This window comes from Streptomyces sp. NPDC050703, from assembly GCF_040654435.1.
GTDB lineage: Bacteria > Actinomycetota > Actinomycetes > Streptomycetales > Streptomycetaceae > Streptomyces.
The window spans coordinates 1-55,738 of record NZ_JBFAHX010000022.1 but is presented as its reverse complement, the minus strand read 5'-3'; the positions used below and the strand labels follow the sequence as shown (position 1 = coordinate 55,738).

53 protein-coding genes and 1 pseudogene (1 of these 54 cut by a window edge) are annotated in these 55,738 nt (G+C 74.0%); 26 read left to right on the top strand and 28 right to left on the bottom strand.

What is annotated here, in order from left to right; genetic code table 11:
• From AB0I16_RS21090 to AB0I16_RS21060, 7 genes are all read right to left on the bottom strand, one after another.
• Window positions 1-1,304, bottom strand: the 5' portion of a protein-coding gene (locus AB0I16_RS21090; RefSeq protein ID WP_363250976.1) for an amino acid adenylation domain-containing protein. The gene continues 253 nt to the left of window position 1, outside the view; only the first 1,304 of its 1,557 coding nucleotides appear in the window; its start codon is at window positions 1,302-1,304; its stop codon lies beyond the left edge, outside the window.
• A complete protein-coding gene (locus AB0I16_RS21085) occupies window positions 1,304-1,546 on the bottom strand; it encodes an acyl carrier protein (protein ID WP_363250975.1) in 243 nt (80 codons plus the stop codon). The genes AB0I16_RS21090 and AB0I16_RS21085 overlap by 1 nt, the downstream gene beginning before the upstream one ends.
• Window positions 1,546-2,670, bottom strand: a complete 1,125-nt coding sequence (locus tag AB0I16_RS21080) for an acyl-CoA dehydrogenase family protein (RefSeq protein ID WP_363250974.1) — start codon at window positions 2,668-2,670, stop codon at window positions 1,546-1,548. The genes AB0I16_RS21085 and AB0I16_RS21080 overlap by 1 nt, the downstream gene beginning before the upstream one ends.
• Window positions 2,667-3,116, bottom strand: coding sequence for a hypothetical protein (locus tag AB0I16_RS21075; protein ID WP_363250973.1), 450 nt, complete (start codon window positions 3,114-3,116; stop codon window positions 2,667-2,669). The genes AB0I16_RS21080 and AB0I16_RS21075 overlap by 4 nt, the downstream gene beginning before the upstream one ends.
• The gene (locus AB0I16_RS21070; RefSeq protein WP_363250972.1) at window positions 3,109-3,792 is read right to left on the bottom strand and encodes a hypothetical protein; all 684 of its coding nucleotides are present in this window, start codon (window positions 3,790-3,792) and stop codon (window positions 3,109-3,111) included. The genes AB0I16_RS21075 and AB0I16_RS21070 overlap by 8 nt, the downstream gene beginning before the upstream one ends.
• A gap of 440 nt (window positions 3,793-4,232) precedes the next feature.
• Window positions 4,233-5,612: a hypothetical protein gene (locus tag AB0I16_RS21065; RefSeq protein WP_363250971.1), complete on the bottom strand. Its 1,380-nt coding sequence runs from the start codon at window positions 5,610-5,612 to the stop codon at window positions 4,233-4,235.
• Window positions 5,609-6,685 (bottom strand): helix-turn-helix domain-containing protein, encoded by a 1,077-nt coding sequence (locus AB0I16_RS21060; protein WP_363250970.1) that lies wholly within the window; start codon window positions 6,683-6,685, stop codon window positions 5,609-5,611. The genes AB0I16_RS21065 and AB0I16_RS21060 overlap by 4 nt, the downstream gene beginning before the upstream one ends.
• Window positions 6,686-8,180: 1,495 nt before the next feature.
• On the opposite strand from AB0I16_RS21060, the gene dhaK reads away from it, so the two are divergent.
• The 7 genes from dhaK (at window position 8,181) to AB0I16_RS21025 (ending at window position 14,266) form a co-directional block, all read left to right on the top strand.
• Window positions 8,181-9,173 carry a dihydroxyacetone kinase subunit DhaK gene (gene dhaK / locus AB0I16_RS21055; protein WP_363250969.1) on the top strand — a complete coding sequence of 331 codons (993 nt, stop codon included), beginning with the start codon at window positions 8,181-8,183 and terminating at the stop codon, window positions 9,171-9,173.
• A 63-nt stretch (window positions 9,174-9,236) separates the two neighbouring features.
• Window positions 9,237-9,863: a dihydroxyacetone kinase subunit DhaL gene (gene dhaL / locus AB0I16_RS21050; protein ID WP_363250967.1), complete on the top strand. Its 627-nt coding sequence runs from the start codon at window positions 9,237-9,239 to the stop codon at window positions 9,861-9,863.
• On the top strand, window positions 9,856-10,266 hold the full coding sequence (locus AB0I16_RS21045) for a PTS fructose transporter subunit IIA (protein WP_363250966.1): 411 nt from the start codon (window positions 9,856-9,858) through the stop codon (window positions 10,264-10,266). The genes dhaL and AB0I16_RS21045 overlap by 8 nt, the downstream gene beginning before the upstream one ends.
• Before the next feature lie 191 nt (window positions 10,267-10,457).
• Window positions 10,458-11,450, top strand: a complete 993-nt coding sequence (locus AB0I16_RS21040) for a fibronectin type III domain-containing protein (protein WP_363250965.1) — start codon at window positions 10,458-10,460, stop codon at window positions 11,448-11,450.
• 196 nt (window positions 11,451-11,646) lie between these two features.
• Window positions 11,647-12,222: a hypothetical protein gene (locus tag AB0I16_RS21035; RefSeq protein WP_363250964.1), complete on the top strand. Its 576-nt coding sequence runs from the start codon at window positions 11,647-11,649 to the stop codon at window positions 12,220-12,222.
• A gap of 137 nt (window positions 12,223-12,359) precedes the next feature.
• Window positions 12,360-13,112 carry a sugar phosphate isomerase/epimerase gene (locus tag AB0I16_RS21030; RefSeq protein WP_363250963.1) on the top strand — a complete coding sequence of 251 codons (753 nt, stop codon included), beginning with the start codon at window positions 12,360-12,362 and terminating at the stop codon, window positions 13,110-13,112.
• On the top strand, window positions 13,109-14,266 hold the full coding sequence (locus tag AB0I16_RS21025; protein WP_363250962.1) for a Gfo/Idh/MocA family oxidoreductase: 1,158 nt from the start codon (window positions 13,109-13,111) through the stop codon (window positions 14,264-14,266). Before AB0I16_RS21030 ends, AB0I16_RS21025 begins: the two co-directional genes overlap by 4 nt.
• Here AB0I16_RS21025 and AB0I16_RS21020 read toward each other — a convergent pair.
• Complete coding sequence (locus AB0I16_RS21020; protein WP_363250961.1) at window positions 14,220-14,765, bottom strand: PadR family transcriptional regulator; 546 nt, start codon at window positions 14,763-14,765, stop codon at window positions 14,220-14,222. The two genes, AB0I16_RS21025 and AB0I16_RS21020, sit on opposite strands and share 47 nt — an antisense overlap.
• Before the next feature lie 36 nt (window positions 14,766-14,801).
• Window positions 14,802-16,823 carry an NADPH-dependent 2,4-dienoyl-CoA reductase gene (locus tag AB0I16_RS21015; protein WP_363250960.1) on the bottom strand — a complete coding sequence of 674 codons (2,022 nt, stop codon included), beginning with the start codon at window positions 16,821-16,823 and terminating at the stop codon, window positions 14,802-14,804.
• 196 nt (window positions 16,824-17,019) lie between these two features.
• On the opposite strand from AB0I16_RS21015, the gene AB0I16_RS21010 reads away from it, so the two are divergent.
• The gene (locus AB0I16_RS21010; RefSeq protein WP_363250958.1) at window positions 17,020-17,517 is read left to right on the top strand and encodes a methylated-DNA--[protein]-cysteine S-methyltransferase; all 498 of its coding nucleotides are present in this window, start codon (window positions 17,020-17,022) and stop codon (window positions 17,515-17,517) included.
• Window positions 17,518-17,562: 45 nt separating this feature from the next.
• Here the strand turns inward: AB0I16_RS21010 and AB0I16_RS21005 are convergent, their stop codons facing one another.
• The 6 genes from AB0I16_RS21005 to AB0I16_RS20980 form a co-directional block, all read right to left on the bottom strand.
• Window positions 17,563-19,932: a phosphoketolase family protein gene (locus tag AB0I16_RS21005; protein WP_363250957.1), complete on the bottom strand. Its 2,370-nt coding sequence runs from the start codon at window positions 19,930-19,932 to the stop codon at window positions 17,563-17,565.
• A gap of 149 nt (window positions 19,933-20,081) precedes the next feature.
• On the bottom strand, window positions 20,082-21,251 hold the full coding sequence (locus tag AB0I16_RS21000) for a methyltransferase (RefSeq protein WP_363250956.1): 1,170 nt from the start codon (window positions 21,249-21,251) through the stop codon (window positions 20,082-20,084).
• A 12-nt stretch (window positions 21,252-21,263) separates the two neighbouring features.
• Window positions 21,264-21,770, bottom strand: coding sequence for an NUDIX domain-containing protein (locus AB0I16_RS20995; RefSeq protein WP_363250955.1), 507 nt, complete (start codon window positions 21,768-21,770; stop codon window positions 21,264-21,266).
• A 50-nt stretch (window positions 21,771-21,820) separates the two neighbouring features.
• Entirely contained in the window at window positions 21,821-23,431 is a 1,611-nt protein-coding gene (lnt, locus tag AB0I16_RS20990) for an apolipoprotein N-acyltransferase (RefSeq protein WP_363250954.1), read from the bottom strand.
• 225 nt (window positions 23,432-23,656) lie between these two features.
• On the bottom strand, window positions 23,657-24,214 hold the full coding sequence (locus AB0I16_RS20985) for a hypothetical protein (RefSeq protein WP_363250953.1): 558 nt from the start codon (window positions 24,212-24,214) through the stop codon (window positions 23,657-23,659).
• A 101-nt stretch (window positions 24,215-24,315) separates the two neighbouring features.
• Window positions 24,316-25,101: an aspartate/glutamate racemase family protein gene (locus AB0I16_RS20980; RefSeq protein WP_363250952.1), complete on the bottom strand. Its 786-nt coding sequence runs from the start codon at window positions 25,099-25,101 to the stop codon at window positions 24,316-24,318.
• Between the two features lie 58 nt (window positions 25,102-25,159).
• Here AB0I16_RS20980 and AB0I16_RS20975 point away from each other — a divergent pair, with 58 nt between their 5' ends.
• On the top strand, window positions 25,160-26,335 hold the full coding sequence (locus AB0I16_RS20975; RefSeq protein ID WP_363250951.1) for a glycosyltransferase: 1,176 nt from the start codon (window positions 25,160-25,162) through the stop codon (window positions 26,333-26,335).
• 19 nt (window positions 26,336-26,354) lie between these two features.
• Here AB0I16_RS20975 and AB0I16_RS20970 read toward each other — a convergent pair whose 3' ends face one another.
• Window positions 26,355-27,632 (bottom strand): TerD family protein, encoded by a 1,278-nt coding sequence (locus tag AB0I16_RS20970; RefSeq protein WP_363250950.1) that lies wholly within the window; start codon window positions 27,630-27,632, stop codon window positions 26,355-26,357.
• A 273-nt stretch (window positions 27,633-27,905) separates the two neighbouring features.
• Here AB0I16_RS20970 and AB0I16_RS20965 point away from each other — a divergent pair, with 273 nt between their 5' ends.
• The 4 genes from AB0I16_RS20965 (at window position 27,906) to AB0I16_RS20950 (ending at window position 32,575) form a co-directional block, all read left to right on the top strand.
• Window positions 27,906-28,340, top strand: a complete 435-nt coding sequence (locus AB0I16_RS20965) for a DUF6643 family protein (protein WP_363250949.1) — start codon at window positions 27,906-27,908, stop codon at window positions 28,338-28,340.
• 45 nt (window positions 28,341-28,385) lie between these two features.
• A complete protein-coding gene (locus AB0I16_RS20960; protein WP_363250948.1) occupies window positions 28,386-29,210 on the top strand; it encodes an MOSC N-terminal beta barrel domain-containing protein in 825 nt (274 codons plus the stop codon).
• A 156-nt stretch (window positions 29,211-29,366) separates the two neighbouring features.
• Window positions 29,367-29,972 carry a hypothetical protein gene (locus AB0I16_RS20955; protein ID WP_363250947.1) on the top strand — a complete coding sequence of 202 codons (606 nt, stop codon included), beginning with the start codon at window positions 29,367-29,369 and terminating at the stop codon, window positions 29,970-29,972.
• A 191-nt stretch (window positions 29,973-30,163) separates the two neighbouring features.
• Window positions 30,164-32,575, top strand: coding sequence for a right-handed parallel beta-helix repeat-containing protein (locus AB0I16_RS20950; RefSeq protein WP_363250946.1), 2,412 nt, complete (start codon window positions 30,164-30,166; stop codon window positions 32,573-32,575).
• On the opposite strand, the gene AB0I16_RS20945 is transcribed toward AB0I16_RS20950, so the two are convergent.
• Window positions 32,535-34,799: a hypothetical protein gene (locus AB0I16_RS20945; protein ID WP_363251052.1), complete on the bottom strand. Its 2,265-nt coding sequence runs from the start codon at window positions 34,797-34,799 to the stop codon at window positions 32,535-32,537. The genes AB0I16_RS20950 and AB0I16_RS20945 overlap by 41 nt on opposite strands.
• Before the next feature lie 278 nt (window positions 34,800-35,077).
• On the opposite strand from AB0I16_RS20945, the gene AB0I16_RS20940 reads away from it, so the two are divergent.
• Window positions 35,078-35,917, top strand: coding sequence for a DeoR/GlpR family DNA-binding transcription regulator (locus tag AB0I16_RS20940; protein ID WP_363250945.1), 840 nt, complete (start codon window positions 35,078-35,080; stop codon window positions 35,915-35,917).
• Window positions 35,918-35,979: 62 nt separating this feature from the next.
• Window positions 35,980-36,468, top strand: a complete 489-nt coding sequence (locus tag AB0I16_RS20935; protein WP_363250944.1) for an SRPBCC family protein — start codon at window positions 35,980-35,982, stop codon at window positions 36,466-36,468.
• A 7-nt stretch (window positions 36,469-36,475) separates the two neighbouring features.
• On the opposite strand, the gene AB0I16_RS20930 is transcribed toward AB0I16_RS20935, so the two are convergent.
• Window positions 36,476-37,570: a PLP-dependent cysteine synthase family protein gene (locus AB0I16_RS20930; protein WP_363251051.1), complete on the bottom strand. Its 1,095-nt coding sequence runs from the start codon at window positions 37,568-37,570 to the stop codon at window positions 36,476-36,478.
• Window positions 37,571-37,925: 355 nt separating this feature from the next.
• On the opposite strand from AB0I16_RS20930, the gene AB0I16_RS20925 reads away from it, so the two are divergent.
• Window positions 37,926-38,255, top strand: coding sequence for a hypothetical protein (locus tag AB0I16_RS20925; protein ID WP_363250943.1), 330 nt, complete (start codon window positions 37,926-37,928; stop codon window positions 38,253-38,255).
• Between the two features lie 214 nt (window positions 38,256-38,469).
• Window positions 38,470-38,943 carry an ATP-binding protein gene (locus tag AB0I16_RS20920; RefSeq protein WP_363250942.1) on the top strand — a complete coding sequence of 158 codons (474 nt, stop codon included), beginning with the start codon at window positions 38,470-38,472 and terminating at the stop codon, window positions 38,941-38,943.
• Window positions 38,944-39,011: 68 nt separating this feature from the next.
• Here the strand turns inward: AB0I16_RS20920 and AB0I16_RS20915 are convergent.
• From AB0I16_RS20915 to AB0I16_RS20905, 3 genes and pseudogenes are all read right to left on the bottom strand, one after another.
• Window positions 39,012-39,647: pseudogene (locus AB0I16_RS20915) on the bottom strand (ABC transporter permease); the annotation flags it as partial.
• A gap of 26 nt (window positions 39,648-39,673) precedes the next feature.
• Window positions 39,674-40,474: an ABC transporter ATP-binding protein gene (locus AB0I16_RS20910; RefSeq protein ID WP_363250941.1), complete on the bottom strand. Its 801-nt coding sequence runs from the start codon at window positions 40,472-40,474 to the stop codon at window positions 39,674-39,676.
• Window positions 40,471-40,659, bottom strand: a complete 189-nt coding sequence (locus AB0I16_RS20905; RefSeq protein ID WP_363250940.1) for a hypothetical protein — start codon at window positions 40,657-40,659, stop codon at window positions 40,471-40,473. Before AB0I16_RS20905 ends, AB0I16_RS20910 begins: the two co-directional genes overlap by 4 nt.
• 205 nt (window positions 40,660-40,864) lie before the next feature.
• Between AB0I16_RS20905 and AB0I16_RS20900 the strand changes: the two genes are divergently transcribed.
• From AB0I16_RS20900 to AB0I16_RS20885, 4 genes are read left to right on the top strand one after another with little or no spacing between them, the layout of a single operon-like run.
• Window positions 40,865-41,461 carry a TetR/AcrR family transcriptional regulator gene (locus tag AB0I16_RS20900; RefSeq protein ID WP_363250939.1) on the top strand — a complete coding sequence of 199 codons (597 nt, stop codon included), beginning with the start codon at window positions 40,865-40,867 and terminating at the stop codon, window positions 41,459-41,461.
• Window positions 41,462-41,472: 11 nt separating this feature from the next.
• Complete coding sequence (locus AB0I16_RS20895; RefSeq protein ID WP_363250938.1) at window positions 41,473-41,868, top strand: cupin domain-containing protein; 396 nt, start codon at window positions 41,473-41,475, stop codon at window positions 41,866-41,868.
• Between the two features lie 23 nt (window positions 41,869-41,891).
• The gene (locus AB0I16_RS20890; protein ID WP_363250937.1) at window positions 41,892-42,485 is read left to right on the top strand and encodes a DUF4865 family protein; all 594 of its coding nucleotides are present in this window, start codon (window positions 41,892-41,894) and stop codon (window positions 42,483-42,485) included.
• Window positions 42,479-43,438: a phosphotriesterase gene (locus AB0I16_RS20885; protein ID WP_363250936.1), complete on the top strand. Its 960-nt coding sequence runs from the start codon at window positions 42,479-42,481 to the stop codon at window positions 43,436-43,438. The genes AB0I16_RS20890 and AB0I16_RS20885 overlap by 7 nt, the downstream gene beginning before the upstream one ends.
• Window positions 43,439-43,796: 358 nt before the next feature.
• Here AB0I16_RS20885 and AB0I16_RS20880 read toward each other — a convergent pair whose 3' ends face one another.
• A complete protein-coding gene (locus AB0I16_RS20880; protein ID WP_363250935.1) occupies window positions 43,797-45,029 on the bottom strand; it encodes an ROK family protein in 1,233 nt (410 codons plus the stop codon).
• A gap of 175 nt (window positions 45,030-45,204) precedes the next feature.
• On the opposite strand from AB0I16_RS20880, the gene AB0I16_RS20875 reads away from it, so the two are divergent.
• A complete protein-coding gene (locus tag AB0I16_RS20875; protein ID WP_363250934.1) occupies window positions 45,205-46,443 on the top strand; it encodes an MFS transporter in 1,239 nt (412 codons plus the stop codon).
• Here the strand turns inward: AB0I16_RS20875 and AB0I16_RS20870 are convergent.
• On the bottom strand, window positions 46,397-46,867 hold the full coding sequence (locus AB0I16_RS20870; RefSeq protein WP_363250933.1) for a carboxymuconolactone decarboxylase family protein: 471 nt from the start codon (window positions 46,865-46,867) through the stop codon (window positions 46,397-46,399). The two genes, AB0I16_RS20875 and AB0I16_RS20870, sit on opposite strands and share 47 nt — an antisense overlap.
• Before the next feature lie 293 nt (window positions 46,868-47,160).
• On the opposite strand from AB0I16_RS20870, the gene sigJ reads away from it, so the two are divergent.
• Complete coding sequence (sigJ, locus tag AB0I16_RS20865; protein ID WP_363251050.1) at window positions 47,161-48,042, top strand: RNA polymerase sigma factor SigJ; 882 nt, start codon at window positions 47,161-47,163, stop codon at window positions 48,040-48,042.
• Between the two features lie 81 nt (window positions 48,043-48,123).
• On the opposite strand, the gene AB0I16_RS20860 is transcribed toward sigJ, so the two are convergent.
• The 4 genes from AB0I16_RS20860 to AB0I16_RS20845 all read right to left on the bottom strand — a co-directional run bounded on the left by AB0I16_RS20860 (window position 48,124) and on the right by AB0I16_RS20845 (window position 51,996).
• Window positions 48,124-48,531: a MarR family transcriptional regulator gene (locus AB0I16_RS20860; protein ID WP_363250932.1), complete on the bottom strand. Its 408-nt coding sequence runs from the start codon at window positions 48,529-48,531 to the stop codon at window positions 48,124-48,126.
• A 131-nt stretch (window positions 48,532-48,662) separates the two neighbouring features.
• Entirely contained in the window at window positions 48,663-49,328 is a 666-nt protein-coding gene (locus AB0I16_RS20855) for a response regulator transcription factor (protein WP_363250931.1), read from the bottom strand.
• Window positions 49,325-50,602, bottom strand: a complete 1,278-nt coding sequence (locus AB0I16_RS20850) for a sensor histidine kinase (protein WP_363250930.1) — start codon at window positions 50,600-50,602, stop codon at window positions 49,325-49,327. The genes AB0I16_RS20855 and AB0I16_RS20850 overlap by 4 nt, the downstream gene beginning before the upstream one ends.
• Window positions 50,603-50,793: 191 nt before the next feature.
• Window positions 50,794-51,996: a geranylgeranyl reductase family protein gene (locus AB0I16_RS20845; RefSeq protein ID WP_363250929.1), complete on the bottom strand. Its 1,203-nt coding sequence runs from the start codon at window positions 51,994-51,996 to the stop codon at window positions 50,794-50,796.
• A gap of 135 nt (window positions 51,997-52,131) precedes the next feature.
• Here AB0I16_RS20845 and AB0I16_RS20840 point away from each other — a divergent pair, with 135 nt between their 5' ends.
• Window positions 52,132-53,487, top strand: a complete 1,356-nt coding sequence (locus tag AB0I16_RS20840; protein ID WP_363250928.1) for a dipeptidase — start codon at window positions 52,132-52,134, stop codon at window positions 53,485-53,487.
• A 43-nt stretch (window positions 53,488-53,530) separates the two neighbouring features.
• On the opposite strand, the gene AB0I16_RS20835 is transcribed toward AB0I16_RS20840, so the two are convergent.
• A complete protein-coding gene (locus AB0I16_RS20835) occupies window positions 53,531-54,571 on the bottom strand; it encodes an NUDIX domain-containing protein (protein WP_363250927.1) in 1,041 nt (346 codons plus the stop codon).
• Between the two features lie 345 nt (window positions 54,572-54,916).
• Between AB0I16_RS20835 and AB0I16_RS20830 the strand changes: the two genes are divergently transcribed.
• Window positions 54,917-55,246 carry an STAS domain-containing protein gene (locus AB0I16_RS20830; RefSeq protein ID WP_363250926.1) on the top strand — a complete coding sequence of 110 codons (330 nt, stop codon included), beginning with the start codon at window positions 54,917-54,919 and terminating at the stop codon, window positions 55,244-55,246.
• Between the two features lie 114 nt (window positions 55,247-55,360).
• Window positions 55,361-55,552, top strand: a complete 192-nt coding sequence (locus AB0I16_RS20825; protein ID WP_363250925.1) for a CsbD family protein — start codon at window positions 55,361-55,363, stop codon at window positions 55,550-55,552.
• Window positions 55,553-55,738: the final 186 nt, after the last annotated feature.

Genomic DNA, 55,738 nt, shown 5'->3' with positions numbered 1-55,738 from the left:
ACCGCTTCGTGGACGCCCGAGCAGCGCCGCGCGGCCTTCTCCACCTCGCCCAGCTCCACGCGGTAGCCGCGCGACTTGATCTGTGCGTCCACCCGTCCGATGAAGCGCAGGTCGCCGTCGGGGTTCTCGCGGACCTGGTCGCCGCTCGCGTACCACTCGCGGCCGTCGGCGGTGCGCACCATGGACCGCGCGGTCTGCTCGGCGTCGAGGTAACCGGTCATCAGCATCGCGCCGCGCACGAGGAGCTGGCCCGGTTCGCCCGGCGCCACGGCGGCCAGGCCGTCGTCCACGACCAGGATCTCCGCGCCGGGCAGGACGCGCCCGATGAGCACCTCGTCCTCCGGTCCCAGCGGGGGCCTGATCTCGTGGAAGGTGCAGACGTTGCTCTCGGTGGGGCCGTACACGTTCAGGAGCCGCATGGCGGGCAGGGCCGCGTGCAGGGTGTTGACGTCGGCCGCGTGCAGGATCTCCCCGCCGGTGACGAACGCGCGGAGCCCGGCCAGGCGGGGCAGCAGCGACGTGCCGTGCCGCACCAGCCAGACGAGGGTCGACGTCACCGCGTACAGGACGGTGCCGCCCGAGCGCCGGCAGAAGTCGATGTACGCGGCCGGGAAGGGTGCCGCGGCGGCGGGCATCAGGGCCACCGCCGCGCCCGAGCGGACGGCGGCGAACAGGTGCAGGGTGGTGGGGTCGAAGTGGAGGGGCGCGGAGTTGACGATGACGTCGTCGGGGGTGAGGGCGAGTTCGGCCACGGCCCAGTCGACGAACGCCGACGCGCTCGCGTGCGTGTGGACGACGCCCTTGGGGACGCCGGTGCTCCCCGAGGTGTGCAGGACGTAGGCGAGGTCGTCCACCGGGGGGCGCGGTTCGCCCTCGCACAGGTGGGCCCAGAGCCCGTCGTCGGTGCCGGGCGGCGCGGGCAGCGGGGTCCAGGTCCGGCCGGGGGCCAGCGTGTCCCACTGGGCGCGTGCCGTGCCGTCGGCCACCACGGCGCGGGGGGCGCAGGCGCGGGTGATGAGGTCGGCGCGGCCGATCGGCCCGTCCGGGTCCAGGGGCACGTATCCGCCGCCGGAGCGCAGGATGCCGTGGACCGTCGCGACGCCGGCGGAGGACTTGCGGCCGTGCCACATCACGCAGTCGCCGTCGCGCACCCCGAGGTCGCGCAGGGCGAGCGCGACGGCCTCCGCCGCGCCGTCCAGCTCGGCGTAGCTGTAGGTGACGTCGCCGTCGAGCACGGCGGGCCGGTCCGCGTACAGCTTGGCCGCGGTCCGCAGGTCGTCGCTGAGCGAGGTGCCGGCGCCCATCAGCGCCCCTTCGCGGTGAGGAAGGAGCGGATCGCCGTGATGGTCTCGAAGTGGGTCGGCAGGACCTCCGTGTCGTCGATCTTGATGTCGAACTGGTCTTCGAGCCGGGAGACGACGGTCAGAAGGGAGAGGGAGTCGATGATCTTGCGCGCGATGAGCGGGGTCTCGTCCGTCACCTCCTGGCCGGATGCCGTCTCCCTGACGATCTCCCGCACGGTGGCGAGCACGGAATCCTGCGCCATCACAGACCCAGCCCTTCAGCGATGATCTTCATTTGCATGTCGGAGGTGCCCGAGTAGTAGCGGCTGGCGATCGCGTCCGACATGAGGTGGGCGGCGCCGATCTCGGGCAGCAGCGCGTATCCGCCGTAGACGTCGGGGAGCTCGTGGCAGAAGGCGTTGAACTCGTTGCTCACGTGCAGCTTCGTCAACGAGGCCCGGCTGTGGTCGAGTTCGCCCCGGTCGGCCGCGCGGGCGGTCGTGAGCAGCACCTCGCGGGCGCTGGTGAGACTCAGGTGCATGCGCACGACGCGCCGGCGGATGGTCTCGTAGGTGCTCAGGGCGGAGCCGAACTGGCTGCGCGTGCGGACGTGTTCGACCGCCTTGCGCAGGGCGTGGGACATCATGCCGAGCACCGGCGCGAGGATGAAGGCGCGCTCGTAGCGCATCGCGCGCATCAGGACCGCGTACCCGCCGCCCACCGGCCCGAGCACCGCGGACGCGGGCACCGCGCAGTCGTCGAGGCGCAGGGAGCCGACCTGGGCGCCCGGCAGCCCGGCCTTGTCGAAGGCGGGCCCGACGCCGAGCCCGGGGGTGGCGCGCGGGACCAGGAAGGCGCTCAGGCCGGACAGCGCGCTGCCCTCCGAGGTGCGGGCGAGGACGACGAAGACGTCGGCGACGGGGCCGTTGGTGACGAAGGTCTTGGCGCCGTCGAGGGTCCAGCCTCCCCCGTCCCGCTCGGTGGCCCGGGTGGTGAGGGAGAGCAGGTCGGACCCGGCGTCGTACTCGGTGGCGGCGAACGCGCCCACCGCGGTGCCCGCGGCGAGCGGCGCCAGCCAGGTGTCGCGCTGTGCGGCGTCGGCGAACGCGGCGACCGGCTCCTGGCACGCCCACAGGTGGGCGGAGAAGGCGAACGGCAGTCCGGAGCGGCCGGTCGCGTCGGCCATGGCCTCCATCGCCAGGCAGGCGGCGAGGGCCCCGGCGCCCGCGCCGCCCCGCTCCGCAGGCAGGGGCAACGAGAACAGGCCCTGGGCGCCGGCCGCCTTCCAGGCCCGTCCGTCCTCGGCCGCGTCCGCCGCCCACGCGCGCAGCCCGTCGAGCCAGGTGGCGAACTCCTCGCTGTCCGCCGGGTGCGGGCCGCTGCTCATGAGGTCTCCTGCGCGGGGGCGATCGGCCACTTGTGCACGTGGTGGGAGCGGGTGAGGCCGAAGCGGGCCATGGAGTCGGGCGCGTGGTCCTGCGGCGTCAGGGCGAGCACCTCGGTGTCGCGGCCGGCCCCCAGCTCGTCGCGGAGCCAGGCGAGGACGTCCTCGGTCATGCCGACGCCGCGGTACAGGGGGTGCAGCTTCATCTCGTGCAGGAAGACCCGCGGCGCGCCGTCGGGCCGCAGCCTGCCGAGCCTGGTGAGGGTGAAGGCCGCCGCGACCAGGCCCTCGCTCTCCACGACGTAGTGCGTGGTGCCGGGGGTCCCGCCGCCGTGGGCGAGGAGCGCCGCGAAGTCGCCTTCGCCGTCCTCGTCGTAGATGCGCTGCAGGGCGCCCGCGTCGTCGGGCTCCGCCGGGCGGACGCGGCGCGGCGCGGGGCGCTCAGCCATCGCTCGCCCCGCCCGTCGCGCCGACGGCCGCCGCGGTGTCCGCCGCCGCACCGGCCCGGCGGCGCTCCCAGCGGTCGACCGCCTGCCGGAGCTGGGAGGTGTAGTCGCTGTTGGCGATGAAGCCGTGGCCGCGCCCGTCGCGCAGCATGACGGCGCGCAGGCTCGGGTGCCCGCCGAGCTGTTCCATGATCGGCCGCAGGTGTTCGAGCGCGAAGTAGGAGTCCTTCTCGGGGATCACCACGTGCAGGAGGCGGGCGGTGCCCGGGGCGGCCCAGTCACGGATGATCTCCGTGGTGGGCAGCGGGCGCGCCATGGCGGGCAGGCCGCTGAAGGGCTCGGCCTCGCGGGTCCACTGCGGCAGGATCAGCGGGTCGTTGTGCGGTGACACGACGAAGGCGAGGTCGTCCCGGCCGCCGCGCATGCAGTGCTTGATGGCCGCGTAGCCGCCGGAGGAGAGTCCGTGCCAGACGGTGCCGCGCAGGCCGTACCGCTCCAGGAGCGAGGAGCGCAGGTCCAGCAGGCCGGGCAGGAACTCGTCCTCGCCGAGCAGGAACCAGCCGCAGCTCGATTCCTTCGTGTGATTGTGGATCGGATCGGACACGAGGAGGCAGATGGAGTTCTCCGCCTCGTCCCACTGACGGCGCGCGAATACCGGAGGAACGTGCTTCTCGATCACACTGAAGCCATGGAAAAGAACGTGGAGATAAGGGCTCGTGATCCGCTCGGGCACACTCACCTCGTAGTCGAGGCGATATCCCTCGGAATGAATCAGCCTTCCACTGTGCGAGCTCAGGGGAACCTCCGGTAGGTCACGCCCGGGTGTGGCGGCCCCGTCGGGACCGCCACACCCCTCAAGCGGTGTTCTGGACGATCCGTACGGCGAGTTAGTTCTTGACCTCGCTGTCGGTGATGGTCAGCGGGGTGTCACCGAAGAGCGTCTCGAAGTCGTCCGCGGTGATCTCCTCGGTCGCGCTGACGGTCTCCTGCGTCATTTCCTGCTGCATATCAGTCTCCCCATCTCGGGTAGGAAATCCCGGCCCGCTTTCACGGGCCCGCACGGACACTATCGAGAGTTTCAAATACTGCCTAGATCGCGCATATGAAAAGAGTTCCGAATCAGGCGAGGTAACGCCGGTCGAGGCTTTTCGGGACCACCGCGGGATACGTGAGGAGACGGCGGCGCGGCGGCGCGGTGCCGGCCGCGGAGTCGACGGGCGTGAGTTCCCTCGCGTCCTCGGCGAGCGCCATGAGGCGCGGCGCGAAGCTCGTACGGCACTTGCGCGCGGACTCCTCCAGGCAGAAGGCCACGGACTCGTGGACGACGTTCTCCTGACGGGTCGCCAGGTAGAGGAACCGCGGCTCCACCTCGCGCAGCAGCTTGGTGGGGATGCGCGCGGGCAGCGTGAGGGAGTAGTAGCGCGGGTGGCCGGCCAGGGGTCTCCGCTCGATCCAGGACCGTCCGAAGGGGCGCAGGCTGGAGAACATGGCGAAGCTCCACTCCAGCTTCAGGCCGATGGGCACCAGCGCGAGGTTGACGAGGAAGGCGGCCCCGACGAGGAGATGGGTGACCAGGGCCCCGGCGCCGGACGGCGGGGCCGCGAACGGCTGGGCGCTCAGGGCGAGGCCGCACAGGTATCCGTAGACGAGGCCCTGGAAGAGGTCCTTGCCCAGGTAGCTGACGGAGCGGCGTCCGGAGGCGGTCCTGCCCAGCGCGAGGGCGGTCAGGGCGCCGGCCGCGACCGCCGCCCACAGGAGCGGTCCGCCGCCCGGGTCGACGGCCGCCGCGTCCGGTGGCGTGAGGGTCACCACCCACAGGGCGAGGGCCAGGACGGAGAAGGGGAAGTTGCCGGACACCCCGAAGGCGCCGTGCATCAGGATCGCGGCGCACAGCCCCCACATCTCCTGGCCCGGCACCAGGAGCGCCAGGCCGACGGCGAACTCGACGAAGACCACCGCGTAGGGGGCGGCGCCCAGGAACCCGGCGGACGGTCTGAGCCCGAGCAGGCCGAGGTAGTGCGCCGTCACGACGCGTCCCGCGCTGCGCTCGCTGCGCAGGTACTCCTCGTTCACCTTGAGCAGCGCCGCCGAGAGGTAGACGCCGATGAGCAGGTCGCGGGCGACCGCGCCGTGCAGCTCCCGCGGCACGAACGCGAAGAGCGCCGCCGCCACCACGCCGAGCAGGGCGTGGTCGGCCAGGCGCCGCTGGGTGGACACCGTCCACAGGACGAGCAGCGCGACGGCGAGGACGTGCGCCGCCGGTGACCGCGGGACCAGGGCGAGCGCCAGCGCGGCGGGGAGCGCGAAGAGCTGCGCGGCGACGGACGCCCGGCGCGGGAGCCGGACGACGAGGACGGGCGCGTAGGTGTGCGCCACCCCGCCGAGCCCCTGCTCCCACAACCGGCTCACCTGGTGGAAGAGGACTCCGGCGACCGCGAGGACGAACGGGGTGAGGGCGGGGGCGCCGTCGCCGGCCGCCGCCAGGGCGGACGGGTTCACCGCGCCCCCCGCAGGGTGTCGTTGAGCCGCTCGCTGCGCTGGAGCGTGTCGGCGAGCCGCTCCCACTCCCGCGCGTAGTGCCGTGCCACCTCGGCGGCGGCGCGCACGCAGTGCGGCGGCACCGACGCCAGCAGGCGACCGCCGGTGGCCAGTTCGGCGCTCTGGCCGTTCATCCAGCGCAGCAGCGCGCGCCCGTTGTCCGTGAAGCGGATCGAGGGGTCACGGGCGAGGGAGGCGGCGGCGCGCGGCTGCACGCGCGCGCTCTCCGCCGGGGGTTCGGCCCGCTCGGAGACGCTCCGCGGCGGTGCCTCCACGCAGGCGACCACCACGGGTCCGGCCGGGCGCCCCTCCCCGGGCGCGGGCCCCGCCGAAGGGTCCGGCGCGACCTCGTGGAGACCGCCCGCGGCGGCCGTGCGGGCCGATGCGGCGCGGCGCATCCGGTGCACCGTGCTGATGGAGATGCCCGCCTCCTCCGCGACGTCCCGGAGCGTTGCCTGCGGGCGTTCGGCGAGCAGGAGGCGGGCCCTCTCGCGGCGCTGCGGCATGTCGACGGGGCGGGCCCTGCCGTCCCTGCCGACGCGCGACTCCCCGCTCTCCGCGCCGCCGTTGCCCGCGCCGGGTTTCGAGTGAGGAGTTTCCTCACTCGAACGTCTCCTGCGGGCCGCGCCCACGGTCTTGGGCGAGACTCCGCTGACCGCCGCGATGGCCCGGTCGGACCAGTGCGGGTGGGAGGCGAGGATGCGCAGGACCGCCGCTCGGCGGTCCTCGCGGGTCAAGGGCAGCCCGTGCCGGGTGTTGGCCGCCACGGAGCGGACGAACAGGTCGGCCGATGAGCCCTCGACATAGCGGACGGGCAGGTCGCGCGCGCCGCGCAGCAGTGCGGCGCGCAGCCGGTGCATGCCGTCGACCACACGGCCCGTGGCCTTGTGCACGAGGATCGGTTCGAGCTCCCTGCCGCTCTCGGCGAGCGCTTGCGCGTGGTCGTGGCTCACGCCGTCGAGGCGCGGTGAATCCGACGGCAGCAGAGACGCCACGGGCACCATGTGGATGTCTGAGTCCGGTTCGTCGAACAAACTTGGTGACCCCTTCCGAGCTGTGACGACATGCGTCCCGCCCACGGGCGGGAGCGGCGCATGTCCGCATCTGGCCGTGCGGGAGGACCGTTCGTCTTCTTTGCTGCGCTGTCCCTCGATGTGCCGGCTGCCGCCGCGAACGCTTTCCGGGCAGGCCGCACGCCCCGGTTCACCGCCCGGCGCGGGGTGGTCGCACCGGTGGTTCCGCAGGGGGAATGAGTCCGTTCGCGCGCGCCGGGGACGCGCGCTTCTCCGGCGGGTTTACGCCTGTCTGCTTCTCATGGAGGCGGTCCGGCAGGCGTGGTGGGTGACTGCTCTCCCGTATCCGGGAGCGTGACCTCGGGCGCCGCACGCTCGACCGGTGTGCAGTCTTCCTTTCCTGGTCACTGTGCCACCTCTCCGTTCATGAGTGATGTCGCCAGTACCGCCGGCGCCGCTGCTCCGCACCCGGAACCGACGCCCGCAAGAAGATAACAGCGAGGTGACGGAGAAAGCGGGACAGCGGGGGATCATGGCTGAAATTCATGAACACGGAGCCGGCGGGAAGAGCGAGGTCTCGCGCGCTCACCGGCTGACGAGGCACCGCCGGGCAGGGCCGGGGAGCCGCACCGTGTCCGGACCCCGAGGAGAACGCGCTCGCGCCGGAGATGCTTGAACGGTGTACGGGAAATGGCCAGTTCACGATCAAACGGTTCCTCGGGCGGGCGCGGGAGCCGTCCGGGGGGCGGGTGCGGAAGCCGCCGGGGGGCGGGTGCGGGCCTCGACGGGGGCGGCGCGGACGCCGTCGGAGGCAGGCGCAGGCGCCGTCGAGGGGCGGGCGCGGACGCCGTCGAGGGGCGGGCGCGGACGCCGTCGAGGGGCGGGCGCGGACGCCGTCGGGGGCGGGCGCAGGCCCCGTCAAGAGGCAAGCCCAGACGCCGTCGAAGGCGAGCGAACCCAGGCACCGTCGCAGACGGGCACAGACGCCGTCGAAGGCAGGCGCAGGCCCCGTCAAGAGGCAAGCCCAGACGCCGTCGGAGGCGAGCGAGCCCAGGCGGCGTCGCAGACGGGCACAGACGCCGTCGAAGGCAGGCGCAGGCCTTGTCGAGGGGCAAGCGCAGACGCCGTCGAAGGCAGGCGAGCCCAGGCGGCGTCGCAGACGGGCGCAGACGCCGTCGAAGGCAGGCGCAGGCCCCGTCGAGGGGCAAGCGCAGACGCCGTCGAGGGGGGCGCCGTCGGAGGCGGGCGCGGGGCCCGTCGGGGGCGGGCGCGGGTGAGTGGGCTCATGCGTCCGTGGCGCGCGTCCGCGGCGGTCGCGGCGTGCCCGTCGCCGGGAGCAGGCGGGGGCCGGGGTGGGCCCTCGCAGCGCCCGGTGCCGAGGCACGACACTCCACGGCATCGGTGTGCGGCCGCGTGACCTTCGCTGCCGCAAGGCCGATACTGCCGACAGCAGGGGTCCCGACCGAGCCGGACCCGGCCGCCCGACCGACCTGACGAGGCTTCCCAGGAGGTATCCATGAGGATGCTGATCAACGTCGCCGAGACCGTGGTCGCCGACGCCCTGCGTGGTATCGCCGCCGCGCATCCCGAGCTGACGGTGGACGTCGAGAACCGTGTGATCGTACGAGCGGACGCCCCCGTGGCGGACAAGGTCGCCCTCGTCTCGGGCGGCGGCTCGGGGCACGAGCCGCTGCACGGCGGGTTCGTGGGGCCCGGCATGCTCTCCGCCGCCTGTCCCGGCGAGGTCTTCACCTCTCCCGTGCCGGACCAGATGGTGCGGGCCGCGGCCGCCGTGGACAGCGGCGCGGGAGTGCTGTTCATCGTGAAGAACTACACGGGTGACGTGCTCAACTTCGACATGGCGGCGGAACTCGCCGAGGACGAGGGCATCCAGGTGGCCAAGGTCCTCGTCGACGACGACGTGGCCGTCACCGACAGCCTCTACACCGCCGGGCGGCGCGGCACCGGCGCCACCCTCTTCGTGGAGAAGCTGGCGGGGGCCGCCGCCGACGCCGGGATGCCGCTGGAGCGGGTCGAGGCCGTCGCCCGGCGGGTCAACGCGGGGACGCGCAGCTTCGGCGTCGCCCTCACCGCCTGCACCACCCCCGCGAAGGGCAGCCCCACCTTCGATCTGCCCGCCGGTGAGCTGGAGCTGGGCGTGGGCATCCACGGTGAGCCGGGGCGCGAGCGGCGCCCGATGATGACGTCGCGTGAGATCGCCGACTTCGCCGTGAACGCCGTGCTGGAGGACCTCGACCCGCGCAACCCCGTCCTCCTGCTCGTCAACGGCATGGGCGGCACGCCGCTCCTCGAACTCTACGGTTTCAACGCCGAGGTGCAGCGCGTGCTCGTGGAGCGCGGCGTGCCCGTGGCGCGCACCCTCGTCGGCAACTACGTGACCTCGCTCGACATGGCGGGCGCCTCGGTGACGGTCTGCCAGGTGGACGAGGAGCTGCTGCGCCTGTGGGACGCGCCGGTGCGGACGCCCGCCCTGCGCTGGGGCGCCTGACACCCGGCCCCCGGTCCGCGCCCGCTCCCGCCCGCCCCTCCCACCGACCACGCAAGGAGACCCATGCTCGACGCCGACTTCTTCCGCCGCTGGCTGACCAACACCGCGGACGCCGTCGACCGTACGGCGGCCCTCCTCACGGAGCTGGACTCGCCCATCGGCGACGCCGACCACGGCAGCAACCTCCAGCGCGGTTTCACCGCCGTCGTGGTCACCCTGGAGAAGGAGGTGCCCGAGACCCCGGGGGCCGTCCTCATGCTGGCCGGGCGGCAGTTGATCTCCACGGTGGGCGGCGCGTCGGGGCCGCTCTACGGCACGCTGCTCCGCCGCACCGGCAAGGCGCTCGGGGACGCCCCCGAGGTCGACGAGGCGACGTTCGCCGTAGCGCTGCGGGCCGGCGTCGACGCGGTGGCCGCGCTCGGCGGTGCCGCGCCCGGTGACAAGACGATGCTGGACGCGCTGGTGCCCGGCGTGGACGCGCTCGACACGTCGTTCGGGGCGGCGCGGGACGCCGCGCGGGAGGGCGCGCTCGCGACGACACCGCTCCTCGCGCGCAAGGGCCGCGCCAGCTACCTGGGTGAGCGCAGCATCGGCCACCAGGACCCCGGCGCCACCTCGTCGGCGCTGCTCTTCGAGGCGCTCGCCGAAGCGGCCGGGGCGCCGCGGGCCTCGGAGGCGGGCCATGGGTGACGCGAAGCTGGTCGGCGTCGTCCTCGTGTCGCACAGCGCCGCCGTCGCCGAGGCGGTCGCCGCGCTCGCCACGGGGCTCGTCGGGAACGGCACGACCGCGCCCGTGGCCGCCGCGGGCGGCACCGCGGAGGGCGGGTTCGGTACGAGCGCCGAGCTGGTCGCCGAGGCCGCCGCGCGGGTCGACCGGGGCGCGGGCGTCGCCGTCCTGACGGACCTGGGCAGCGCCGTCCTCACGGTCAAGACGCTGCTCGCGGAGGACGAAGAGCTCCCACCGGACACCGCGCTGGTGGACGCCCCCTTCGTGGAAGGCGCGGTGGCGGCGGTGGTCACCGCGTCGGCGGGCGCCACCCTCGCCGAAGTCCGTACGGCGGCCACGGAGGCGTACGACTACCGCAAGGTGTGACCACGGCCGGAGACTCCCGACCGCAGGCCCGCAGCCCGCATCCCGCAGCCCGCCCAGTCATCCCCATCTGTACGCAGTCGTACCCCCGTCCGCCCGCCCGGTCCCGTCCGGCGGGTGTCTGCCTCTTGATGTGCCCCCGGCACCTGTGTCAAATAGGTCCGGACCAATGCCGTCGAGTGGAAGGCCGCACCGTGCGACGGATTCCCCGTTCGTCCCTCCCCCTCCCCCTGGCCCTGCTGACCGCCCTCGCCATGACCGCCGTCGGTGGCTGCGACTGGGGCGGTGGGGGCGGGGGGCGGGACACCACGCCGCCCGCGGCGCCGCGCGGCCTCACGGTGGAGGCGGGCAGTGCCACCACCGTCCACGTCATGTGGAACCAGGCCACCGACGACACCGGGGTCACCGGCTACGAGGTGTACCGGAACGCCGAGAAGGTCAAGGCGGTGCCGGGCCGCGAGCACATGGTGGACGTCGTCGGCCTGCGGCCCTCCACCAAATACGCCTTCACCGTGCGCGCCCGCGACGCCGAGGGCAACGTCAGCCCCGACAGCAGGAAGCTGACCGTCACGACGCCCGAGGCCGCCGCCGCCGACCACGAGGCGCCCACGCGGCCCGCGCGGCTGCGGGGCGAGGCCGAGGGGAGCCGGTCGGCGATGCTGACCTGGGGTGGGTCGAAGGACGACAGGCGCGTGGCCTCGTACGAGATCTACCAGGGCGGTACGAAGATCCACAGCGTGGGCGGCGGGCAGACGGCGACGCTGGTCACCGGGTTGCGGCCGGGTACCGAGTACACCTTCACGGTCAAGGCGCGCGACGCCGCGGACAACTTCTCCCCCGCCAGCGCGAAGGTCCGCCTCACGACCGCCGCGGGCAAGGACTCCGGGCGCGGCACGGCGCCGACCGGCTTCCGGGCCACCACGCACCGCGCCGACGGGGCGTACTACATCGACCTGGCCTGGGTGCCGCCGCGCACCGGCGGGGCCGTGGCGGAGTACCAGATCCAGCTCGACGGCCGCACGGCCACCGCGCTGGTCTTCGGCGGGACGGCGCCGCGCGACAAGGCCGAGCACAGCTTCTACATCGGCAAGAAGGCCGGGGAACGGCACCGGGTACGGATTCGCCCGAAGCTGCCTGACGGCACGTGGGGCGGCTACTCGCCCACGCGGACGGTCACCACGGGCTGACGGACACATGACCGTGCGCCCCCCAACGAACGGTCGGGAAGCGGGGCATGGGGCCGGCGGCGTCACCTGCTCGGCCGCTCTCCGCGTGCGGGGCGGCGCGGCGGCGCGTTGGCTCATCGTCAGGTGGTGCGGGCGTTCCCCGACTCCCGGCGGCGCATGGGTTGTACCGCCTCCCGTGCCGCCGGAGGAATGACTCATGCGTATGACTCAGATAGGTGTCCGGGCCGGCCTGGTCGTCGCCGCCGCAGCGCTGCCGTCGGCGCTCGGCACGACAGCGGCGGTCGCGGCCGGCGGCCTCGCAGTGACCGTGACCGGTTCCCCCGTGCACGTCACCACCGCCGCGTGCCCGGACGGCGGCACGGCTTCGTCGAGGGACCGGTGCCGCGCGATCCGCGCCGGGGCCGGTCAGGCGGAGCCGATCCGGGGCAGCGGCTCCCGGCTCGACGTCGTGGACGGCACCCGTGCGGTGCCGGTCGCCGGCGAGGACGGTACATGGGCCGAGCCCCCCGGCGTACCGGCGGGCGGCGGCGCCACGCCCACGTCGATGCCCACGACCTCGTCGACGACGATGCCCACCTCAATGCCGACGGCCACCTCGGTGCCCACGGCCTCCCCGACGACGGCGCCCGCGCGCGGCGTCCGGGGCGGTGTCGGGGGCGGTTCGGAGGACCGGGGCACGCTGGCGCTGGCCGCCGGGGGCGCCCTGGTGGCCGCGGCGGCGGGTGCCGGCCTGTGGCATCTGCGCCGCCGTGGGGCGCACGGGCGGACCTGAGAGAACCCGGGGTACGCCACCGGCCGCCGTCCACCTCTCGCGGGGTGGGCGGCGGCTTCGCGTCGCGCCCGACGCACCCTTGCCCGGCCGGTCGGGAGCGACCTACCGTCCTCCCAGGCGACAGGGAGGGCGCGTTCATGACACGACCGCTCAGCGTTCAGCTCTACACCGTGCGCGATCAGCTCACCGCCGACCGCGAGGGGACCCTCCGCAGGCTCGCCGGCATCGGCTACGGCGCCGTGGAACCGTACGACGTGCTGACCGACCCCGAGGGGCTGCGGCGGATCGTCGACGAGCTGGGACTCACCGTGTCGGGTACGCACGCCGTGCAGCTGCTCGGCCCCCGCCCCGAGGCCGTGCTCGACGCGATCGGCACGCTCGGCACGGACCTCGCGATCGTCCCCGCGGGCATCGAACCCGGGGAGTTCACCACCCGCGACGGCCTCGCGCGGGCCGCCGACCGCCTCAACTCCCTGGTGGCGCTCGCCGAACGGCACGGCGTACGCGTCGGCTACCACAACCACTGGTGGGAGACGGAACCCCGCTTCGGCGAACGGCACGCCATCGAGGTGCTCGCCGAACTGCTCGACCCCACCGTGTTCCTGGAGGTGGACACCTACTGGGCCGCGGTCGGCGGCGCCGAGGTGCCGGGGCTGCTGCGCCGCCTCGGTGACCGCGTCCTCGCGCTGCACATGAAGGACGGTCCCGGCACCAGGGAGGACCCGAACGTGGCGGTCGGCGGGGGCACCATGCCGGTGCCGGAGATCCTCGCCGCGGCGCCGGGCGCGTGGCGCGTCGTCGAGTTCGACGCCTGCGCGGGCTCCACGGACGCCCTCTTCGACGAACTCGCCGCCAGCCACGCCTACCTGACCTCCCTGGAGGCGGCGTGAGCACGGCGGACGCCGGTGGTGGGCCCGTCGGGGTCGCCCTGATCGGCGCGGGCGTCATCAGCGCCCAGTACCTCAAGACGCTGAGCTGCTTCCCCGACGTACGGGTCGTGGCCGTCGCCGACCTCGACGAGCGGCGCGCGGCCGACGTGGCGCGCGCCCACGGTGTCCCCGTCTCGGGCGGGCCCGCGACGGTGCTCGCCCTGCCCGAGGTCGAACTGGTCGTCAATCTGACCGTGCCCGCCGCGCACGCCGAGGTGGCGACGGCCGCCGTCCGCGCGGGCAAGCACGTGTACGGCGAGAAGCCCATCGCCCTCGCCCCCGCCGAGGCGGAGAAAGTGCTCGCCGAGGCCTCGGAGCGGGGCCTGCTCGTGGGCAACGCCCCGGACACGTTCCTCGGCGCGGGCCTGCAGTCGGCGCTGCGCGCGGTCGCCGCCGGGGACATCGGCGTGCCCGTCGCGGCCTCGACGGTGGTGCAGGGGCTCGGCCCGGAGGCCTGGCACCCGGACCCGGCGTTCTTCTACCAGCCGGGCGGCGGACCGCTCTTCGACCTCGGCCCCTACTACCTGACCTCGCTCGTGGCGCTGTTCGGCGGGGTGTCGCGGGTGGCGGCGGTGGCGACGCGGGCACGCGCGGAACGCGCCGTCGGCTCGGGCCCGAAGGCGGGCCGGACCTTCCCCGTCGACGTGCCGACGCATGTGTCGGCGCTCATCGAGTTCGCCTCGGGCATACGGGCCGACTCCACGTTCAGCTTCGACTCCGCGCCGCGCCGCACCCGCTTCGAGATCACCGGGACCGAGGGCACCCTGGCCGTGCCCGATCCGAACACCTTCGGCGGCCCGCTGCGACTGCTGCCCAACGGCGCCGACGAGTGGCGCGGACTGCCCGTCCGGGGGCGGACCGACGGCCGCGGCCTCGGGGTGCTCGACATGGCGCGCGCCCTGCGCGGAGGGCGGGCCCACCGGGCGTCGGGGGCGCTCGCCCTGCACGTCCTCCAGGTCATGACGGCGATCACGCGGTCGGCGGACCGCTCGGAGTTCACGCAGCCGGAGACGCAGCCGGTGCCACCGGAGCCGCTGCCGGCGGACTGGGACCCGGCGGAGGCGACGCTCACCCCGCCCCGGCCGTCTCCCCCAGCTCCTCGATGGCGCGGGTGAGCCACCGCGTCCAGAAGGTCTCCAGGTCGATGCCGGCGCGGAGCACCACATGGCGCAGCCGGTCCTCGACGGCGTCCTTCTCCGGCGGGAAGTCGCGCCGCTCGATCTCCTCGTACTCCGCCAACTGCCGCCGGTGGAGGGCGAGGTGGCGGTGCAGTTCCTCCCGGATGCCCTCGGTGCCGACCACCGCCGCGGCCCGCAGGCGCAGCAGGAGGGTGTCGCGCAGGGGCTTGGGGTCCTGGGGCTCGGCGGTCCAGCGGGCCAGTTCGGCGCGGCCCGCGGGCAGCACCTCGTACTCCTTCTTCTGGCCGCGCGTCGCGCCCCGGCTCGGCAGGGCGCGGATCGCTCCCTCGCGCTCCAGTCTGCCCAGCTCGCGGTAGATCTGCTGGTGCGTGGCCGACCAGAAGTAGCCGATCGACTTGTCGAACCTGCGGGTCAGTTCGAGGCCCGACGACGGCTTCTCCAGGAGGGCCGTCAGGATCGCGTGCGGGAGTGACATGGGGCCCATCCTAGGGACGGGCCCATGCCGCCGCCGTCACAGCGCGGCGGCCAGCTCGGTGCCCTGCTTGATGGCCCGCTTGGCGTCGAGCTCGGCCGCCACGTCGGCGCCGCCGATGAGGTGCGCGCTGCGCCCGGCGGCGATCAGCTCCTCGTAGAGGCCGCGGCGCGGCTCCTGCCCCGCGCACAGGACGACGGTGTCGACCGGGAGCACGGAGGAGACGCCGTCGACGGTGATGTGCAGCCCCGCGTCGTCGATCAGGTCGTAGCTCACCCCGGCCACCATCGCGACGCCCCGGTGGCGCAGCTCGGTGCGGTGGATCCAGCCGGTGGTCTTGCCGAGGCCCTTGCCGACCTTGGACGCCTTGCGCTGGAGCAGGTGGACGGTGCGCGGCGGGGTGGGCCGCTCGGGCTCGGTCAGGCCGCCGCGCTCCCGGTAGTCCATGTCGACGCCCCACTGGCGGAAGTACGTCGCGGGGTCCAGGCTCGCCTTCTCGCCGCCGTCGGTGAGGTACTCGGCGACGTCGAAGCCGATGCCTCCGGCGCCGACGATCGCGACCCGCTCGCCGACGGGCGCGCCGCCGCGCAGCACGTCGAGGTAGCCGACGACGCTGGGGTGGTCGATGCCGGGGATGTCGGGGACGCGCGGCGTGACGCCCGTGGCGACGACGACCTCGTCGTACGCGGCGTCGGCGAGCCGGTCGGCGGTGACGACGGTGTTCAGGCGGACGTCGACGCCCCGCAGGTCGAGCTGGGTGCGGAAGTAGCGGAGCGTCTCGTCGAACTCCTCCTTGCCGGGGACCCTGCGGGCGACGTTGAGCTGGCCGCCGATCTCGTCGGCCGCGTCGAAGAGCGTGACGTCGTGGCCGCGCTCGGCGGCGGAGACGGCGAAGGCGAGCCCCGCGGGTCCCGCCCCGACGACCGCGACGCGCTTCCTGGTGCGGGTCGGGGCGAGCACCAGCTCGGTCTCGTGGCAGGCGCGCGGGTTGACCAGGCAGGAGGTGATCCGGAGGTTGAAGGTGTGGTCCAGGCAGGCTTGGTTGCAGCCGATGCAGGTGTTGATGGCGTCGGACTGCTCGGCGCGCGCCTTGGCGACGAAGTCGGGGTCGGCGAGGAGGGGGCGGGCCAGCGAGACCATGTCGGCGGCGCCGTCGGCGAGCAGCCGCTCGGCCAGCTCGGGGGTGTTGATGCGGTTGGTGGTGACGAGCGGTACGGAGACCTCGCCCATGACCTTCTTGGTGACGAAGGTGTAGGCGCCGCGCGGCACGGAGGTGGCGATGGTGGGGATGCGCGCCTCGTGCCAGCCGATGCCGGTGTTGATGATCGTGGCACCCGCGGCCTCGATCTCCTTGGCGAGGTGGACGACCTCTTCGAGGGTGGAGCCGCCGGGGACGAGGTCCAGCATGGAGAGGCGGTAGATGATGATGAAGTCGGCGCCGACGCGCTCGCGGACGCGGCGGACGATCTCGACGGGGAAGCGGACGCGGTTCTCGTAGGCGCCGCCCCAGCGGTCGGTGCGCCGGTTGGTGGGGGCCGCGATGAACTCGTTGATCAGGTAGCCCTCGGAGCCCATGACCTCGACGCCGTCGTAACCGGCGAGCTTGGCCAGCTCGGCGGCGCGCACGAAGTCCTCGATGGTCTCCTCGACCTCGGCGTCGGCCAGTTCACGGGGCACGAAGGGGCTGATGGGGGCCTGGAGGGCGCTGGGGGCGACGAGGTCCTCGTGGTAGGCGTAGCGCCCGAAGTGCAGGATCTGCATCGCGATCCTGCCGCCCGCGGCGTGCACGGCCGCGGTGATGCCGGCGTGCTGCTCGGCCTCCGCCTCGGTGGTCATCCTGGCGCCGCCCTCGTAGGGGCGCCCGGCGTCGTTCGGCGCGATGCCGCCGGTGACGATGAGGCCGACGCCGCCGCGCGCGCGGGCCGCGTAGAACTCCGCCATCCGCTCGAACCCGCCGGGCGCCTCTTCGAGGCCCACGTGCATGGAGCCCATGAGGACCCGGTTGGGCAGCGTGGTGAAGCCCAGGTCGAGCGGGTTCAGCAGGTTCGGGTAACGGCTCATGCGGGCCCTCCGTACGCGGTGTCTACGGGTTCAGTTGTAGACGACGGCGGACGTGTTGTGCAACTAGTTGCATAAAGCGTGAGCGGTATCTCACCGCGCCCGCGCGATGCCGAGCGCCCTGTCCGAATCCCGCCAGCCACGGCCTCGCGCGAGCCGCAGACTGGGGGACGAGCCACAGAACACCGAGGAGAGACCGATGACCCTCTACACGACGACCGACAGCCCGCTGGGCGAGCTGCTGCTTGTGGGCGAGGAGTCGGCCACGGCCAAGGGCGGCACCGCGCTGGCGTCGCTCTCCCTGCCGGGGCAGAAGGGCGCGGCCGTCGTCAGGGAGGACTGGGTCCACGACCCGGAGGCGTTCGGCGCGATCACCGGGCAGCTGCGCTCGTACTTCGCCGGGAGCCTGACCCACTTCGAGATCGAGTACGCCGCCGGGGAGGGCACGGAGTTCCGGCGCCGGGTCTGGGACGCCCTGGAGACGATCCCCTACGGCACCACGACGACCTACGGGCGCCTCGCCGAGCAGCTCGGCCTCTCCCGCATGGCGGTCCGCGCCCTGGGCACCGCCGTCGGTCGCAACCCCCTGCTCGTCGTGCGCCCCTGCCACCGCGTGATCGGCGCCGACGGGACCCTGGCCGGGTACGCGGGTGGCCTCGCGGCGAAGCGGCTGCTGCTTGACCTGGAGGCGGCGTGAGCCGGCCGCCAGGTCGAGGACGAAGGGTGCCGCAGGGGCTGAGGGTCAGCCCGTGGCGTGCGGCCACGTCCAGTCGACCACCTCGGGCAGGTCGGTGCCGTGCTCGCGAATCCAGTCGTGGTGGCGGGAGCGGGCGTCGGCCATCTTCTGCCGCACGGCCGTGGCGCGGACGGCGAGTCCCGGCACCCGGTCGATGACGTCCATGACGAGCCGGTACCTGTCGAGGTCGTTGCGGACGACCATGTCGAACGGCGTGGTCGTCGTGCCGGCCTCCTTGTAGCCGCGCACGTGCAGGTTGGCGTGGCCGGTGCGGCGGTAGGCCAGGCGGTGGATCAGCCACGGGTAGCCGTGGTACGCGAAGATCACCGGCCGGTCGGGGGTGAACAGCGCGTCGAACTCCGGGTCGGCCATGCCGTGCGGGTGCTCGCCGCGGGGCATGAGGCGGGCGATGTCGACGACGTTGACGACGCGGACCGCGAGGTCGGGCAGCAGCTCCCGCAGCAGCCCGGCCGCGGCGAGGATCTCCTGCGTGGGCACGTCGCCCGCGCAGGCGAGGACCACGTCCGGGTCGCGCGTGCCGTCGTCGGTGCCCGCCCACTCCCACACGCCCGCGCCGCGCGCGCAGTGCGCCCGCGCGTCGTCGAGGGAGAGCCAGTCGAAGCAGGGCTGCTTGCCCGCGACGACGACGTTGACGTAGTCGCGGCTGGCCAGGACGTGTTCGGTGACGGACAGCAGGGTGTTGGCGTCCGGCGGCAGATAGACGCGGACGACGTCGGGGCTCTTGTTGAGCACGTGGTCGACGAAGCCGGGGTCCTGGTGCGAGAAGCCGTTGTGGTCCTGGCGCCACACGTGCGAGGTGAGCAGGTAGTTCAGGGACGGCACGGGCGCGCGCCACGGCAGCGAGCGCGAGGTCTTCAGCCACTTGATGTGCTGGTTGACCATCGAGTCGACGATGTGGACGAACGCCTCGTAGCAGGAGAACAGGCCGTGCCGCCCGGTGAGCGTGTAGCCCTCCAGCCAGCCCTGGCACAGGTGCTCGGAGAGCACCTCCATGACCCGGCCGTCGCGCGCCAGGTGCTCGTCGGTGTCCAGGGTCCGGTCCTGCCATGCCTTGCCGGTCGCCCCGTAGAGCGCGCCGAGGCGGTTGGACTCGGTCTCGTCGGGGCCCACCACCCGGAAGTCGCGGCGCCGCGCGGTGTCGGCCATGACCTGCGCCAGCAGTTCGCCCGCGACCCGGGTCGGCTCGTGCAGGGTGGTGCCGGGCCCGTCGACGGGGACGGCGAACCGCTCCAGGGGCGGCAGCGGCAGCGGACGGCTGAGCAGACCGCCGTTGGCGTGCCGGGTGGCGCCGAGGCGGCGCTCCCCCGCGGGCACGCAGGCGAGGACGTCCGCGGTGGGCGCACCGTCGGCGTCGAAGAGCTCGTCGGGGCGGTAGGAGCGCAGCCACTCCTCCAGCTGCCGCAGGTGCGCGGGGTCGTCCCGGACCCCGGAGAGCGGCACCTGGTGCGCCCGCCAGGTGTTCTCCACGGGCTCGCCGTCCACGAAGGCGGGGCCCGTCCAGCCCTTGGGGGTGCGCAGGACGACGACGGGCCAGCGGTGGCGGCTGTGGGTGCCGCCGCCGCGGGCGGCCCGCTGCACGGCGGCGATGCGGTCGAGCGCCTCGTCCATCACCTCGGCCATCGCCTGGTGGACGGAGAGGGGGTCGTCGCCCGCGACGTACAGCGGCTCGTGGCCGTAGCCCTTGAGGAGCGCGTCGAGCTCCGCGTCGGGGAGCCGGGAGAGCACCGTCGGGTTGGCGATCTTGTAGCCGTTGAGGTGGAGGATCGGCAGGACCGCGCCGTCGTGCACGGGGTCGAGGAACTTGTTGGAGTGCCAGGACCCGGCGAGCGGCCCGGTCTCCGCCTCGCCGTCGCCGATCACGCAGGCGACCAGGAGGTCGGGGTTGTCGAAGGCGGCTCCGTAGGCGTGCGCCAGGGAGTAGCCCAGCTCGCCGCCCTCGTGGATGGAGCCCGGCGTCTCGGGCGCCACGTGGCTGGGCACGCCGCCGGGGAAGGAGAACTGGCGGAACAGCCGCTCCATGCCCTCAGCGTCGCGGCTCACGGCCGGGTAGGTCTCGGTGTAGCTGCCCTCCAGCCAGGAGTTGGCGAGTACCGCGGGCCCCCCGTGTCCCGGCCCCCACACGCACAGGGCGGCCAGGTCGCGCTCCCTGATGACGCGGTTGAGGTGGGTGTGGACGAGGTTGAGCCCGGGTGAGGTGCCCCAGTGGCCCAGGAGGCGCGGCTTGATGTGCTCGGGCCGCAGTGGCTCGGTCAGCAGGGGGTTGCTCATCAGGTAGATCTGACCGACGGACAGGTAGTTGGCGGCACGCCAGTGCGCGTCGAGTGCCGCCAGGTTCTCCTTGGCCAAGGGCCCCATGGGGGTTTCCTCCCGGAGGTCGGGGGTGTACGGCGGATCAGGGAGTACGTGACCGGTACCGGGTTCCACGGCAGCGCCGGGTCAGTCGTCCCGCCGCTCCTCCCCTGACGCTGCCACCGCACGGGCCGCGGCGCGAGTGCTGAACGGCCCTACCGGTGGCCCTTGACGGCCCTGAGGACCACGAACTTCGGGTCGCTCGCGACGACCTCCGCGTTGCCGAAGAGCTTGCGGAGCCGGGTGTGGTACCCGAGGTGGCGGTTGCCGACGACCCACAGCTCGCCGCCGGGCCGCAGGGCCGCGCGGGCCCCGCCGAACATCCGCCGGGCGGTCGCGTCGGTCGTGGCCTGGTGGCTGTGGAAGGGCGGGTTGTTCAGGACGAGGTCCACCGAATCGGCGGGTACCGCCGCGAGGGCGTCGCCCGCCACGAACTCCGCCTCGGCGCCGTCGGCCGCGTTGGCCCGGAAGGTGGCCTCGGCGGAGGCCACGGCCTGGAAGGACTCGTCGACGAAGGTCACGGCGGCGCCGGGCTCGGCGACGGACGCGGCGGTGCCGAGCACGCCGTTGCCGCAGCCGAGGTCCACCACGTGGGCGCCGGCGCGGGCGCGCGGCAGGTGCTTGAGGAAGAACCGGGTGCCGATGTCGAGGCGGTCGGCGCAGAAGATCCCCGCGTGGTTGACGGCGGTCAGGCCCGCGCCCGCCCCCGCGTCGGCGTCCAGGACGTGGCGCAGCGGCCAGGGGCTCGGCCCCGGCGTGCGGGACGGGTCGGGCGTGCTGAAGATCAGCCGTGCCTTCTGCCGGGCCAGTGACGTCCTGGTCGGACCGACGATCCGCTCGAAGAGGCCGAGGGTCGAGGTGTGGATCTCGGTGACCATGCCGGTGCCGACGACGACCGTGCCCTCGTGCAGGGCGGGCGCCAGCCGGTGGAGCTGGTCCTCCAGGAGCGCGAGGCTCTTGGGGACGCGCACCAGGAGCACGTCGACGCGCGGGGGCGGGGTGTCGCGCGTCGTCAGGAGCCGTACCGCGTCCCGCGGCAGGCCGGCCCGGGCCAGGTTGGCGCGGGTCGCCCGCTGGGCGAGGAAGGAGTCGGTGATCTGCGCCACCGCGCGCGCGTGCCCCGCGAGCACGGTGGTCAGCGCCCCCCAGCGGTCGCCGACGACGGCCACGGTGCCGCCGAGGCCGACGGCCGGCGCCCCTTCCTCCCCGGCCAGGTGCCGCAGGAGGTAGGCGTCGGCGGCCGACCAGGCGCGCAACGGGTCCCGGGGGTCCTCCGGGAAGCGGGTGAGGTCGTACGCGCCCCATGACGTGCTCAAACGGTTCATCGTGCCCTCAGGCTAACGGAGGGCCGAGCCCGCGCTGAGCGCGTCGTCGCTCGGGGGCTCGAACCAGGTCGGCCCGTCCCCGAGCGCCTGCTTGATCCGGGAGTGCGAGAACTCGTGCAGCTCGGGCAGCGCGTCCACGTCGAACCACGCGACGTCGAGGGACTCGTCGTCGTTCACCCGCGCCTCGCCGCCGACGGCGCGGCAGCGCAGGGTGATGTCCATGTACTGGCAGGTGTCGCCGTTGGGGTAGGTGACCGGTTCGAGCGCCTGCACGAGGACCACCCGCTCGGGCACGCAGTGCACCGCCGTCTCCTCGTACACCTCGCGCACCGCGCACTCCGCCGGCTGCTCGCCGGGCTCGGGGATGCCGCCGATCACCGACCACTTGCCGTTGTCGGAGCGCCTGCCGAGCAGCACTCTGCCCTCGTCGTCGAAGACGATGGCGGTGACGCCGGGGAGCCACAGGAGCTGCTGGCCCGCGTCGGCGCGGAGGGAGCGGATGAAGTCAGGGATAGCCATGGCTCGACCCTAGCGGCGGCGCGCCACCGCTCCCGCCGCGTCCGGCGGGGTCACTGCCCGGCGGTGCGCCGCGACCGCACGGCGGAGGCGAAGGCCCAGCCGAGGCCGCCCGCGGCGACCAGCACGAGGATGCCCTCGGGGAGCACGCCGAGGCGGGTGGCCGGGGTGCGGGACGAGCGCAGCGGCACCTCCTCGACGAGCGAGTCGGCGGTGTACCAGGTGGTCTTCGCCTCGACCGTGCCGTCCGGCATGATGACGGCGCTGACGCCGCTGGTGACGGGGACGGCCACGGCGCGGCTGTGCTCGACGGCGCGGACGCGGCTCATGGCGAGCTGCTGGTACGTCATCTCGCTGCGGTCGAAGGTGGCGTTGTTGCTGGGCACCGAGATGAGCTGGGCGCCGTGCGTCACGGTGTCGCGCACCGCCCAGTCGAAGGCGGCCTCGTAGCAGGTCGCGAGGCCCACCCTGGTCCCCGCCATGGTGAAGACGCCTGGCTCGTCGCCGCGGCTGAAGTCCTGGCGGACCCGGTCGACGTCGCTGCTGAAGACGCTGATGAGGCCGCGCAGCGGGATGTACTCGCCGAAGGGCTGGATCTGCCGCTTGTCGTAGGTGTCCGTGGGGCCCTTCTCCGGGTCCCAGAGGATCTGCTCGTTGTAGAGCTTGCCGCCCTCGGTCTCGACGACACCGCCCACGGAGACCGGCGCTCCGATGGCCTCGACGGCTTCCTCGATCTCGTGGCGCGCGTCGGGGTTGGTGAACGGGTCGATGTCGGAGGAGTTCTCCGGCCACAGCACGAGGTCGGGCTGCCGTGCCTTGCCCGCCTTGACGGCGGCGGCCAGGCGTTCGGTCTCGCGGACGTGGTGGTCGAGGACGGCGCGGCGCTGCGCGTTGAAGCCGAGGCCCGCGCGCGGGACGTTGCCCTGGACCGCGGCGATGGTGGCGGTGCCGTCCTCCGCGTCGTTGCTGACCAGCGGGCGCGCGGCGAACGCGCCCGCGACGGGGACGAGGACGCTGAGGAGGGCGGCCACGGCGGCGCCGCGCCGCACCTCGCCGAGGCGGGCCGCGCGGATCTGCCGGACGGCCTCGTACAGCCCGTAGCCGCACAGGACGACCGCGAAGCCGAGCACGGGCGTGCCGCCGAGCGCCGCGAGCGGCAGGAAGACGCCGTCCGCCTGGCCGAAGGCGATCTTGCCCCAGGGGAAGCCGCTGAAGGGCACACGCGCGCGTGCCGCCTCTCCCGCGATCCACAGGGCCGCCGCCCACAGCGGGTAGCCGGGCAGCCGCGAGAGTGCGGCGGTGCCCGCGCCGACCAGGGCGACGAAGACGGCCTCGACGGCGGCGAGCGCCAGCCACGGGCCCGGGCCGACCTCGACGCCGGTCCAGACGAGGAGGGGCAGCAGGAAGCCGAGGCCGAAGAGGTAGCCGAGGCCGAGGCCCGCCTTCCACGTACGGCCGTGCAGACACCCCGCGAGGACCGCGAAGGCCGGGAGCGCCAGCCACCAGAGCGTGCGGGGCGGGAAGCTGACGTAGAGCAGGACTCCGGCGAGTGCCGCCGCGGCGGCGGGCGCGAGCCGGCGCAGGACGCGCGGGGCGCGGGGACCGCGGGCGGGCTGCGGAGCGAGCTGGTCCGGCTCGTCCACGGGAGCGGTGGTGGCTGTCACCCGGGGAGTGTACGGCGCCTCACCGGGGCGCCGACAGCGCGGTCCGCGGGGGCGGTGGGGGCGCTCTCGGCGGGCGACACGCTCAGCGTGACGGCGGTCGGAGGAGGACGAGGAAGCGCGGCGGCGGGGCGGCGCGGCGGCGCGGCGGCGCGGCGGCTCCGGCCGGCCGTGTGAAGGCCCCCCGCCCGAACGGGCAGGGGGCCGGGGAGTCAGGGAGGCAGGGAGTCAGAGGGCCGTGCCCCGACGCCGCAGCCGCTGTCTGATCACCCGCACCGCCGACTCGGCGTCGTCCACGGTCACCGTGAACTTGTGGCCGTCGCCCAGGCTGAGCACCAGCGCCTCGCCGCGCCGGACGACGACGGCCGTGCCCTTCTCCGGCAGCCAGCGGTAGCCCCAGCCGCCCCACTGGCGTGGTGTGACGGCGGGCGCGAAGTCGGCGCCGACGACGTGGGAGAGCGGGATGTGGCGGCGCGGCAGGCCCAGGTGACCGCAGCGCACCTCCAGGCAGTCGTCGTCGACCTTCACGGCGACGTGCACGAAGGCGAGTGTCCCGAAGAGGATCAGGAGCCCGGCGGCGATGCAGCCGACCACCGACATGACCAGGGCGGCGATGCCGGAGGTCCACATCGACTCGACGGCGATGACGATGCCGAGCGCCAGGCAGGCGGCGCCTCCGCACGCGAGCAGCCACTGCACGCGGTTGGTCGCGCGGCCGGTCCACACCGCGGGCGAGCTGCCGGAGCCGGCTCGCTCGTCGCGCTCCTCTTCGGCTGGGTCCTTCATGTCTTCGAGACTACTCAGATTCCCCCGCGACACCACCGCGTCACCGAGCGTGAGCGCCGGAGCGCTCTCGGAGGGCGGGAACCAGCCGCCCGGGGGGCCTCTCAGAGGGCGGGGCTGACCGCCGCGAGCAGCCGTCCCTCGGCGTACGTGAGCGCCGCCCGCGGCAGCCGCTCCTCCCGCCCGCTGAGCAGGACGGTGAGCGTGGACGCCGGCGCGGGGCCGCTCCCCGGCAGCTCGCCGATCCTGCGCAGGGCCTGGGCGGCGACGGCACCGGCGGAGCCGTGCAGGACGAGGGGCGGCCGGCCGGGCCGCTGGAGGGCGGCACGGATGCGCTCCGCGACCAGCTCGTAATGGGTGCAGCCCAGGACCACGGCCCTGACATCGGGCGGCGTGAGGGCGGCGGCGGCGGCGACCGTCTCGTCGATGGCCTGCTCGTCCGCGTACTGCACGGCGTCGGCGAGACCCGGACAGGGCACCTCGGTCACGTCGGCGTCCTGCGCGAACCGCGCGATGAGGTCGCGCTGGTAGGGGCTGCCGGTGGTGGCGGGCGTGGCCCAGATGGCGACTCGGCCGCCCCCCGCGGCGGCGGGCTTGATCGCCGGTACGGTGCCGATCACCGGGATGCCCGGCTCCAGACGCGCCCGCAGCGCGGGCAGCGCGTGCACGGAGGCCGTGTTGCAGGCCACGATCAGCGCGTCGGGACGGTGCGCGGCCGCGGCGTCGGCGACGGCGATGGCGTGCCCGGTGAGGTCCTCGGGGGTGCGCGGTCCCCACGGCATGCCGTCGGGGTCCGACGAGAGCACGAGATCGGCGTCGGGCCGCAGGCGCCGTACCGCGGCCGCCGCGGCGAGCAGTCCGATTCCGGAGTCCATGAGCGCGATCTTCACCCGGTCACCATAGTCGATGGCCCTCCCAGGGCCCCTTCCGTGGGGCAGACTTCGTCGGATGAGCGCCCTCGCGTGGATCGCCGCCGGATCGCTTGCCGCATGGCTGTGGCTGCTGTGCGGCCAGGGCTTCTTCTGGCGTACGGACGTGCGTCTGCCGCCTCGGCGGGAGCCCGCCGCGTGGCCTTCGGTCTGCGTCGTCGTGCCCGCCCGCGACGAGGCGGCCGTGCTGCCCGAGAGCCTGCCGTCGCTGCTCGCGCAGGACTATCCGGGGCGGGCGGAGGTCTTCCTCGTCGACGACGGCAGCACCGACGGCACCGGGGACCTGGCCCGGGACCTCGCCGAGCGGCACGGCGGTCTGCCGCTGACCGTCGGCTCACCCGGCGAGCCGCCCGCCGGGTGGACCGGCAAGCTCTGGGCCGTACGGCACGGCATCGCCCTGGCCCGCGCCCGCGATCCGGAGTACCTGCTCCTGACGGACGCGGACATCGCGCACGCCCCCGGTTCCCTGCGGGATCTGGTGGCCGCCTCGCACGCGGGCGGTTTCGACCTGGTCTCCCTGATGGCGCGGCTGCGGGTGGAGAGCGCCTGGGAGCGCCTGGTGGTCCCGGCGTTCGTCTACTTCTTCGCGCAGCTCTACCCCTTCCGCCGGGTCGGCCGGAGGGGGGCGCGCACGTCCGCGGCGGCGGGCGGCTGCGTCCTGCTGCGGGCGGACGCGGCCGAGCGTGCGGGGATTCCCGGCGCCATCCGGCACGCGGTGATCGACGACGTGGCGCTCGCGCGGGCGGTGCGCCGCTCGGGGGGCCACATCTGGCTGGGACTCGCCGAACGCGTCGACAGCGTGCGCCCCTACCCCCGCCTCGCCGACCTGTGGCGCATGGTGGCGCGGAGCGCGTACGCGCAGTTGCGGCACAGTCCGGCGCTGCTCGTCGGGACCGTGGCGGGCCTGGCCCTGGTCTACCTCGCGCCGCCGCTCGCCCTGTGCACGGGCGTGGCCGTCGGGGACGTGCCGTGCGCGGTGGCCGGCGGCCTCGCATGGCTGGTGATGACCGCGACCTACCTGCCGATGCTCCGCTACTACCGGCAGCCGCCGTGGCTCGCCCTGTCGCTGCCCCTGACCGCCTTCCTGTACCTCCTGATGACCGTGGACTCGGCGGTGCGGCACTACCGGGGGCGCGGCGCGGCCTGGAAGGGCCGTACGTACGCGCGCCCCGAGCCCGCTCCCGAGCAGCGCTGAGCGGCCGGGGCCGGGCGGCTCACTTCCTGCCCGGCGTCCAGTTCATGCCCCAGCCGTAGGCGCGGTCGACGGTGCGCTGCGGGCTCACGCCGCGCTCGGGCACGAGGTACCGGGCCTCGCGCTGGACGACGAGGTCGCCGCCGGTGTTGGTGAGCAGGGCGAGCGCGCACACCGTCGAGGGCACGGTGCACTCGTCGAGGGAGAAGTCCACCGGGGCGCCGTGCTGGGGCCGCAGGGTGACGGTGGCGTTGAGGTCGGCGAAGCTGCGCGCGCCCTCGTAGATGGTCACGAAGATGACGATGCGGCGGAAGTCCCCGATGTGGTCGAGGTTGATGGTGAGGTTCTCGCCCGCCGCGACGGCCCCGGTGCGGTCGTCGCCGTCGAGGAGCATGTACGGGGGCTGGTGCAGCGCCCCGAAGGCGTTGCCGAGCGCCTGGACGACGCCCTTGCGGCCGTCGGCGAGTTCGTAGAGCGCGCAGAGGTCCAGGTCCAGGTCGGCGTGCATGGCGACGGCCCTGCCGAGCTTCGCGCCCCACCCCTTGAACTGCTTGCGCACCTCCCAGTTGAGGTTCACGCGCATGGCGCCCGATGTGCCGCCCTGCTTCGTCAGGGAGACCGAAGGGGCGTCCTTGGTCAGCGTCACCTTGGTGAGGCGGACGGGGGCGGCGGGCGGCGGGGTCCGCGCGGCGGAGGCGGGCGCCGGTGACGCCGGCGGCGCCGTGGCGGGAGCGGGGGCGGCGGCGGGAGCGGCCCGCCGGGGCTGGTCCACCGTGATGCCGTAGTCCGTGGCGAGGCCTTCGAGGCCGCTGCCGTACCCCTGGCCGACGGCGCGGAACTTCCACGCGCCCTGGCGCCGGTACAGCTCGCCGAGGACGAAGGCCGTCTCCACGGTGGCGTCCGCGCTGTCGTAGCGCGCGATCTCCATGCCGTCCGCCGCGTCGACGACCCGCACATGGAGGCCGGGCACCTGCCCGAACGTGCCGCCGTCGGCCGACGCGGCGAGCACCACACGGTCCACGGCGGGCTCCACGCGCGCGAGGTCGACGGTCAGGACATCGGTCACACCCGCGCCGGAGCGCTGCTTGCCCTCGTACCGCACCGCTCCGGAGGAGTGTTCGGGCTGGTTGTAGAAGACGAAGTCCGCGTCGGAGCGCACCTTGCCGGAAGCCGCGAGCAGCAGCGCGGACGCGTCGGCGTCGGGCACCCCGGCACCGGAACCCCACCCCAATTCGATCCGCACGGCCGGTGCCGGCACGGGAACATTCGATCCTTTAAGCATTGTCATGTCCGCCCCCATCGCAAGTGGCCGCGTCCGGCAGGGCCGCCGATTCCGTTCGCGGCCAACCTATTACCCGGAGCGCCCACGACCGCGTCAGGCGCCCCTTCCGCCCCCGGGGGACCGACCGCGGGTAACCCGCCGGGAACTCGGCTTTTACACGATCACTACGTCATCTGACGACCGATTTTCCCACGTTCGCTCGGATTGGGGCTCTGTCGCCACTGCCGACTCGGAAAACAACCCTCTTATCGGTCTCCCCAATCAGCACATCAAGGGCTTAACTTATGGAGCATGACCTCCCCCCGCTCCACCTATGGCGGCGGTTACTACTCCGCGCCGTCCTTCCCGGACACTCCGATCTACGACTCCCTCGTCGCAGAGCGGGGCACTCCTCAGATCGCCCCGATCCGGGTCCCCTCCGCGTACGACACGGGCAGCCACAGCCATCTGCCCGCGCTCCCGGCCGCGTTGCCCGCCCTCCCGGCCGCCCCGTCCCACCACCAGAACACCGGATACGGCTACCCGCAGGCCCAGCAGCCCGCACCGCTGCAACAGGCCCCGGCGCCGTACATCCCGCAGCAGGCCGCGGGCCCGCGCGGCTACCCGGGCGCCCAGCAGCAGCGCCCCGCCCCCGGCACGGGGTACGAGGCGATGCGCCCCGCGGCGCCCCGCCCCGCCCCCGCTCCGTACGAGGATCCGTACAACCGCCCCTATCGGGGGTACTGAGCGACCGCGGGCATCGCTGTCAGCGGCGGCTGGCAGGATGTCCGCATGTCGAATCCAGCCTTGCGGTCGATCCACGTCCACCCGCTGAAGGCGGCCCAGGGGCACGCGCAGCGTGAGGCCGTCGTGGAGCCCTGGGGGCTCGCGGGGGACCACCGCTGGATGCTGGTCGACGCCGACGGGCGGTTCGTGTCCCAGCGGCCGTATCCGCGCATGGCGCTGGTCGCCGCCGAGCCCCTGCCCGGCGGCGGCATCCGCGTGTCCGCGCCCGGCCGCAGGACGCTGACGGCGGCGGTGCCCGAGCCGCGCGCGACGGTGCGGGTGGAGGTCGGGCGCGACGAGGTCGACGCGGTGCCCGCCGACGCCGCGGCGCACGCCTGGTTCAGCGCCCATCTCGGCGTGGACGTGCGGCTCGTCCACCTCGACGACCCCGCCACGCGCCGCCCGCTCGACCCGGCGTACGGCGGGGAGGGGGAGACGGTCGCCTTCGCGGACGGCTTTCCGCTGCTGCTCACCGCGGCCTCCTCGCTCGACGCCCTCAATTCGCTGATCGCCCAGGGGGACCACGCCGACGAGGGCCCGCTGCCGATGAACCGCTTCCGGCCCAACGTCGTGGTGGACGGCACCCCGCCCTGGGCCGAGGACGACTGGAAGCGCGTCGCGATCGGCGGTGTCGTCTTCCGCGTCGCGAAGAGGTGCGGGCGCTGTGTCGTGACGACCACCGACCAGAACACCGGGGAGCGCGGCAAGGAGCCGCTGCGCACGCTCGCCCGCCACCGCCGCTTCGGCGACCAGCTCGTCTTCGGGCAGAATCTGGTGCCGGAATCGACGGGGCGCATCCGCGTCGGGGACACGTTCGACGTCCTCGAATGACCGGCGCCCCGGGGGGAACCCGACGGCGCGGCACGGACGTTGGACGGGGCGGCTTCGCGCAGGTGGTGTCGTTCTCTCCCCGCCACCCGCGCGCGGGCCGTGCCGACACTGGTGAGGACGGACGCGCAAGACGGACGCGTAAGGGGGTGCGGGACTGTGCGAGCGATCGTCGGACTCTGGCGCTGGCGGCACAATCCGCTGCGCCGCGGGACCGACCTCGTGGAGTCGTGGGTGGCCCTGGCCGCCCTGGCGCTGATCCTGGTCGCCGCCCCCGTCGTGGGCGTGGTCACCACGGAGCTGACGCGGGACGCCCTCCTCGCCTCGGTGCGCGAGCAGCAGGAGGCCCGCCACGCCGTCGTCGGCACGGTCGTGCGCAAGCTCTCCGCTCCCCCGCTCGACCCCGATCCCGAGACCTCCACGGCCCGCGACGCGCACAGCCGGGTGTTCGCGCGCTGGACGGGCCCGGACGGCACCGACCGCTCGGGCGTCGTCGCCGCCGGCCTCGACACCCCGGGACCCGGCGACCGCTTCAGGCTCTGGACCGACGAGCGCGGCCGGGTGGTCGGACGCCCGCTGGACACCGGGACCGCGACCACCCACGCGGCGCTCGCGGGCTTCGGCGCGGCCTCGGCGTGCGTCGGGCTCATAGAGGGCACCCGCAGGTTCGTCCTCTGGCGCATCGCGCAGGGGCGTTATGCCCGATGGGACCAGGCATGGGGCAGGGCGGGAGGCGACTGGGGCAGGACCGGCACCGGCTCCTGAACGGCCGCGCGGGCGGCCCGCGCAGGTGAGAGCCTGGCGTTCGGGTCAACTGCCCCTGCCCACGCGCGCTACGGTGGACCGGCCGATCCCTTCGGCTCCTCGCGCATCGAGACGGCACACCGGCAGGGCACACCGGCACGGCACATCGACGCAGGATCCCGCGTACGACGAGGTGGGGGCAGAGCAACTCCATGGCACAGGGCACGGTCCAGGTGACGCACACCGGCACGTCGCGGTGGCGGCGCCGCACCGGCGAATACGCCTCGCTCGCCGCTGCCTTGGAGGCCGCGGGCGACGGGGACATACTGACCGTCGCCGCGGGCACCTACCGCGAGAACCTCGTGGTCCAGCGCGCGGTGACCCTGCGCGGCCCGGAGAGCGCGCCCGGTTCCGTGCGCATCGCACCGCCCGACGGGGTGCCGCTCACGGTCCGCGCCTCCGCGACGGTGCAGGACCTGCACATCGAGGGGCAGGACTCCTCCGCGCCCGCGCTGCTCGTCGAGGACGGCGCCCCCGAGCTGTCCGGCATCCGCGTCGTGACCCGCTCCGCCGCCGGCATCGAGGTGCGCGGCGGCGCCCGCCCGACGGCGCGCCGCTGCACGGTCGACAACCCCGGGGGCATCGGCATCGCCGTGCTCGACGGCGGCGGCGGTGTCTTCGAGGAGTGCGAGATCGTCGCGGCGGGCCAGTCCGGCGTGGCGGTGCGCGGCGGCGGGCACCCGCGCCTTGAGCGCTGCCGGGTGCACCACGCCTCGGGCGCCGGACTCTCGGTGACCGGCGAGAACAGCGGCCTTGAGGCGCTCGGCTGCGAGGTGTACGAGGTCAAGGGCTCGGGCGTGCAGGTCACCGCGCGTGCCGCGGCGCATCTGACGGACTGCGACGTGCACCGCACCACGTCCGACGGCGTCACGCTCGACACGGACGCCGTGCTGACCCTCGCCGACTGCCGCATCCACGACATTCCGGAGAACGCGGTCGACCTGCGCTCGCGCTCGGTGCTGACGCTGACCCGCTCCACGGTGAGCCGGTTCGGGCGGAACGGGCTCTCGGTGTGGGACCCCGGCACGCGCGTGGACGCCAACCAGTGCGAGATCCACGACAGCACGGGCGACTATCCGGCGGTCTGGGTCAGCGACGGCGCGACCGCCGTCCTGGAGTCCTGCCGGGTGCACGACGTGCCGGACGCGCTGTTCGTCCTCGACCGCGGCTCCCGCGCGGACGTCGTCGACAGCGACATCGGCCAGGTGCGCAACACGGCGGTGTCGGTGAGCGACGGCGCGACCGCCGAGCTGGACGACTGCCGCATCCGCGAGGCGGCCACGGGCGCGTGGTTCCGCGACCACGGCAGCGGCGGCACGCTGGCGAACTGCACCGTCGACGGCGTCCAGACCGGCGTGATCATCACCAAGGGGGCCGACCCCACGGTGGAGCGCTGCACGGTCACCTCGCCCGCCGAGGCCGGTTTCTACGTGTCGGCGGGCGGCCGAGGCACCCTCCAGGGCTGCCGGGTCAGCGGCAGCGGGGGCTACGGCTTCCACGTCATCGACGGCTGCCGTACGACGCTGCGCACATGCCGCACGGAGCGCTGCGCGCGCGGCGGCTTCGAGTTCTCCGAGGAGGGCCCGCTCGTCGAGGACTGCGCGAGCGACGAGAGCGGGGGGCTGCGTACGCCGGCCGCCGCGGCGCCGGCACCGGAGGCGCCCGCCGTCCGGACGGCCACGCAGACGGTGGGGCTGCTCGGCTCCGTCCCCGCCCAGCAGCCGGCGCCTCCCGCGGCACCGGAGCAGACCGTCCGCGCCTCGAAGGAGGTGCTGGGCGAATTGGACGCCCTGGTCGGCCTCGACAGCGTGAAGCGCGAGGTGCGGGCGCTCACCGACATGATCGAGGTGGGCCGTCGCAGGCAGTCGGCGGGTCTGAAGGCCGCGTCCGTCCGCCGTCACCTGGTCTTCACCGGCTCCCCCGGCACGGGCAAGACGACCGTCGCCCGGCTCTACGGCGAGATCCTCGCCTCGCTCGGCGTCCTGGAGCGCGGCCACCTCGTCGAGGTGTCCCGCGTGGACCTGGTCGGCGAGCACATCGGTTCGACGGCGATCCGCACGCAGGAGGCCTTCGACCGGGCGCGCGGCGGTGTGCTGTTCATCGACGAGGCGTACGCGCTCTCCCCCGAGGACTCGGGGCGCGACTTCGGCCGTGAGGCCATCGACACGCTCGTGAAGCTGATGGAGGACCACCGCGAGGCGGTCGTGGTGATCGTCGCCGGTTACACCGAGGAGATGCGGCGCTTCCTCACCGTCAACCCCGGTGTCGCCTCCCGCTTCTCCCGCACCATCACCTTCGGGGACTACGCGCCCGAGGAGCTGCTCCGCATCGTGGAGCAGCAGGCGGAGGAGCACGAGTACCGGCTGGGCACGGGCGCCGCGGAAGCGCTCCTGAAGTACTTCACGGCCCTGCCGAAGGGTCCCGCGTTCGGCAACGGCCGCACCGCGCGGCAGACCTTCGAGGCGATGGTGGAGCGGCACGCGGGCCGCGTCGCCCAGCTGCCCGACCCGAGCACCGACCAGCTCACCCTGCTGTATCCGGAGGATCTGCCGGAGCTGCTGTGACCGCTTCCCCGGCCGCGGGCCGCGGCGGCGGCACCGCCGCCTTCAGGCGCGCGAGGAGCCGTGCGCGCTCCTCGGCGAAGGCGGGATCGCTCTGGTAGCCGCCGTGGCCGAGGATCGGGGCCGGGAGCGGGTGGGCCTCCGTGCGTCCGTAGGCCAGGGGGTCCTTGAGGGCCGGGCGGTCGACCTGGGGGCCGCAGTCGCCGCGCAGGCCGATGGGGCCGCCGATCGGGTCGGTGGCGCGGTGCAGGTTGCGCCAGCAGTCGACCTCGCGGTGCAGGGAGGACAGGGCCGCGGGGCCGAAGTGGGCGGGGAACCAGCGGCCGTAGAGGCGCTCCAGGGGTGAGCCGTAGGTCAGCAGGGCGACGCGCTTGCGCACGGAGGGGCGCAGCTGCCAGGCGGCCGCCGCGGCGAGGACGCTGCCCTGCGAGTGCCCGGAGATGACGAGTCGGCCGCCCGTGGCGTCGGTCGCACGCGTCCAGGCCGCCATGCGCCAGGTCAGGTCGGGGACCGCGCGCTCGGCGTAGCAGGGCGGGGCGAAGGGGTGGGCGGCCCGGGGCCAGAAGGTGCCGACGTCCCAGAGGATGCCGATGGTGCGGCGGGCGGACGGGTCCTTGTAGGCGCGGCGGCCCCAGGTGACGAACAGTATGAAGCCGAGGCCGATCAGCCAGGACCCGAGGGCCTGCGAGGTCTCCGCCGCGCCCTCCACGACGTCGGGCGTCCCCCGGGCGGCCCTGGCGGGCACTTCTCCGGTGCCCCAGGCGCCGATGAGGGCGCCCGCGCCGAGCAGCAGGGTCACGGCGGAGATGGTGCCGACGATGCGGGGCGCGCGGTCGGTAAGGGAGGCGTGGGCGCGTGTCGCGGCGATGCGGCGGGTGCGCTCGGGGTCCCGGGGCTCGCCGGGGTAGTCGAGCGGCACCCGTGCCCGCTCGCGGCGCTTGATGCGGACGGTGCGCGCGCCGAGCCAGGCGCAGAGCAGCGCGACGACGACGAGCAGCGGCGGGATCACGGACGCCTGCCAGGTGAGCAGGACGGGCGGTCCCGCTATCGAACCGTGGGTGCCGTCGAGCCAGTCGGCCACGCGCTGGGCGCCGCCGCCGGACATCACCCCGCCGAGCGCGCAGGAGAGCATGGCGACCGCGGGTCCCGCGAGGCCGCGGACGGCGGTGCGGGGGGCTGGCGACGAGCGGTACAGGGCGTGCGCGACCGCCGCGAGGCCGATGACGAGGAGCCCCTGGACGAGCGCGATCCCGCCGAAGGTGGCGTCGCCCGGCAGCCTGCCCGCGGACTCCCAGCCGGGGCGTGAGGCACCCGCGTAGAGCAGGGTGAGGAGGAGCACGGCGAGCGCGGCCTGCGGGAGCCGCCGGACCAGGGCCTTGTCGAGTTCGCGGTCGAGCCGGTTCTCGCTGCGGCCCCTGCGGCACACCACCCACACGACGACGACGCCGCCCGCGGCGAGCGCGGCTTCGAGGACCCAGCCGAGGGCGTCGAGCAGGGCGGGGCCGCCGGAGCGGCGGTCGTACCGTGCGGCCGCCGCGCCGACGGCGGCGGCCACCGTGAGCAGCCCGGCGGCGGTGTGCGCGGCGCGGAGGCGGGCGACGAGGCGGCGGCCGTACCAGAAGCCGGGCCTGGAGAGCGCGGAGCGGTGCGTCTCCTCCTCGGGGTCGGTCTCGTGGGGCAGCGGCTGCTGGGACTCGTACGCGCTCCAGGTGCGGTGGGAGAGGTACCAGAGCAGGCCCGTGAGCGCGGCGGGTGCCAGGGCGGCGAGGCCGAGCCTGCGGCCGGGCTGCGACCACCAGCCGCCGTGCCCCGCCCCGTCCGTCGCGAGGAAGCCGAGCCAGGCGCGGTCGGCGGAGCACGCGGGGGTGCCCGCGCACTGCCAGGCGATGAGGTCGAGGGCGACCTCGCAGGCGGCGGCGGTCAGGAGCACGGTGAGGGTGAGGCCGATGAGCCGCACCAGGAGGCCGTAGGCGCGCACGAGCCGCCGGCGGCGGCGTGAGGTGGGCCGCATCCAGTGGGCGAGGTTGACCACCATGAAGGGCAGGAGCAGGAGCCACAGGGCGCGGGAGCCGTTGCCGGAGGTGAGGTTGCACCACACGTACGCCTCGGGCACCGGTTTGCCGCGGTAGTCGTCGGGGCGCCGCTCGGCGTCGGCGTCCTCGGCGCGCCGGAAGACGGCCGCCGTGTCGTCGCCGGAGATCCGCACGGTCCGCGGATCGCCGAGCATGTCCTCCGGTGTGGTGCCGCCGACCCCGTGCACCAGGAGTTCCAGGGCGGTCTCGTCCTTCGTCGCACGTGCCACTGTTCCGCGTCCCCCGAGAAGTGCGTGCCGAGGGGGCAAGGATCTCGGCTCAGGGGCCGGTGCGCACCCTCCGTCACTGAATCTCCCCCGAACGGGCGGTGGGGAACCACGTGGCCCGGCTGTCTCAGGGGCGTGCGAGGATGAGGCGCAGCGCGCCGCGGGGGCGCGGCGGGTGCGACGATGCAGAAGGGCCGGGGCCTGGCGTGAGTGAGAACCAGAACCTCCTCGCCGAGCAGCGCCGCGCCCTGATCCTCGACGAGGTGCGCCGCAGGGGCGGTGTCCGCGTCAATGAACTGACCCGCAAGCTCGGCGTCTCCGACATGACGGTCCGCCGCGATCTGGACGCGCTGTCCCGGCAGGGCGTCCTGGAGAAGGTCCACGGCGGCGCGGTGCCGGTGGTCGAGGCGAGCACGCACGAGCCGGGGTTCGAGGCGAAGTCGGGTCTGGAGCTGAGCGCGAAGGAGGACATCGCGCGGACGGCGGCGTCCCTGGTGGCGCCCGGTTCGGCGATCGCGCTGTCCGGCGGCACGACGACGTACGCGCTGGCGCACCACCTCCTCGACGTGCCCGATCTGACCGTGGTGACCAACTCGGTGCGGGTCGCGGACGTCTTCCACTCCGCGCAGCGCAGCTCGGGGCAGCGGCAGGGCGCGGCGACGGTGGTGCTGACCGGCGGGGTGCGCACGCCATCGGACTCGTTGGTCGGTCCGGTCGCCGACCAGGCGATCGGGGCGCTCCACTTCGACGTGCTCTTCCTCGGTGTGCACGGCATATCGGCGGAGGCCGGTCTCTCGACGCCGAACCTGGCGGAGGCGGAGACCAACCGGCGCCTCGTGCAGTCGGCGCGGCGCGTGATCGTGGTCGCGGACCACACCAAGTGGGGGACGGTGGGGCTCAGTTCGTTCGCCGCGCTCTCGCAGGTCGACACGTTGGTGACGGACGCGGGGCTGTCGGCGGAGGCGCGCGCGGAGGTCTCCGAGCAGCTGCGCGGGCTCGTGGTGGCGGGTGAGCCGGAGGCGGCGGAGGAGCCCGCGGACAACTGAAGGGCCGTCAGCTATGGTGACCGTGCCCGGTCAACCGCCCGATCCGCTGGGGGCAGCGTTCGATGGCACGCCGACTGAAGCCCGTGACGCTCGACTTCGCCGACTCCGCACCGCTGCGCCTGGTCTTCACGCGCGCGATGGACGCGGCGCCGGAGGCGGTCTACCGCGCGCTCGCCGAGGAGACCGCCGACTGGCCGAGGTGGTTCGCCGCGGTCACCGCGTGCCGCCCCGTCGCCGGCGGCGAGGGCCGGGAGGTGCGGCTCAGGGGCGGCACCCGCTTCAGGGAGACGGTCCTCGCGGCCGAGGCCCCGCACCGCTACGCCTACCGTATCGACGAGACGAACGCGCCGGGCCCCCGTGCCCTCCTGGAGGAGTGGCGGCTCAGCCCCGCCGGGACCGGCACGCTCGTGCGGTGGACCGTCGCGGCGGACGGCCCCGCCCCGCTCCGCCTCCTGCTGAGGGCCGGCCGCGGCGGTCTCGGCCGCGCCTTCCGCGGCGCCGTGACACGCCTCGACCGGCGGCTCACCTCAGGGGGGCGGGCCCCCGGCTAGGAAGGGGCTACCGCCACTCCCCCGTGGCCAGCAGCGTCTCGATCGCCGCCGCGTACGGAGCGATGTCCAGGCCCTGTCCGGCCAGCCAGGCGTCGGAGTAGTACTTGTCGAGATAGCGGTCGCCCGGGTCGCAGATCAGTGTCACCACACTGCCCTGGCGGCCCGCGGCGACCATCTCGGCGACGATCTTCAGGGCGCTCCACAGGCCGGTGCCCGTCGAGCCGCCCGCCTTGCGGCCGATGGCGCCCTCAAGGGCGCGCACCGCGGCGACGGACGCCGCGTCCGGCACCTTCATCATGCGGTCGATCGCGCCGGGCACGAAGCTGGGCTCCATGCGGGGCCGTCCGATGCCCTCGATGCGGGAGCCGCAGTCGCTCGTCGCGTCCGGGTCGTTCTTCGTCCAGCCGTCGAAGAAGCAGGAGTTCTCCGGGTCGGCGACGCAGATGCGGGTGTCGTGCTGCATGTAGTGGACGTAGCGCGCCAGGGTCGCCGATGTGCCGCCGGTGCCCGCCGTGGCGACGATCCAGGCGGGCTCGGGGAAGCGTTCGAGGCGGAGCTGCTGGTAGATCGATTCGGCGATGTTGTTGTTGCCGCGCCAGTCGGTGGCCCGTTCCGCGTAGGTGAACTGGTCCATGTAGTGGCCGCCGGTCTCGACGGCGAGGGCCGCGGACTCGGCGTACATCGTGCGCGGGTCGTCGACGAAGTGGCACCGGCCGCCGTGGAACTCGATCAGACGGCACTTCTCGGCGCTGGTCGTGCGCGGCATCACCGCGATGAAGGGCACCCCGATGAGCTTCGCGAAGTACGCCTCGGAGACGGCCGTCGAGCCGCTGGACGCCTCGATGACCGGGCGGCCGGGCCTGATCCAGCCGTTGCAGAGGCCGTAGAGGAAGAGGGAGCGCGCCAGGCGGTGCTTGAGGCTGCCGGTCGGGTGCGTGGACTCGTCCTTGAGGTACAGGTCGATGCCCCACCGCTCGGGCAGCGGGAAGCGCAGCAGGTGGGTGTCGGCCGAGCGGTTGGCGTCGGCCTGGACCTTGCGGACGGCTTCTTTCAGCCAGTCGCGGTACTCCGCGTCGCTGTGGTCGACGTCGAGCGTCGGCATCGGCCCGTCGGCTCGAAATGGCTGTGGGGTGTCCACCGCGGGGCTCCTTCGCGTCGTGCCGGACGCGATTCGACGCGGCCGTACCCCTCGATCTTAAACACCCCTCGCACCCTTCTCACCTGCATAAACACACCTTTGAGCACCTCAAAGGCACTGCTGGCGCAGCCGCGGGCAGCGGGCCCGGCGGGCGGCCGGGGCGCCGTGTCGACGGCATTTCCCGACGTCTCCAATGGGCACTGGTGCTCGACGCCCACGACAGGCAGACTGCACGTCACGGGACGTGGTCCCGTACGGAGCAGGGGACCACGTCCCGCGACGGAGCGATGTCACCGGAGCGCACGAGGAGGCTGAAGTCATGGCGGAGCCGGAGTTCACGGCGACGGGTGTGCGGATCGGTCGGCGTCTGCGCTCCCTCACCCGCGCCGGGCAGGTCCGGATCGCCGACGGCAGGCTCGAACTCCTCACCAGTTACGGCACGGAGATCGACAGTGCGCCCGTGCAGGCCGTGCGCGCGGGCAAACCCTGGTTCGCCCCGGAGGACCGCGCCCTGGCCGAGGTGAACGGCACGCGCTACCGGCTCACCCTCGGCGAGCGCGAACCGGCTCCCGGTCAGGCCGGACCTCCCACCGTGCGCAGGTTCATCGAGGCGGTGCGCGGGGCCGCGGGACGCCGCGCCCGCGGCTGAACGGGTCGTCACCGGGCCGAACGGGTCCTTCTGTCGCACGCGAGTTGCACGCCCGTTCCCCCTGGGTCACTCTGGTCTCACATCACTCTGGGTTTACCGGCGATGACGCTGCGAACCAGCCCGCCGCCGGCACGCAGTAGGCGGCAGACCAAGCGGCCACCTGCTGGATCCGAACGACGCCTTCTTCCGGACCTCAATTCGGGGAGTCGCAGCCGTGATCAGCAAACCAAGCAGGCATTGCACGGTGGAGCTTCAGGCACTGCCGTCGCGGATCCGCCAGGTCCGCAGAATCATCTCCGCGCAACTGCGGTACTGGCGTCTCGACCCCTTGATAGACCAGGCCGCACTCGGCGTCACCGAGCTGCTGACCAACGTCCATCGGCACGCCGAACCGGACAAGGGGTGCACCGTGGAGATCGAGCTGCTCCTGGAGCGGCTCACCGTCTCCGTCCACGACCACGATCCCCGGCTGCCCGTGATCCACGAGGCGGAGCCGACGGCGACGTGCGGCCGCGGCCTCGCGCTGGTCGCGGCGTTGAGCGAGAGCTGGGGCGTGCGCCCCGAGGGGAACGCGGGAAAGGTCGTGTGGTTCACTCTCCCCGCCCCCGAGCCCTCGGTCACCGTCCCCTGGCGTCCCGTGTTCGGGATGACCGGAAAGACTCCCGCCCGGTCGGCCGTTGCCGGCTGACCGGGCGGTGACCGTTCCCCGCTCGTGTCCCGCACCGTGCGTTCGCCGTCGCGCGTACGCCGGTGGGGTCACTCGGTGGCGATGGCGCGCAGCACGTCGAGGCGCGCCGCGCGCCGCGCCGGGCGCAGCCCCGCCAGGGCTCCCGCGGCCAGGCCCACCGCCGCGACCACCGCGAGCCGCGCCGGCGGCAGGGCGAACGCGAAGGTGCTGTCGGTGGCCCCGTCGGAGGCCTTGACGAGCACCCGGCCCAGGAAGCCGCCGAGCGCGAGCCCGCCCGCCGTGCCGAAGGCGGCCACGAGCACCGACTCCCAGCGGGCCATGGCCCGCAGTTGTGCCCTGGTCTGTCCGACGGCACGCAACAGGCCCAGCTCGCGGGTGCGTTCGTGGATCGCGAGGGTCAGGGTGTTGGCGATGCCGAGCAGTGCGATGAGCACGGCGAGGGCGAGCAGCGCGTAGACGAGGGTGAGCATCATGTCGATGCCGCCCGCGGAAGACCGCGCGTACTCCTCGCGGGTCCGCACGTCCGGGTCGCCGTACTTCCCGGCGGTCTCCTCGACCGCCGCCTTGCCCTCGGCCGCGCCGACGCCGTCCGCGAAGGTGACGGAGACGAGGCTGTCGGCGTCCCGCGACCGGTGCGGCGCCCAGGCCGCGCGGGTGAACGTACCGGCGAAGCGGCGCCTGTGGCCGCGCAGCGAGGACAGGCTGATGCGGGTCGAGGCACCGAGTGGGCTCATGGCCGTGCTCCTCGTACGGGATGGGCGTCCGTGGGGTGGGCGCTCGTGTGGCCGGTGTCGAAGACCTTGATCCTGTCGAGGACGCGGTCGGCCGTCGGGTCCGCCATCCGGTCCACGAGGCGGCCGTCGGCGAGGAAGACCACCTCGTCGGCGTGGGCGGCGGCGACCGGGTCGTGGGTGACCATGACGACGGTGCGGCCCATCCGGCGCACCGCCCCGCCGAGCAGGTTCAGGACTTCTTCGCCGGAGCGCGAGTCGAGGTTGCCGGTCGGCTCGTCGGCGAAGACGACGTCGGGCCTGCCGGCCAACGCGCGTGCCACGGCGACGCGTTGCTGCTGCCCGCCGGAGAGTTCGGAGGGCCGGTGGCCGAGCCGGTCGCGCAGCCCGACGACGTCGATCAGGGAGTCGGTCCACTCGCGGTCGCCGCGGGTGCCCGCGAGGTCCATGGGCAGCGTGATGTTCTCGGCGACGGTCAGCGTCGGCACCAGGTTGAAGGCCTGGAAGACGAAGCCCACGCGGTCGCGGCGCAGCAGCGTGAGCCGCCGGTCGTCCAGTGTCCCGAGCTCCGTGTCCCCGATGAAGGCGGCGCCGGAGGTGAGCGTGTCGAGGCCCGCGGCACAGTGCAGGAGGGTGGACTTGCCCGAGCCGGAGGGACCCATGATCGCGGTGAACCGGCCGGCGGGGAAGCCGACGCTCACCTCGTCGAGGGCCCTGACGGAGGTGTCGCCACCGCCGTAAACCTTCACGGCTCCGGCGACCCGGGCGGCGTCCGGGGGCCGTACGGTCGCGGCGCTCACGCGGCACCGCCCTCGGCCGTGCGGCCGGACTCCTCGCCGAGGACGGTGAGGGGCGATTCTGCCCCGGTTCCGCGTCCGGGGTCCGCGGCCCGGAGAGTTCCGCGCCCGCCGCGCCGTCCGGCGCGGCGCGGGAGGGCGGCGGCGCCGATGACGACGGCCGCCCGGACCAGCGGGAAGAACAGCATCTACGGGGCGGGCCCGCCGTCCCGGTGCGCCAGGGTCTGCATGGGGAGTCAGCTCCTCGGTAGGGATCTCGCACGACACGTCGAGACTCGCCCCGCGCGGCCTGCCGGGTCGTCGTACGGGCAGCGGCACCGCGCGTACCGCCGGGGAAGTACGCGGGGGCGGTCCTGCTGCTCCCGCGACACCATGGATTCTGTACCTACTAGTATGTACAGTGTCCGCATGAGCACTCCGGAGCGTCTGATCGAGTCCACCCGCGAACTGCTGTGGGAGCGCGGTTACGTGGGCACCAGCCCCAAGGCGATCCAGCAGCACGCGGGCGCCGGGCAGGGCAGCATGTACCACCACTTCGCCGGCAAGCACGACCTGGCACTCGCCGCGATCCGGCGCACCGCCGAGGAGCTGCGCCGCACGGTCGATGACGTGCTGGGCGGCGAAGGTCCGGCGTACGGGCGCATCGAGGCGTACCTGCTGCGCGAGCGCGACGTACTGCGGGGCTGCCCCGTCGGGCGGCTCACGATGGACCCGGACGTCATCGCCGACGAGACCCTGCGCGCACCCGTGACCGAGACGCTCGACTGGCTGCGCGACCGGCTCGCCGGGATCGTGCGGGAGGGGTGCGAGCGGGGCGAGTTCACGGCGCCGCTCGATCCGCACACGACCGCGTCACTGATCGTGGCGACGGTCCAGGGCGGCTATGTCCTGGCGCGCGCCTCCGGCTCGCCGGCCGCCTTCGAGGCGGGCGTACGCGGTCTGCTCGCCCTTCTCGCGTCGGCCAGGGCCGACGACACCACCACCCAGTGAGGACTTCCGCGTTGCACATCACCCGAAGCCGGCCCGCGAGCGTGCGGGGCCCCGCCGAGCAGTTCACCGGCACCGTCTGGCTCGACGAGATCGCCGCACCCGCGCCGCCGTCGCGGCTGCGCGTCTTCAGCGTCCACTTCGCGCCCGGCGCCCGCACGGCCTGGCACACCCACCCGCACGGCCAGGTCCTGCACGTCACCGAGGGCGAGGGCCGCGTCCAGCGGGCGGGCGGTCCCGTCGAGCCCATCCGGGCGGGCGACACCGTCTGGATCGGGCCCGGCGAGAGCCACTGGCACGGCGCGGGACCGCACACCTTCATGACCCACCTGGCCGCGGTCGAGGCGGCGCCGGACGGGACGGTCGCCGACTGGGGCGCCCTGGTCGACGACATCGCCGCCGCCGGGTGAGCCGGCGACCGACGGAGTACACGATGCATGCCATGCAGTACGACATCACCCTGCCCGCCGACTACGACATGGAGGTCATCCGGCGCCGCGTCGCGACGAAGGGCCATCTGCTCGACGCGTTCCCCGGGCTCGGCTTCAAGGCGTACCTGATGCGCGAACGCGGCAGGGACGGCTCGCCCGTCAACCAGTACGCGCCGTTCTACCTCTGGAACACCACTTACGGCATGAACTCCTTCCTCTGCGGCCCCGGCTTCCAGGGCCTCGCCGACGACTTCGGGCGGCCCGTGGTGCGGCACTGGACGGCCCTCGCGTACGAGGAGTCACCCGGCGCGGTGACCGGCGCGGCCCTGCCGAAGGCGGCGCTGCGCCGCCGCACACCGGTCCCCGCGGCGACGCCGCTGCCGGTGCTGGCGGAGGAACTGGCCCGCGAGGCCGAGCGGTTGACGCGCGAGGAGGGCGCGGTGTGCGCCCTCGCCGCCGTCGACCCGCGGAGCTGGGAGGCGGTGCGCTTCTCCCTCTGGGACCACGAGGCGCCGCGCGGTGCCGGGGACGTCTTCGAGGTGCTGCACGTCTCGGCCCCGGAGCGGGAAAAGCTGCCGAGGGGTCGGCAGTGGTGACGCCGCCCGGCCGGGCCGCCGCCGAGTCGGCCACGGTCCGTACCGTCCTCGGCGACGTCCCGCCGGCGGCTCTCGGCGTCTGCGACGCCCACGACCACCTCTTCCTGCGCAGCCCGCTCCTGCCGGGACAGGAGCTGGACTCGCCCGTGTCGGCCGCCGGTGAACTGGCGGCGTTCCACGCGGCCGGCGGCCGGAGCGTCGTCCAGTGGACGCCGCACGGCATGGGGCGGCGGGCGGAGCGGCTGCCCGAACTGGCCCGGACGGCCGGGGTGCACGTGGTGGCCGCGACGGGTCTGCACCAGGCCGTCCACTACTCCCCCGAGACGCTGGACCGGCTGCGGGCGCACGGGCTCGCGGAGCTCTTCGTCCGCGAACTGGCCGACGGCATCGGGGAGTCGGGCGTTCGGGCGGGGCTGATCAAGGTCGCGGGCGGCTACCACGGACTCGACGCCCACGCCCGCTGGACCATGACGGCGGCGGCCGATGCGCACCACGCCACGGGCGCCCCGATCGCCGTGCACCTGGAACTGGGCACGGCCCCGCTCGACGTACTCGACCTGCTCTGCGCCGACTCGGGGGTGCCGCCGCACAAGGTGATCTTGGGTCACCTCAACCGCCACCCCGACCTCACCGTCCACCGCCAGGCCGCCGAAGCGGGCGCCTACCTGGCCTTCGACGGCCCCTCCCGCGCCCACCACGCCACGGACTGGCGCATGCCGGACGCGGTGGCGGCCCTGGTCGACGCGGGCTTCGGCGACCGCCTCCTCCTCGGCGGCGACACGACGACGGCGGGGGCCCGGTCGGTCCACGGCGGCCCCGGCATGCCGCATCTGCTGCGCCGGGTGGGCCCCCGGCTCCGGCTCGCGGTGGGCGAGGAGCCGGTACGGCAGATCCTCGCGGTGAATCCGGGGCGGGCCTTCGGGGTGGAGTGGCGGACGGCCAGAACGGACTGACCGGCTGCGGCACATGTGCCGGTGGCGCGGGGCTGTGGGACACCGGCATCACCGGCTCCTCCACGGGGGCCGTGCCGCTGCTCCTCGTCGTGTACGGGGCGGCCACCGTCGTCGGCGACACGGTTGTCGGCGACACGGGCGTGGGCGGTTCGCCGACCGCCGTACGGTGCCGATGCCGGTGCCGGTGCCGGTGCCGGTGCCGCCGTACGGTGCCGGTGCCGCTGAGGGGGCTCGGGCCGAACCTGGGCACCGGTCGTGCCGCGCCGCCGGGCCGGGGGCGGCCCCCACGCCGCCGGGCGGAGGACCGTGCCGGACCTCGCGGGCACCGCCCGACGGCCGGCGTGCGGACGGGGCCGCGCTAGCCGAGCGCGCCGAGGGGGTCGTCGAGCACCGGCTGCCAGGCCAGCTCCGCGGCCCCCACCAGGCTGTTGTGGTCCAGCGTGCAGGCCAGGATCGGTACGCCGCCGCTGCGTCCCCACAGGCTCCGGTCGGCGACGACGGCACGCAGCCGCTCGGGGTCCGCCTCCAGGAGGGCGCGGTGCAGGCCCCCCAGGATGATCCGGTCCGGGTTGAGGATGTTGACCAGGCCCGCGAGCCCGAGGCCGAGCCGGTCGATCAGCGCCTCGGCCGCCGCGCGCACGGAGGGATCGCCGTACGCGTCGCGCAGCAGTTCACGCGCCTGCACGAGCAGCCCCTCGGGCCCTGGCTCGCGGCCCGCCTCCGTCAGGAAGGCCAGCGGGTCGGTCTCGACGTCCAGACAGCCGCGGCTGCCGCAGTGGCAGGGCCGCCCCTCGGGATTCACCGTGAGGTGGCCGACCTCCAGGGCGAGGCCCGAACTGCCGGTGTGGAGGCGCCCGTCGAGGACGAGCGCACCGCCGACACCGCGGTGCCCGGTCGCCACACAGAGCAGGTCCCGCGCGCCGCGGCCCGCGCCGTGGCGGTGCTCGGCGAGCGCGGCGAGGTTGACGTCGTTGGCGGCGAAGGCGGGGCCCTCGATCTTCGCCTCGCGGACGCAGTCGGTGAAGATCTGCCGGACCGGGGCGCCCGCGGGCCACGCGAGGTGCAGCGGGTTCAGCGCGGTGCCCTCCGGCTCCGCGACGGCGGACGGCGCGGCGAGGCCCGCCCCCACGCAGCGCCTGCCGGTCTCCCTGAGCAGCCGCGCGCCCGCCTCGACGACCGAGCCGAGGACCTGGGCGGGGTCGGCGTCGACGGTCTCGCAGCCGGGGGCGGTCGCGACGATGCGCCCGCCGAGGCCGACCAGCGCGGCCCGGAAGCCGTCCGCGTGCACCTGGGCGGCGAGCACCACGGGCCCGTCCTCCGCGACGGAGAGCCGGTGCGAGGGCCTGCCCTGCGACCCCGCCGCGGCGCTCGGCCTCGCGTCGATCCTGATCAGTCCGAGTGCTTCCAGCTCGGCGGCCACGGCACCCGCGGTGGCGCGCGTGACGCCGAGCTCCGCGGTGAGCACGGCACGGGTCGGGGCGCGCCCGGTGTGCACCAGTTCGAGCGCGGGTCCCAGCGCGCCGCGGCCCCGCTCCAGGCGGGTGCGGGTGGTCACTTCCCCCTCGGCACGGGGGTCAGCCTTGCCGTTCATGAAGGGGAGTGTCCCATGCTCCGTACACGGCCCGGCCGTTCGTACGTCATCAGCCCGTTCCTTCCGGGAACCGTCTCGGTTAATCACGGACGCCCCGCACGGCCGTCACCCGCGCGCCCCGGCCAACCACTCACACGCCTTGATCCGCCGCCCGTGCGCACTCTACCCTCACTTTGTGCCGCTACTAAACAAACTCGGGACCGCAGCGTCGCGGCCCACCGCCCCCGACCTCCGCCGGCTGCGGATCGTGCTCACCGTCTTCTTCGCGCTCGACGGCTTCGTCTTCGCCGGGTGGGTCGTCCGCATCCCCGCCATCAAGGAACAGACGGGCGCGTCGACCGGCACGCTCGGACTCGCGCTGCTCGGCGTCTCGGCCGGAGCGGTGATCACGATGATGCTGACCGGACGGCTCTGCCGCCGCTTCGGCAGCCACCGGGTCACCGTGGTCTGCGGCGTGCTCCTCTCGCTGAGCGTCGCCCTGCCGCCGCTGACCCACTCCGCGGCGGCCCTGGCCGCGGTGCTCCTGGTCTTCGGCGCCGCGTACGGCGGCATCAACGTCGCCTTCAACAGCGCCGCCGTCGACCTCGTGGCCGCGCTGCGCCGGCCGGTCATGCCCACCTTCCACGCGGCGTTCAGCCTCGGCGGCATGATCGGGGCGGGCGTCGGCGGGCTGCTCGCGGGCTCCCTCTCCCCCACCCGCCACCTCCTCGGCCTCACCGTGATCGGCCTGGCCGTCACCGCCGTCGCGGGGCGCGCGCTGCTGCGGATCGAGCCCCCCGCGCCGCCGGGCGACGCCCGCCCCGGGGCGAGCGTCCCGCGCCGCCCGGAGCCCCGTACCCGCGGCGTCGTCCTCGTCTTCGGCCTCATCGCCCTGTGCACCGCGTACGGAGAGGGGGCGCTCGCCGACTGGGGCGCGCTCCACCTCGAAGAGGACCTGGCCGCCCACCCCGGGGTGGCCGCCGCGGGCTACTCCTGCTTCGCCCTGGCCATGACGGTGGGCCGGCTCAGCGGAACGGTCCTGCTCGAACGGCTCGGCCAGACCCGCGTCCTCGTGGCGGGCGGCGCCACGGCCGCCGCCGGCATGCTGCTCGGCGCGCTCGCCCCCGCCGTGTGGCTCGCCCTCATCGGCTTCGCGGTCACGGGGATCGGGCTCGCCAACCTCTTCCCCGTGGCCGTCGAACGGGCCGGTGCGCTGGCCGGGCCGAGCGGCGTGGCCACCGCGTCCACACTCGGATACGGCGGCATGCTGCTCGGCCCGCCCGCCATCGGATTCCTGGCGGACTGGTCCACCCTGCCGGCGGCGCTCACCAGCGTGGCGGTCCTGGCGGCGCTCGCCGCCGCGATCGGCTACGGCACCCGCCGCACCGTCAGCCGAACTGGCCGGGCCGGTAGTCGCCGGCCGGCTGCTGGATGATGACGTTCATCCGGTTGAAGGCGTTGATGACGGCGATGACGGACACCAGCGCCGCGAGCTGGTCCGCGTCGTAGTGCTTGGCGGCCTCGGCCCAGGCCTCGTCGGTCACGCCCCCCGAGTCGCTGATGCGGGTGCCCTGCTCGGTCAGCTCCAGGGCGGCCCGCTCGGCCTCGCTGAAGACCTTCGCCTCGCGCCAGGTCGCGACGAGGTTGATCCGGACCTGGCTCTCGCCCGCCTCCGCGGCCTCCTTGGTGTGCATGTCGAGGCAGAAGCCGCAGCCGTTGATCTGGCTGGCGCGCATCCGCATCAGCTCCTGTGTCGCGAGCGGCAGGGGCGAGTCCAGGAGGGACCTGCCGGCGGCGACGAGGTGCTTCAGGTAGTTCACCGCGACCGGGTTGTCGAAGTAGTCCATACGGGGTTCCACGTGGTTCTCCCTCGGTGTGTCCGCTGGTACACCTCACCGACGATGCGGCCCGGCGGAATGTGAGGCCGCCGCCGGCGCGGACCCCGCGCACGGCCCGCACCCGGCGCCGGTCTCACATTCCGGGGCGCTGTCCCGTCGTAGGGATACAGGCAGCAGCGACCGAGGGAGCCGGCCCAGCCATGACCACGCGATCCACTTCGCCCAAGCCCGCGCCCGCCCGGAGCGAGCGCGGCCGGGCCGCCCACGGCCGGCCCGGTGCCGACGGCCCCCTCGACGCGGACCTCGCCGCGATCATGGGCGAGCGGCGGCAGCTGCTCGGCCTCTCCTACCGGCTGCTCGGCTCACTGGCGGACGCGGAGGACGTCGTGCAGGAGACGTACGCCCGCTGGTACGCGATGTCCCGGCAGCGGCAGGAGGCCATCGACAACCCGGGCGCCTGGCTGACGAGGGTCTCCGGGCGCATCTGCCTCGACCTGCTGGGTTCGGCGCGGGCCAGGCGGGAGAGTTACGTGGGCGAGTGGATACCCGAGCCGCTGCCCGGCCGTACGGAGTGGGTCGGCGGCAGGACCGGCGGTGCGGACGCCGACCCGGCCGACCGGGTCACCCTCGACGAGTCGATCACCATGGCGTTCCTCGTCGTGCTGGAGTCGATGACCCCGGCCGAGCGCGTCGCGTTCGTCCTGCACGACGTCTTCAGCTACCCCTTCGCCGAAGTAGCCGGGATCGTCGGCCGGTCACCGGCGGCCTGCCGCAAACTGGCCTCGTCCGCCCGCCGCCGCGTCCGGGAGTCGCGGCGCCCCGCGACCCCGGCGACCCAACAGGCCGACCTCGTGCGGAGTTTCCGGGTGGCCTGGGAGGCCAAGGACGTCGACGCCCTCATCGGCCTCCTCGACCCCGACGCCACGGCGACCGGTGACGGCGGCGGCCTCGTCAACGCGGCCCTGCGCCCGGTCGCGGGCGGCGAGCGGATCGCGCACGGCCTGATCGACGTCATCGGCCGGTCGGAGTCGCCCGTGACGCTCCTGGAACGCACGGTCAACGGCCGGCCCGGCCTGGTGGCGCGGCAGGACGGAGCCACCAGCGCGGTGTTCGCCTTCGGGGTGGCGGGCGGCCGGATCACCCATATCTGGGCCGTACGGAACCCGGAGAAGCTGCGGCCCTGGAGGGCGGCGTGAAGGCACGGTCCGTCGGCCGTGACACGCCGGGTCCGGTCGCGAGCACTGAGCCCGAAGGGCCGCCGGCCATCACGGACCGCGTCAGGCCGTCGCGGCGCCGGGGGTGAGCATGCGCTTCAGGACGGCCCGCTGCAGCGGGCGCACCTCGCGGTGGAGGGCGCGCCCCTTGCCGGTGAGGGAGACCCGTACGCCCCTGCGGTCCTCGCTGCACATGCCGCGCTCCACCAGGCCGTCCTTCTCCAGGCGCCCGATGAGGCGGGAGAGGGCGCTCTGGCTCAGGTGCACCTGCGCGGCGATCTCCTGCACGCGGAACGTGCAGCCGCCGTCGTCCGACGAGCCCTCCGCCAGCACGTCGAGCACCTCGAAGTCGCTCGCGCCGAGGCCGTGCGGATGCAGCTCGCGGTCGAGTTCGCACAGGGTGCGCGCGTGCACCGCGAGGATGTCGCGCCACTGGTCCACGAGCCCCTGCTCGGCCGTTTTCGCCGCCATGACATCGCACGTTAGCAGAGGAGACGCCGTTCCTTGCACCGTAATCATATGCACATGCAATACATGCAGGCACATAGAGATGCGGGTCCATGCGTGGAGGGCAGCCGCCGTCGTGCTGCTCCCGTCACGGCTCAGCCCAGCCAGCCCGGCCGGACGAGCCCCGACTCGTAGGCCATGACGACGAGCTGGGCGCGGTCGCGGGCGCCCAGTTTCACCATGGTGCGGCTCACATGGGTCTTGGCGGTGAGCGGGCTGACCACCAGCCGGCGGGCGATCTCCTCGTTGGAGAGGCCGATGCCGACCAGTGCCATCACCTCGCGCTCCCGCTCGGTGAGCCCGGCGAGGGAGTCGCCGGCGGCCGGTTCCTTGGAGCGGGCGGCGAACTCGGCGATCAGCCTGCGGGTCACGCCGGGCGAGAGCAGCGCGTCGCCGCCGACCACCGCCCGCACGGCGCGCAGCAGCTCGTCCGGTTCGGTGTCCTTGACCAGGAAGCCGGACGCCCCGGAGCGGAGTGCCTCGAAGACGTACTCGTCGAGTTCGAAGGTGGTGAGCATGACGACCTTCACGGCGTCGAGGTTGGGCTCTCCGGTGATCCGGCGGGTCGCTGCGAGGCCGTCGAGCGCCGGCATGCGGATGTCCATGAGGACCACATCGGGGCGCAGCTCGCCCACCGTCCGCACCGCTTCCTCGCCGTCCGCGGCCTCGCCCACCACCGCGATGTCGGGCTGGGCGTCGAGGAGCGCCTTGAACCCGGCCCTGACCAGGGACTGATCGTCGGCGAGCAGTACGCGGATCACTGGTCCTCCCCGGTGGCGGTACGGCCCTTCGCGTCCCGGCCCGAAGGCAGCGGCAGCACAGCGGTGACCCGGAAGCCGCCGAACGGGCGCGGGCCCGCCTCGATCGTGCCACCGAGGGCAGCGGCCCGCTCCCGCATCCCGGCGAGTCCATTGCCGCTGCCGCCCGCCTCGGCGCCGGTGGCGGGCCCGTCGTCGTCGATCCGCAGGGTGAGCGCGGACCCCGCGTGGCGCACCAGCACGCGCGCGTGACGGGAACCGGAGTGCCGTACGACGTTGGTCAGCGCCTCCTGGACGACACGGAACGCGGCCAGGTCCACGCCGGGCGGCAGCTTGGCCCGGGTGCCCTCGGTGGTGACGTCCACGGTCAGGCCCGCGCCGCCCGCCTGCTCGACGAGTTCCGGGAGCCGGTCGAGGCCGGGGGCCGGGGCGCGCGGCGCCTCACCCGGCGCGCGCAGCGTGTCGAGGACCTGCCGCACCTCCCCCAGCGCCTCCTTGCTCGCGGCCTTGATGGTGGTCAGGGCGGTGCGGGCCTGCTCGGGGTCGGAGTCGAGCAGGGCGAGGCCCACGCCGGCCTGGACGTTGATGACGGAGATGCTGTGCGCGAGGACGTCGTGCAGCTCGCGCGCCATGCGCAGCCGCTCCTCGTCCGCACGCCGCTCGGCGGCCCGCGCCCGCTCGGCACGTTCCTTGGCCCGCTGTTCACGGCGTACGCGGCCGAGTTCGGAGACGGCGACGATCGCGACGACCCAGACGGCGACCACGAGCTCCCCGCTCCAGGGGCGCGCCCCGTCGTCGCCGGGCGGCAGCCGGCGGTAGAGCCAGTGCGAGAGGAGCAGATGTCCGGCCCAGAGCCCGGCGACGGCTCCCCAGGCCGCACGCCGGTGCCCCGCGACGACCGCCGCGAAGCAGGCCACGGCGACGGCGACGAGCACGGGGCCGTACGGGAACCCGGCGCCGAGGTAGACCAGCGTGAGCCCGGTGGTGGCGGACACGACGGCGGCCGGGTGCCGGTGGCGGAACAGCAGTACGGCCGTGGCGAGGAGCAGCAGCACCCTGGCCAGGGGCGTGAGGGCCGTCCGGTCCTGCTGGCCGTGCGCGGCGAAGCCGGAGCCGATCTGGACGAACGCGGTGAGCGCCAGCGTCGTCGGCCAGGGCAGCCCGCGCGCGGTGCCGTCGCGCGGCCCGTGGTTCCACCGGGGCGGGCCCTGCCGCCATGGGCCGCCGCCCCGGGACGTGGGCGGACCACCGGGACCGCGTGCGCGCTGCTCGTCCATGGCGGTCACGCTAGACCGCGGGGCGCGCCGGCGGCGTCCGCCGGGCGAGGTGATCAGGCGTACTCCCGTCGGAGTAGCCCCCCTGATCGCGGGGGTACACGGGAGGTGTCGCGGGAGGTGTCACGGAAGGGGTGACACGCCTCGCGGTCCAGCGGTCCAGTGCGTTCAGCGCGTTCAGCGCGTTCAGCGGTCTAGCGATCCAGCGCGTTCAGCGCGCGCCCCGCGAGCGGATGCGTCCGTACCAGCTCGCCCAGCGTCGTCGAGCCGCGCGTGATCCGCGCGAAGGCGTTCCACGCGGGGCGGAAGCCGGTGAGTGCCGTGTGCAGGACGCCGGGGCGGCGCTCGAAGACCTTGAGCATGCGGCGCCCGACGCTCATCTCCACACCGAGCCCGGCCTTGATGGCGAAGGCGTAGTTCAGCGCCTGGCGGCGGGCGTCCACCGCGTCGTGCGCCTCGGCGATGCGGACCGCCCACTCGCCCGCGAGCCGGCCGGAGCGCAGCGCGAAGGAGATGCCCTCGCGGGTCCAGGGTTCGAGGAGTCCGGCCGCGTCGCCGCAGACCAGGACCCGGCCGCGGGAGAGCGGCGAGTCGTCGCTGCGGCAGCGGGTGAGGTGCCCGGAGGAGATGCTGGGCTCGAATCCGGCGAGGCCGAGCCGGGCGATGAAGTCCTCCAGATACCGCTTGGTGGCGGCGCCTTCGCCGCGCGCGGAGATCACGCCGACGGTGAGGGTGTCGCCCTTGGGGAACACCCAGCCGTAACTGCCCGGCATCGGGCCCCAGTCGATGAGCACGCGGCCCGCCCAGTCCTCCGCGACGGTCGCGGGCACCGGGATCTCCGCCTCAAGGCCGAGGTCGACCTGGTCCAGCTTGACGCCGACGTGGGCCCCTATGCGGCTCGCGCTGCCGTCGGCGCCGACCACGGCACGGGCCAGGATCGTCTCGCCGCCCTGCAGCACGACGGCCGCGGTGCGCCGGTCTGGCACGTCGGGCCCGTGCTGCTCCACGCGCGTGACGGTGACGCCCGTACGCAGTTCGGCTCCCGCCTTCTGCGCGTGCTCGACGAGCTGCTGGTCGAACTCGGGGCGGTTGATGAGCCCGAACAGCATCTGCCGGGAGCGGCGGGTGCGCGTGAACTTGCCGTCGAGCGAGAACGTCACCGCGTGCACCCGGTCGCGGAGGGGCAGGTCGAAGCCGGGCGGCAGGGAGTCGCGCGAGGGGCCGATGATGCCGCCGCCACAGGTCTTGTACCGCGGCAGGTCGGCCTTCTCCAGGAGCAGGACGCTGCGTCCCGCGACGGCCGCCGCGTAGGCCGCCGAGGCTCCGGCGGGGCCGGCTCCGACCACGACGACGTCCCACACGTGCCGGCCGTCGTCCGCTGAGTTCTCGCTGCTCACGTTGGTCTACCGCTCCTGATCCCGCTGTTGGCCGCGCTTTCCCGAGGCATCCTACGGCGCACGCTCCCGGGCGCCTCTTGTGGGAGGATCACATCTACCCACACGTACAACGTCGCACCTACGAGGAGCGTGCCCATGTCGCGGGATCCGATCGCCGGGACCATCGCCTCACTCATGCCGAAGGCGAAGGCGGAGCTCACCGAACTGGTGGCCTTCAAGTCGGTGGCGGACTTCGGCCAGTTCCCGCGGAGCGAGAGCGAGGCCGCCGCGAACTGGGTGGCCGACGCGCTGCGCGCCGAGGGTTTCAGGGACGTCGCGCTGCTCGACACCCCCGACGGCACGCAGTCGGTGTACGGCTTCCTGCCGGGCCCCGAGGGCGCCCCGACCGTCCTGCTCTACGCGCACTACGACGTGCAGCCGCCGCTCGACGAGGCCGCCTGGGCCACCCCGCCCTTCGAGCTGACCGAGCGGAACGGCCGCTGGTACGGCCGCGGCAGCGCCGACTGCAAGGGCGGCGTCATCATGCACCTGCTCGCGCTGCGCGCCCTGAAGGCGAACGGCGGCGTGCCCGTCAACGTGAAGGTGATCGTCGAGGGCTCCGAGGAGCAGGGCACCGGCGGTCTTGAGCGGTACGCGGAGGAGCACCCCGACCTGCTGGCCGCCGACACTATCGTCATCGGTGACGCGGGCAACTTCCGGGTCGGCCTGCCGACGGCGACGTCGACCCTGCGCGGCATGACCCTCGTACGTGTCACGGTCGACACGCTTGAGGGCAACCTGCACTCGGGGCAGTTCGGCGGCGCCGCACCCGACGCGCTCGCGGCGCTGGTGCGGGCCCTGGACTCGCTGCGCGCCGAGGACGGCTCGACGACGGTCGACGGCCTCGCGGGCGACGCCGTCTGGGACGGCCTTCAGTACGAGGAGGACGATTTCCGCAGGGACGCCAAGGTGCTCGACGGCGTCGAGCTGATCGGTGGCGGCACGGTCGCCGACCGGATCTGGGCGCGCCCCGCCGTCACCGTCCTCGGCATCGACTGCCCGCCGGTCGTCGGCGCGACGCCCTCCGTGCAGGCGGGCGCGCGGGCGCTGATCAGCCTGCGGGTGCCGCCGGGCGTCGACGCCGTCGAGGCGACGAAGCTGCTCCAGGCGCACATCGAGGCGCACACGCCGTGGGGCGCGCGGGTGCGCACGGAGCAGATCGGGCAGGGCCAGCCGTTCCGCGCGGACACGACGAGCCCGGCGTACGCGGCGATGGCCGAGGCGATGAGCGAGGCCTATGCGGGCCAGGAGATGCAGTACGCGGGGCAGGGCGGCTCGATCCCGCTGTGCAACACCCTCTCCACGCTGTACCCGCGGGCGGAGATCCTGCTGATCGGCCTGAGCGAGCCGGAGGCGCAGATCCACGCGGTCAACGAGAGCGTGTCCCCCGAGGAGCTCGAACGCCTCTCGGTGGCCGAGGCGCTGTTCCTTCGGAAGTACGCGGCGAGCTGACCGTCCGGGCCGCCGCTCGCACGCGGCGGCCCGCTGTTCGCCGTCAGCCCAGGGGGACGCCCGCCTCCAGGTAGAGCACCGCGCCGCGTTCGCGTGCCCGCAGGGCCCAGCGGAGGCGTTCGTAGCGGACCGGGGGCAGCAGGTCGGCGGCCTCCCGCTCGGTGACGAAGCGGCAGTCGCGCAGTTCGGGGCCCGGCAGCAGGAGGCGGTGGACGTCGGCGCTGTCGAGTCTGCCGCCGTCGAAGAGGAACCTCATGCCTCCGTAGCCGGGCGGTCGCGGCGGCTCCCAGTCGGCGACGAGGAGGCGGGGCAGTCCGTCCAGCCGTATGCCGGTCTCCTCGGCCACCTCGCGCACGCCCGCGCGCGCGGGGGCCTCGCCGGGTTCGACGACGCCGCCGGGGAACTCCCAGCCGGCCTTGTACGTCGGGTCGACCAGCAGCACCCGGTCCCGCTCGTCGAAGAGCAGCACCCCGGCGGCGAGGGTCTCGGCGGTGGGCTCCGGCGTCTGCACGATGTCGCAGGCGGAGGCGTCCCCGGTCCGCACGGCTTCGGCGAGGCGGACGGCGGTCTCCCTCGGCGTGAGCGCGCTGGTGTCGACGCGGTGGGCGTCCGCGCCGAGCCACCCCGCGAGGGCGGCTCGGTAGGGCTCGATGTGGTCGAACGACCACTGCCGTACGCGCATGTCGCCGTCGGGCAGGTCGGGCGGCACGTCGCGGCCCGCTATCCGCGCCCGCAGGATCGTTTCCTCGGGGGCGAGCAGAATGTGGCGCACGGGAATCCTGCGGGCGGCGAGACCACCGAAGATCTCATCGCGGTACTCCTGGCGCAGCAGTGTCATCGGCACTACCAGAACACCGCCCACTTCGGCGTGGATCGCGGCCGCCGTGTCGACGACGAGGCGGCGCCAGATCGGCAGGTCCTGCCAGTCGTCGACTTCCGCGAGGTGCTTCGCGGGCAGCAGGTGCGGCAGCGCGCCGCCGATGATCTCGGGGTCGAAGAGCGTGCTGTGCGGGATCAGTTCGATCAGTTCCCGTGCGGTACTGGTCTTTCCCGCGCCGAATGCGCCGTTGATCCAGACGATCACGGTTCCCCCTCATCCGTCAGCCCCCTGTGGCTTGCCCGCAACACCCTGCCATGGAAACCAAGGGCTGACAGAGGACAACTCCCCTAGCCGGAACCGTGTCAAGCGATTGCAGCCAAGTTCACCCCAAGGCGTGGCGCATGGCTTTCGTGAATCGTTCCCGCACTCCGGAACGCTCAAGTCCCCGCTAGCGTCGCCCGTTAGGCGCCCCAGTCCCCGGCGATCCTCAAGAGGCATTCCTGTCGGCCGCCCTCCCCAAGGGCGGACCGGCGCCGGCGCTGGGGGTTTTGGATGCAGCAGGGCGAGCTGAGCGAATACACGCGCGCCGAGGCGATTCGGCCGCCTCGCGTGTATGGAATCGACCATGCCATCGTCGTCGAATTGCACGGCGAGATCGATCTCGTGGCGTATCAGCGGCTGTTCCCGCTGCTGGACGCCGTGGCCGCGGGGCCCGAGGAGGTCGTCGTCATCGACCTCAGCGAGGTCGACTTCTTCGACTGCTCCGGGGTCTCGCTGCTGATGCGGGTGCACCGTCGCGTGACGGGCAGGGGCGGCACACTGCGCATCGTCTGCCCCCAGGCACTGACCCTGCGCATCCTGCGCCTGACGCACCTCACCGACCTCCTCTCCCCCGCCCCGACCCTGGGCGCGGCGCTGCTGGTGCCGGAGGACGAGTAGCGGACGGGCGGCGGCCACCGGTCGCCGTCACGCACCGTGACCTTTGAACGCGCGCGCGGTGCCCCGCCGTCTTACGTTGGCCACGTAACACCCAGCACGATCAGAGGAGTAGTCATGGGTGAGAGTGGCGGCATGGACAAGCTCAAGGGCAAGGCCAAGGAGATGACCGGCAAGGCCACCGGCAACGACCGGAAGGCGGCCGAGGGCAAGGCGGACCGCGCCAAGGGCGAGGCCAGGGACGCCATGGGCTCCGCCCGTGACAAGGCCAAGGGCGTGGGCGACTCGATGAAGCGCGACCGCTCCTGACCGCTGCCGCAGGGCCCGGCTCTCCGGGCCGCACACAGCCGTGCCCCCTGTCGTGTGCCGGGGGGCACGTGACCGTCCCGGCCGCCGGGCTGCCGGGACGGTCATGGGCAGTCCGGTGCCGGTCACGGCGTCTCCTCGGCGGTGTCGGGCGTCTCGTCCGGGTCCACCACGGCCAGCACCTGGTCC

Coding starts and splice junctions, on each gene's coding strand:
- AB0I16_RS21085 (WP_363250975.1), bottom strand. CDS start 1,546: ATGGCGCAGGATTCCGTGCTCGCCACCGTGCGGGAGATCGTCAGGGAG.
- AB0I16_RS21080 (WP_363250974.1), bottom strand. CDS start 2,670: ATGAGCAGCGGCCCGCACCCGGCGGACAGCGAGGAGTTCGCCACCTGG.
- AB0I16_RS21075 (WP_363250973.1), bottom strand. CDS start 3,116: ATGGCTGAGCGCCCCGCGCCGCGCCGCGTCCGCCCGGCGGAGCCCGAC.
- dhaK (WP_363250969.1), top strand. CDS start 8,181: ATGAGGATGCTGATCAACGTCGCCGAGACCGTGGTCGCCGACGCCCTG.
- dhaL (WP_363250967.1), top strand. CDS start 9,237: ATGCTCGACGCCGACTTCTTCCGCCGCTGGCTGACCAACACCGCGGAC.
- AB0I16_RS21045 (WP_363250966.1), top strand. CDS start 9,856: ATGGGTGACGCGAAGCTGGTCGGCGTCGTCCTCGTGTCGCACAGCGCC.
- AB0I16_RS21035 (WP_363250964.1), top strand. CDS start 11,647: ATGCGTATGACTCAGATAGGTGTCCGGGCCGGCCTGGTCGTCGCCGCC.
- AB0I16_RS21030 (WP_363250963.1), top strand. CDS start 12,360: ATGACACGACCGCTCAGCGTTCAGCTCTACACCGTGCGCGATCAGCTC.
- AB0I16_RS21020 (WP_363250961.1), bottom strand. CDS start 14,765: ATGTCACTCCCGCACGCGATCCTGACGGCCCTCCTGGAGAAGCCGTCG.
- AB0I16_RS21015 (WP_363250960.1), bottom strand. CDS start 16,823: ATGAGCCGTTACCCGAACCTGCTGAACCCGCTCGACCTGGGCTTCACC.
- AB0I16_RS21010 (WP_363250958.1), top strand. CDS start 17,020: ATGACCCTCTACACGACGACCGACAGCCCGCTGGGCGAGCTGCTGCTT.
- AB0I16_RS21005 (WP_363250957.1), bottom strand. CDS start 19,932: ATGGGGCCCTTGGCCAAGGAGAACCTGGCGGCACTCGACGCGCACTGG.
- AB0I16_RS21000 (WP_363250956.1), bottom strand. CDS start 21,251: ATGAACCGTTTGAGCACGTCATGGGGCGCGTACGACCTCACCCGCTTC.
- AB0I16_RS20995 (WP_363250955.1), bottom strand. CDS start 21,770: ATGGCTATCCCTGACTTCATCCGCTCCCTCCGCGCCGACGCGGGCCAG.
- AB0I16_RS20985 (WP_363250953.1), bottom strand. CDS start 24,214: ATGAAGGACCCAGCCGAAGAGGAGCGCGACGAGCGAGCCGGCTCCGGC.
- AB0I16_RS20975 (WP_363250951.1), top strand. CDS start 25,160: ATGAGCGCCCTCGCGTGGATCGCCGCCGGATCGCTTGCCGCATGGCTG.
- AB0I16_RS20970 (WP_363250950.1), bottom strand. CDS start 27,632: ATGGGGGCGGACATGACAATGCTTAAAGGATCGAATGTTCCCGTGCCG.
- AB0I16_RS20965 (WP_363250949.1), top strand. CDS start 27,906: ATGACCTCCCCCCGCTCCACCTATGGCGGCGGTTACTACTCCGCGCCG.
- AB0I16_RS20960 (WP_363250948.1), top strand. CDS start 28,386: ATGTCGAATCCAGCCTTGCGGTCGATCCACGTCCACCCGCTGAAGGCG.
- AB0I16_RS20950 (WP_363250946.1), top strand. CDS start 30,164: ATGGCACAGGGCACGGTCCAGGTGACGCACACCGGCACGTCGCGGTGG.
- AB0I16_RS20945 (WP_363251052.1), bottom strand. CDS start 34,799: ATGCTCGGCGATCCGCGGACCGTGCGGATCTCCGGCGACGACACGGCG.
- AB0I16_RS20935 (WP_363250944.1), top strand. CDS start 35,980: ATGGCACGCCGACTGAAGCCCGTGACGCTCGACTTCGCCGACTCCGCA.
- AB0I16_RS20930 (WP_363251051.1), bottom strand. CDS start 37,570: ATGCCGACGCTCGACGTCGACCACAGCGACGCGGAGTACCGCGACTGG.
- AB0I16_RS20925 (WP_363250943.1), top strand. CDS start 37,926: ATGGCGGAGCCGGAGTTCACGGCGACGGGTGTGCGGATCGGTCGGCGT.
- AB0I16_RS20905 (WP_363250940.1), bottom strand. CDS start 40,659: ATGCTGTTCTTCCCGCTGGTCCGGGCGGCCGTCGTCATCGGCGCCGCC.
- AB0I16_RS20900 (WP_363250939.1), top strand. CDS start 40,865: ATGTACAGTGTCCGCATGAGCACTCCGGAGCGTCTGATCGAGTCCACC.
- AB0I16_RS20890 (WP_363250937.1), top strand. CDS start 41,892: ATGCATGCCATGCAGTACGACATCACCCTGCCCGCCGACTACGACATG.
- AB0I16_RS20880 (WP_363250935.1), bottom strand. CDS start 45,029: ATGAACGGCAAGGCTGACCCCCGTGCCGAGGGGGAAGTGACCACCCGC.
- sigJ (WP_363251050.1), top strand. CDS start 47,161: ATGGGCGAGCGGCGGCAGCTGCTCGGCCTCTCCTACCGGCTGCTCGGC.
- AB0I16_RS20860 (WP_363250932.1), bottom strand. CDS start 48,531: ATGGCGGCGAAAACGGCCGAGCAGGGGCTCGTGGACCAGTGGCGCGAC.
- AB0I16_RS20850 (WP_363250930.1), bottom strand. CDS start 50,602: ATGGACGAGCAGCGCGCACGCGGTCCCGGTGGTCCGCCCACGTCCCGG.
- AB0I16_RS20840 (WP_363250928.1), top strand. CDS start 52,132: ATGTCGCGGGATCCGATCGCCGGGACCATCGCCTCACTCATGCCGAAG.
- AB0I16_RS20825 (WP_363250925.1), top strand. CDS start 55,361: ATGGGTGAGAGTGGCGGCATGGACAAGCTCAAGGGCAAGGCCAAGGAG.